The sequence below is a fragment of the Pseudomonas sp. PB103 genome, assembly GCF_009764635.1.
GTDB lineage: Bacteria > Pseudomonadota > Gammaproteobacteria > Pseudomonadales > Pseudomonadaceae > Aquipseudomonas.
The window spans coordinates 1-57088 of record NZ_RWIL01000148.1; the positions used below are offsets into that span (position 1 = coordinate 1).

General features: G+C 59.9%; 51 protein-coding genes and 1 other RNA gene (1 of these 52 cut by a window edge). 21 read left to right on the forward strand and 31 right to left on the reverse strand.

What is annotated here, in order from left to right:
* Window positions 1-262: 262 nt before the first annotated feature.
* Entirely contained in the window at window positions 263-1027 is a 765-nt protein-coding gene (locus tag EJA70_RS26000; protein WP_007918375.1) for a GntR family transcriptional regulator, read from the forward strand.
* A gap of 181 nt (window positions 1028-1208) precedes the next feature.
* Here EJA70_RS26000 and guaD read toward each other — a convergent pair whose 3' ends face one another.
* The 4 genes from guaD to xdhA all read right to left on the reverse strand — a co-directional run bounded on the left by guaD (window position 1209) and on the right by xdhA (window position 7374).
* Window positions 1209-2513, reverse strand: coding sequence for a guanine deaminase (guaD, locus tag EJA70_RS26005; protein ID WP_158834553.1), 1305 nt, complete (start codon window positions 2511-2513; stop codon window positions 1209-1211).
* Window positions 2514-2526: 13 nt separating this feature from the next.
* A complete protein-coding gene (gene xdhC, locus EJA70_RS26010) occupies window positions 2527-3384 on the reverse strand; it encodes a xanthine dehydrogenase accessory protein XdhC (RefSeq protein ID WP_158834555.1) in 858 nt (285 codons plus the stop codon).
* A 143-nt stretch (window positions 3385-3527) separates the two neighbouring features.
* Window positions 3528-5927: a xanthine dehydrogenase molybdopterin binding subunit gene (xdhB, locus tag EJA70_RS26015; protein ID WP_008082299.1), complete on the reverse strand. Its 2400-nt coding sequence runs from the start codon at window positions 5925-5927 to the stop codon at window positions 3528-3530.
* Window positions 5920-7374: a xanthine dehydrogenase small subunit gene (gene xdhA / locus EJA70_RS26020; protein WP_158834557.1), complete on the reverse strand. Its 1455-nt coding sequence runs from the start codon at window positions 7372-7374 to the stop codon at window positions 5920-5922. Before xdhA ends, xdhB begins: the two co-directional genes overlap by 8 nt.
* A gap of 268 nt (window positions 7375-7642) precedes the next feature.
* On the opposite strand from xdhA, the gene EJA70_RS26025 reads away from it, so the two are divergent.
* From EJA70_RS26025 to ffs, 6 genes are all read left to right on the forward strand, one after another.
* The gene (locus tag EJA70_RS26025) at window positions 7643-8302 is read left to right on the forward strand and encodes a GntR family transcriptional regulator (RefSeq protein ID WP_008082296.1); all 660 of its coding nucleotides are present in this window, start codon (window positions 7643-7645) and stop codon (window positions 8300-8302) included.
* A gap of 2 nt (window positions 8303-8304) precedes the next feature.
* Window positions 8305-11793 (forward strand): chromosome segregation protein SMC, encoded by a 3489-nt coding sequence (smc, locus tag EJA70_RS26030; RefSeq protein WP_158834559.1) that lies wholly within the window; start codon window positions 8305-8307, stop codon window positions 11791-11793.
* Between the two features lie 313 nt (window positions 11794-12106).
* Entirely contained in the window at window positions 12107-12970 is an 864-nt protein-coding gene (zipA, locus tag EJA70_RS26035) for a cell division protein ZipA (protein ID WP_158834562.1), read from the forward strand.
* A gap of 160 nt (window positions 12971-13130) precedes the next feature.
* Window positions 13131-15488, forward strand: coding sequence for an NAD-dependent DNA ligase LigA (gene ligA / locus EJA70_RS26040; protein WP_158834565.1), 2358 nt, complete (start codon window positions 13131-13133; stop codon window positions 15486-15488).
* A gap of 368 nt (window positions 15489-15856) precedes the next feature.
* On the forward strand, window positions 15857-17020 hold the full coding sequence (locus EJA70_RS26045) for a putative zinc-binding metallopeptidase (RefSeq protein WP_158834568.1): 1164 nt from the start codon (window positions 15857-15859) through the stop codon (window positions 17018-17020).
* Between the two features lie 189 nt (window positions 17021-17209).
* Window positions 17210-17306: signal recognition particle sRNA small type (gene ffs, locus EJA70_RS26050), an RNA gene on the forward strand.
* Between the two features lie 210 nt (window positions 17307-17516).
* Here the strand turns inward: ffs and EJA70_RS26055 are convergent.
* Window positions 17517-18266, reverse strand: coding sequence for an ABC transporter substrate-binding protein (locus EJA70_RS26055; protein ID WP_158834571.1), 750 nt, complete (start codon window positions 18264-18266; stop codon window positions 17517-17519).
* Between the two features lie 145 nt (window positions 18267-18411).
* Between EJA70_RS26055 and dnaX the strand changes: the two genes are divergently transcribed.
* The 5 genes from dnaX (at window position 18412) to EJA70_RS26080 (ending at window position 24212) form a co-directional block, all read left to right on the forward strand.
* The gene (gene dnaX, locus EJA70_RS26060; RefSeq protein WP_158834574.1) at window positions 18412-20526 is read left to right on the forward strand and encodes a DNA polymerase III subunit gamma/tau; all 2115 of its coding nucleotides are present in this window, start codon (window positions 18412-18414) and stop codon (window positions 20524-20526) included.
* A gap of 67 nt (window positions 20527-20593) precedes the next feature.
* Window positions 20594-20932: a YbaB/EbfC family nucleoid-associated protein gene (locus EJA70_RS26065; RefSeq protein WP_042558527.1), complete on the forward strand. Its 339-nt coding sequence runs from the start codon at window positions 20594-20596 to the stop codon at window positions 20930-20932.
* A 273-nt stretch (window positions 20933-21205) separates the two neighbouring features.
* Complete coding sequence (locus tag EJA70_RS26070; RefSeq protein ID WP_008088816.1) at window positions 21206-22240, forward strand: NADP-dependent oxidoreductase; 1035 nt, start codon at window positions 21206-21208, stop codon at window positions 22238-22240.
* A gap of 66 nt (window positions 22241-22306) precedes the next feature.
* Window positions 22307-22909 carry a recombination mediator RecR gene (gene recR, locus EJA70_RS26075; RefSeq protein WP_158834577.1) on the forward strand — a complete coding sequence of 201 codons (603 nt, stop codon included), beginning with the start codon at window positions 22307-22309 and terminating at the stop codon, window positions 22907-22909.
* Between the two features lie 154 nt (window positions 22910-23063).
* Window positions 23064-24212, forward strand: a complete 1149-nt coding sequence (locus EJA70_RS26080) for an acyl-CoA dehydrogenase family protein (RefSeq protein ID WP_158834580.1) — start codon at window positions 23064-23066, stop codon at window positions 24210-24212.
* Between the two features lie 123 nt (window positions 24213-24335).
* Here the strand turns inward: EJA70_RS26080 and EJA70_RS26085 are convergent, their stop codons facing one another.
* Both EJA70_RS26085 and fnr read right to left on the reverse strand, forming a co-directional pair.
* Window positions 24336-24884 (reverse strand): adenine phosphoribosyltransferase, encoded by a 549-nt coding sequence (locus EJA70_RS26085; protein ID WP_024012326.1) that lies wholly within the window; start codon window positions 24882-24884, stop codon window positions 24336-24338.
* Between the two features lie 78 nt (window positions 24885-24962).
* Complete coding sequence (fnr, locus tag EJA70_RS26090) at window positions 24963-25697, reverse strand: fumarate/nitrate reduction transcriptional regulator Fnr (RefSeq protein ID WP_008088813.1); 735 nt, start codon at window positions 25695-25697, stop codon at window positions 24963-24965.
* Between the two features lie 154 nt (window positions 25698-25851).
* On the opposite strand from fnr, the gene EJA70_RS26095 reads away from it, so the two are divergent.
* Window positions 25852-26334, forward strand: coding sequence for a hypothetical protein (locus EJA70_RS26095; RefSeq protein ID WP_158834583.1), 483 nt, complete (start codon window positions 25852-25854; stop codon window positions 26332-26334).
* Here EJA70_RS26095 and hemN read toward each other — a convergent pair.
* The 6 genes from hemN to ccoG form a co-directional block, all read right to left on the reverse strand.
* Window positions 26331-27713: an oxygen-independent coproporphyrinogen III oxidase gene (hemN, locus tag EJA70_RS26100; RefSeq protein WP_158834586.1), complete on the reverse strand. Its 1383-nt coding sequence runs from the start codon at window positions 27711-27713 to the stop codon at window positions 26331-26333. The genes EJA70_RS26095 and hemN overlap by 4 nt on opposite strands.
* A gap of 168 nt (window positions 27714-27881) precedes the next feature.
* Window positions 27882-28565 (reverse strand): sulfite exporter TauE/SafE family protein, encoded by a 684-nt coding sequence (locus EJA70_RS26105; RefSeq protein ID WP_039770036.1) that lies wholly within the window; start codon window positions 28563-28565, stop codon window positions 27882-27884.
* Complete coding sequence (ccoS, locus tag EJA70_RS26110; protein WP_158834589.1) at window positions 28558-28770, reverse strand: cbb3-type cytochrome oxidase assembly protein CcoS; 213 nt, start codon at window positions 28768-28770, stop codon at window positions 28558-28560. Before ccoS ends, EJA70_RS26105 begins: the two co-directional genes overlap by 8 nt.
* Window positions 28771-28792: 22 nt before the next feature.
* Window positions 28793-31243: a heavy metal translocating P-type ATPase gene (locus tag EJA70_RS26115; RefSeq protein ID WP_158834592.1), complete on the reverse strand. Its 2451-nt coding sequence runs from the start codon at window positions 31241-31243 to the stop codon at window positions 28793-28795.
* 135 nt (window positions 31244-31378) lie between these two features.
* Window positions 31379-31918 (reverse strand): FixH family protein, encoded by a 540-nt coding sequence (locus tag EJA70_RS26120; RefSeq protein WP_158834595.1) that lies wholly within the window; start codon window positions 31916-31918, stop codon window positions 31379-31381.
* 11 nt (window positions 31919-31929) lie between these two features.
* Window positions 31930-33345, reverse strand: a complete 1416-nt coding sequence (ccoG, locus tag EJA70_RS26125) for a cytochrome c oxidase accessory protein CcoG (protein WP_008088806.1) — start codon at window positions 33343-33345, stop codon at window positions 31930-31932.
* Window positions 33346-33916: 571 nt separating this feature from the next.
* Here ccoG and EJA70_RS26130 point away from each other — a divergent pair.
* Window positions 33917-34915 (forward strand): metallophosphoesterase, encoded by a 999-nt coding sequence (locus EJA70_RS26130; protein ID WP_158834598.1) that lies wholly within the window; start codon window positions 33917-33919, stop codon window positions 34913-34915.
* A 37-nt stretch (window positions 34916-34952) separates the two neighbouring features.
* Here EJA70_RS26130 and EJA70_RS26135 read toward each other — a convergent pair whose 3' ends face one another.
* From EJA70_RS26135 to ccoN (EJA70_RS26180), 10 genes are all read right to left on the reverse strand, one after another.
* Entirely contained in the window at window positions 34953-35372 is a 420-nt protein-coding gene (locus tag EJA70_RS26135) for a type II toxin-antitoxin system VapC family toxin (RefSeq protein ID WP_158834601.1), read from the reverse strand.
* On the reverse strand, window positions 35372-35626 hold the full coding sequence (locus EJA70_RS26140; protein ID WP_045123357.1) for a type II toxin-antitoxin system Phd/YefM family antitoxin: 255 nt from the start codon (window positions 35624-35626) through the stop codon (window positions 35372-35374). Before EJA70_RS26140 ends, EJA70_RS26135 begins: the two co-directional genes overlap by 1 nt.
* A gap of 260 nt (window positions 35627-35886) precedes the next feature.
* Window positions 35887-36870 (reverse strand): cytochrome-c oxidase, cbb3-type subunit III, encoded by a 984-nt coding sequence (ccoP, locus tag EJA70_RS26145; protein WP_016983131.1) that lies wholly within the window; start codon window positions 36868-36870, stop codon window positions 35887-35889.
* A complete protein-coding gene (locus EJA70_RS26150; protein ID WP_003175465.1) occupies window positions 36867-37052 on the reverse strand; it encodes a CcoQ/FixQ family Cbb3-type cytochrome c oxidase assembly chaperone in 186 nt (61 codons plus the stop codon). Before EJA70_RS26150 ends, ccoP (EJA70_RS26145) begins: the two co-directional genes overlap by 4 nt.
* A gap of 5 nt (window positions 37053-37057) precedes the next feature.
* Window positions 37058-37666 (reverse strand): cytochrome-c oxidase, cbb3-type subunit II, encoded by a 609-nt coding sequence (gene ccoO / locus EJA70_RS26155; protein WP_095047713.1) that lies wholly within the window; start codon window positions 37664-37666, stop codon window positions 37058-37060.
* Entirely contained in the window at window positions 37666-39108 is a 1443-nt protein-coding gene (gene ccoN / locus EJA70_RS26160) for a cytochrome-c oxidase, cbb3-type subunit I (protein ID WP_158834604.1), read from the reverse strand. The genes ccoO (EJA70_RS26155) and ccoN (EJA70_RS26160) overlap by 1 nt, the downstream gene beginning before the upstream one ends.
* A gap of 499 nt (window positions 39109-39607) precedes the next feature.
* A complete protein-coding gene (ccoP, locus tag EJA70_RS26165; RefSeq protein WP_158834607.1) occupies window positions 39608-40564 on the reverse strand; it encodes a cytochrome-c oxidase, cbb3-type subunit III in 957 nt (318 codons plus the stop codon).
* Entirely contained in the window at window positions 40561-40758 is a 198-nt protein-coding gene (locus tag EJA70_RS26170) for a cbb3-type cytochrome c oxidase subunit 3 (protein ID WP_008082033.1), read from the reverse strand. The genes ccoP (EJA70_RS26165) and EJA70_RS26170 overlap by 4 nt, the downstream gene beginning before the upstream one ends.
* A 3-nt stretch (window positions 40759-40761) precedes the next feature.
* A complete protein-coding gene (gene ccoO / locus EJA70_RS26175) occupies window positions 40762-41370 on the reverse strand; it encodes a cytochrome-c oxidase, cbb3-type subunit II (RefSeq protein ID WP_008082031.1) in 609 nt (202 codons plus the stop codon).
* A 10-nt stretch (window positions 41371-41380) separates the two neighbouring features.
* On the reverse strand, window positions 41381-42805 hold the full coding sequence (gene ccoN / locus EJA70_RS26180) for a cytochrome-c oxidase, cbb3-type subunit I (protein WP_008082029.1): 1425 nt from the start codon (window positions 42803-42805) through the stop codon (window positions 41381-41383).
* Between the two features lie 95 nt (window positions 42806-42900).
* On the opposite strand from ccoN (EJA70_RS26180), the gene EJA70_RS26185 reads away from it, so the two are divergent.
* Window positions 42901-43575: an alpha/beta family hydrolase gene (locus tag EJA70_RS26185; RefSeq protein ID WP_158834610.1), complete on the forward strand. Its 675-nt coding sequence runs from the start codon at window positions 42901-42903 to the stop codon at window positions 43573-43575.
* 748 nt (window positions 43576-44323) lie between these two features.
* Here the strand turns inward: EJA70_RS26185 and EJA70_RS26190 are convergent.
* Window positions 44324-44743, reverse strand: coding sequence for a type II toxin-antitoxin system YafO family toxin (locus EJA70_RS26190; protein ID WP_158834613.1), 420 nt, complete (start codon window positions 44741-44743; stop codon window positions 44324-44326).
* Window positions 44744-44749: 6 nt separating this feature from the next.
* The gene (locus EJA70_RS30885) at window positions 44750-44896 is read right to left on the reverse strand and encodes a hypothetical protein (RefSeq protein ID WP_164979417.1); all 147 of its coding nucleotides are present in this window, start codon (window positions 44894-44896) and stop codon (window positions 44750-44752) included.
* A 614-nt stretch (window positions 44897-45510) separates the two neighbouring features.
* Between EJA70_RS30885 and EJA70_RS26195 the strand changes: the two genes are divergently transcribed.
* Both EJA70_RS26195 and EJA70_RS26200 read left to right on the forward strand, forming a co-directional pair.
* Window positions 45511-45876: a DUF6124 family protein gene (locus EJA70_RS26195; protein ID WP_158834616.1), complete on the forward strand. Its 366-nt coding sequence runs from the start codon at window positions 45511-45513 to the stop codon at window positions 45874-45876.
* Between the two features lie 150 nt (window positions 45877-46026).
* Window positions 46027-46383 carry a DUF6124 family protein gene (locus EJA70_RS26200; protein ID WP_129391576.1) on the forward strand — a complete coding sequence of 119 codons (357 nt, stop codon included), beginning with the start codon at window positions 46027-46029 and terminating at the stop codon, window positions 46381-46383.
* Window positions 46384-46639: 256 nt separating this feature from the next.
* Here the strand turns inward: EJA70_RS26200 and EJA70_RS26205 are convergent, their stop codons facing one another.
* From EJA70_RS26205 to inhA, 3 genes are all read right to left on the reverse strand, one after another.
* Window positions 46640-48205 (reverse strand): PAS domain-containing methyl-accepting chemotaxis protein, encoded by a 1566-nt coding sequence (locus tag EJA70_RS26205; RefSeq protein WP_158834619.1) that lies wholly within the window; start codon window positions 48203-48205, stop codon window positions 46640-46642.
* A 102-nt stretch (window positions 48206-48307) separates the two neighbouring features.
* A complete protein-coding gene (locus EJA70_RS26210; RefSeq protein WP_158834622.1) occupies window positions 48308-49099 on the reverse strand; it encodes a CPBP family intramembrane glutamic endopeptidase in 792 nt (263 codons plus the stop codon).
* Between the two features lie 209 nt (window positions 49100-49308).
* On the reverse strand, window positions 49309-49995 hold the full coding sequence (gene inhA / locus EJA70_RS26215; protein WP_158834625.1) for an isonitrile hydratase: 687 nt from the start codon (window positions 49993-49995) through the stop codon (window positions 49309-49311).
* Between the two features lie 89 nt (window positions 49996-50084).
* Here inhA and EJA70_RS26220 point away from each other — a divergent pair, with 89 nt between their 5' ends.
* Together EJA70_RS26220 and EJA70_RS26225 are read left to right on the forward strand one after the other, a co-directional pair.
* Entirely contained in the window at window positions 50085-51068 is a 984-nt protein-coding gene (locus tag EJA70_RS26220; protein ID WP_158834628.1) for a GlxA family transcriptional regulator, read from the forward strand.
* Between the two features lie 76 nt (window positions 51069-51144).
* Complete coding sequence (locus tag EJA70_RS26225) at window positions 51145-51777, forward strand: hypothetical protein (RefSeq protein ID WP_158834631.1); 633 nt, start codon at window positions 51145-51147, stop codon at window positions 51775-51777.
* Here EJA70_RS26225 and EJA70_RS26230 read toward each other — a convergent pair.
* From EJA70_RS26230 to EJA70_RS26240, 3 genes are all read right to left on the reverse strand, one after another.
* A complete protein-coding gene (locus EJA70_RS26230; protein ID WP_008081752.1) occupies window positions 51749-52138 on the reverse strand; it encodes a hypothetical protein in 390 nt (129 codons plus the stop codon). The two genes, EJA70_RS26225 and EJA70_RS26230, sit on opposite strands and share 29 nt — an antisense overlap.
* 392 nt (window positions 52139-52530) lie before the next feature.
* Window positions 52531-54357, reverse strand: coding sequence for a glycoside hydrolase family 15 protein (locus EJA70_RS26235; RefSeq protein WP_158834634.1), 1827 nt, complete (start codon window positions 54355-54357; stop codon window positions 52531-52533).
* On the reverse strand, window positions 54350-55150 hold the full coding sequence (locus tag EJA70_RS26240) for a glucose 1-dehydrogenase (RefSeq protein ID WP_158834638.1): 801 nt from the start codon (window positions 55148-55150) through the stop codon (window positions 54350-54352). Before EJA70_RS26240 ends, EJA70_RS26235 begins: the two co-directional genes overlap by 8 nt.
* A gap of 272 nt (window positions 55151-55422) precedes the next feature.
* Here EJA70_RS26240 and EJA70_RS26245 point away from each other — a divergent pair, with 272 nt between their 5' ends.
* Window positions 55423-56595, forward strand: a complete 1173-nt coding sequence (locus tag EJA70_RS26245; RefSeq protein ID WP_158834641.1) for an MFS transporter — start codon at window positions 55423-55425, stop codon at window positions 56593-56595.
* A gap of 78 nt (window positions 56596-56673) precedes the next feature.
* Window positions 56674-57088 carry the 5' portion of a thioesterase II family protein gene (locus EJA70_RS26250; RefSeq protein ID WP_158834644.1) on the forward strand. Its footprint extends 320 nt past the window's final position, so the window shows 415 of its 735 coding nt (coding positions 1-415); it begins with the start codon at window positions 56674-56676; its stop codon lies beyond the right edge, outside the window.

Sequence of the window (57088 nt, forward strand, 5' to 3'; positions counted from 1 at the left end):
TTTTGATCTTGCTTCTAAAAATCAAAAGATCGCAGCCTTCGGCAGCTCCTACATGAGGCGGGCGGCGGATTCTGTGATCAAGCCTAAACTCAATCGTAACGGATCGTTGCAATACAGCCGAAGTCACAAACAGCCGTACAGTCGTGTTGCCACCTTTCATTGTGTACAATCGCGCTGTTTTTTACGCGATACTTGCCAGCGACCTACTGTGCCGTATTACAGTCACGGTCTATTCGCCGCAGTTCTCCCGACTCGAGTGCCCATGAACGAACAGTTGCAACCCCTCAAGAAACAACCGCGAGCAGGCAAAGCCGGCCGCAGCGGAACCCAGGACGATATTGTCTACGCGCATATCTTCGAGGCCATCCTCGAACAGCGTCTGGCGCCCGGCACAAAATTGAGCGAAGAAGCGCTGGGGGAAATCTTTGGGGTCAGCCGCACCATCATTCGCCGCGCGCTGTCGCGTCTGGCCCATGAAGGCGTCGTGCTGTTGCGGCCGAACCGTGGCGCCGTCGTCGCCAGCCCGAGTGTTGAAGAGGCGCGTCAGGTGTTTCTCGCACGCCGTCTGGTTGAGCGCGCGATCACGGAGCTGGCGGTGCAACACGCCACCGCCGAGCAGATCGCCGAATTGCGCCAGATGGTCAACGACGAGCGCGACAGCTTCTCGCGTGGCGATCGCGGTGCCGGTATTCGTCTGTCGGGCGAGTTCCACCTGAAACTGGCGGAAGCGGCGATGAACGCGCCGTTGATCAGCTTCCAGCGCAGTCTGGTTTCGCAGACGTCGCTGATCATTGCCCAATATGAAAGCGGCAACCGCTCGCATTGTTCGTATGACGAACACACGCAGTTGATCGACGCGATCGAGAAACGCGACGGTGAGCTGGCGGTGAATCTGATGATGCACCACATGGATCACATCGACAGCAAGCTCAACCTCGACGAGGAAGGCGCGTCGGATGATCTGCATGCGGTGTTCTCGCATTTGTTGCAGACCAAGAAGCCTGGGCGCCCTGCGGCCAAGCTATAAGTCAGACCGAGTCGCCCCAATCGCTGGCAAGCCAGCTCCCACAGGTTTCTCGGTTTATCGCAGATTTGGTAAACACCATAAATCCCTGTGGGAGCTGGCTTGCCAGCGATAGCAATCTGACAGGCAATAAAAATCCCCCGGACTGAAAAGTACCGGGGGATTTTTTTGCCTTGGGAAAAGCTTAGCGCTGATGCACCAAAGCCCCCGCCGCATACGTCTGCTGCACCGTGCGGTCATCACCCAGCGTCATCAACACAAACAACGACTCGGCAATGTTGTTGGCCTGCTTCAAGCGGTAGCTCAGCAGCGGCGTGGCGTTGTAATCGAGCACCAGGAAGTCTGCGTCGGAACCCGGTTGCAGGTTGCCGATCTTGTCTTCCAGACGCAGCGCCCGCGCGCCACCGAGGGTCGCCAAGTACAGCGACTTGAACGGACTCAGTCGCGCCCCTTGCAGTTGCATCACTTTGTACGCTTCGTTCAGCGTTTGCAGCAGCGAGAAACTGGTGCCGCCACCCACGTCAGTGCCCAGGCCGACATTGAGTTTGTGCTTCTCGGCCATCGGCAAGTTGAACAAGCCGCTACCCAGGAAGAAGTTCGAAGTCGGGCAGAACGAGATCGCCGAGCCGGTTTCCGCCAGTCGCGCGCATTCGTCGTCGCACAGGTGTACGCCGTGAGCGAACACCGAGCGCTCGCCGAGCAATTTGTAGTGGTCGTAAACGTCGAGGTAGCCTTTGCGCTCCGGGAACAGCTCCTTGACCCACTCGATTTCCTTGAGGTTTTCGCTGATGTGGGTCTGCATGTACAGATCCGGGTATTCGGTCAGCAGTTGCCCGGCGAGGGTCAGTTGTTCCGGGGTGCTAGTCGGTGCGAAGCGCGGGGTCACTGCGTAGTGCAAACGGCCCTTGCCGTGCCAGCGCTCGATCAGCGCCTTGCTTTCGACGTAGCTGGATTCGGCGGTATCGGTCAGATAGTCCGGCGCGTTGCGGTCCATCATCACCTTGCCGGCGATCATCCGCAGGTCGAGCTTCTCGGCGGCTTCGAACAACGAGTTCACCGACTGCGGGTGCACGCTGCCGAACACCAGCGCGGTGGTGGTGCCGTTGCGCAGCAGCTCCTTGACGAAAATGTCAGCAACTTCGTCGGCGTGAGCCTTGTCGCCGAACTGGCTTTCGCACGGGAAGGTGTAGGTGTTGAGCCAGTCGAGCAGTTGCTCGCCGTAGGCGCCGACCATGCCGGTTTGCGGAAAGTGAATGTGCGTGTCGATGAAGCCCGGGGTGATCAGCGCGTCTTTGTAGTGCTCGATTTCGATGTCTGCCGGCAGCGTCGGCAGCAAATCACTGGCGTGGCCGAGGGCGCTGATCTTGCCGCCATCGACCACCAGCAGGCCATCCTCGAAATATTCGTAGGAGGCTTCGATTCCGACTTCGGCGGGGTCGGCGATGCTGTGCAGGATGGCGGCGCGGTAGGCTTTGCGAGTCAGAGGCATGAGGGTTCTCTAATCAGTTTGAGGCTTTGAGTTTGGCGGCCTGACTGCGCCGTGAAACCGGCAGCAGTTTGGCAATCGGTTCGGCGCTGGCAGTCTGCTGGCCGAAGTTGGCGTTATAGGTGGCGATGATTTCGCCGGCGATGGAGATGGCGATTTCCACAGGCAGTTTGCCTTTGACTTCGCCGATGCCCATCGGGCAGCGCATGCGTTGCACGACGCCGCTGTCGAAACCGCGATCACGCAGACGGTGTTCGAACTTCACGCGTTTGGTCTTCGAACCGATCAGGCCGAAGTAGGCGAAGTCGTTGCGCTTGAGAATCGCGGCAGTGAGTTCAAGGTCGAGTTGATGGTTGTGGGTCATGACGATGCAATAACTGCCGGCGGGCAGGTCATCGATTTCATCCACAGGCTCTTCGGCGACGATTTTACGCACGCCGTGCGGGATCTGTTCGGGGAATTCGGCATCGCGCGAATCGATCCAGCGCACCCGGCAGGGCAGGCTGGCGAGCAGTGGCACCAAGGCGCGGCCAACGTGGCCGGCACCGAACACGGCGATTTGCGCCTGTACCTGGCCCATCGGTTCGAACAGCAACACGGTGGCGCCGCCGCAGCACTGGCCCAGGCTGGCGCCGAGGCTGAAACGCTCCAGATGGGTGTCCTGCTTACCGCTGGCGAGCATGTCGCGGGCGATCTGCATGGCTTTGTATTCCAGATGCCCGCCACCGATGGTGTCGAAGCTCTGGTTGGCGCTGATGACCATTTTCGAACCGGCGTTGCGTGGCGTCGAGCCGAGTTCTTCGATGATCGTCACCAGCACACAGGGTTCGCCCTGGTTCTGCAGGTCGGCGAGGGCGTCGATCCAGTTGTACATGTTCACCTCGACATCTTCGTTGTCTGTTCGGGCCTCATCGCTGGCAAGCCAGCTCCCACAGGATTTGCGGTGTAACGCCTATCGGTTAACCACCACAAAACCCTGTGGGAGCTGGCTTGCCAGCGATTGGCCGCGCCTCGGTTCTAGAGCGGAGCCAACTCGGTTTCAGCCGCGACGGCTTTCACCGCCTTCAACTGACGCATCTGCTCGCAACCCCACAACACCCGCTCCGGCGTCGCCGGCGCATCAATCTGCGGCTGGTGCTTGTAGTCACCGAGGCTCGCCACCGCATCCTTGATCGCACACCACGACGCAATCCCGAGCATGAACGGTGGTTCACCGACAGCCTTGGAATGGAACACCGTGTCTTCCGGGTTCTTGCGGTTTTCCACCAGTTTTACGCGCAGATCCAGCGGCATGTCCGCCACCGCCGGGATTTTGTAGCTGGCCGGGCCGTTGGTCATCAGCTTGCCTTTGTTGTTCCAGACCAGCTCTTCCATGGTCAGCCAGCCCATGCCCTGGATGAAGCCACCCTCGACCTGACCGATGTCGATGGACGGGTTCAATGAGGCGCCGACGTCGTGAAGAATGTCGGTGCGCAGCATCTTGTACTCGCCGGTCAGGGTGTCGACGATCACTTCGCAGCACGCCGCGCCGAAGGCGAAGTAGTAGAACGGACGGCCACGCGCCTGGCTGCGGTCGTAGTAGATTTTCGGAGTCTTGTAAAAGCCGGTGCTCGACAGCGACACCTGATTGAAATACGCCTGCTGGATCAGCGCTTCAAAGGTCAGGATGTGGTCGCGAACACGCACGTGGCCGTTGTGGAATTCGACGTCTTCTTCAGTGACTTTGAAGTGACGCGCAGCGAATTCGACCAGACGTTTCTTGATGATTTCCGCCGCGTTCTGCGCCGCTTTACCGTTCAGGTCAGCGCCGCTGGACGCCGCGGTCGGCGAGGTGTTCGGCACCTTATCGGTGTTGGTCGCGGTGATCTGTACGCGATCGATTTCCACCTGGAACACTTCGGCCACGACCTGCGCAACTTTGGTGTTCAGGCCCTGACCCATTTCGGTGCCGCCATGGTTCAGATGGATGCTGCCGTCGGTGTAGATGTGGATCAAGGCGCCTGCCTGGTTCAAGAAGCTCGCGGTGAAGGAAATACCGAATTTCACCGGGGTCAGCGCCAGGCCTTTTTTCAGGATCGGGCTGTTGGCGTTGTAGCGACGGATCGCTTCGCGACGCTCGTGATACTGGCTGCTTTCTTCCAGTTCGGCGGTCATCTCTTCGAGCATGTTGTGCTCAACGGTCTGGTAGTAATGGGTGACGTTGCGCTCGGTCTTGCCGTAGTAGTTGGCCTTGCGCACAGCCAGCGGATCGAGGTGCAGGTGACGGGCTATCGCGTCCATCACTTCTTCGATAGCGACCATGCCTTGCGGGCCGCCGAAACCACGGTAAGCGGTGTTCGACGCGGTGTTGGTCTTGCAGCGGTGACCGTTGATGGTCGCGTCGCCCAGGTAGTACGAGTTGTCCGAGTGGAACATCGCGCGGTCAACGATGGAGGCGGACAAGTCCGGCGAGCAACCGCAGTTGCCGGCCAGGTCCATGTTGATTCCGTGCAGGCGCCCGGTGCTGTCGAAGCCAACGTCGTATTCGACGTAGAACGGGTGGCGCTTGCCGGTCATCAGCATGTCTTCGACGCGCGGCAGGCGCATCTTGGTCGGCTGCCCGGTAAGGTGCGCAACCACCGCGCACAGGCACGCCGGGCTGGCGGCCTGAGTTTCCTTGCCACCGAAACCACCGCCCATGCGGCGCATGTCGACGACGATTTTGTTCATCGACACGTCGAGCACTTCGGCGACCAGTTTTTGCACTTCGGTCGGGTTCTGCGTCGAGCAGTAAACGATCATGCCGCCGTCTTCGGTGGGCATTACCGAGGAGATTTGCGTCTCCAGGTAGAAGTGCTCCTGACCACCAATGTGCAGCGTGCCTTGAATGCGGTGTTCAGCCGTGGCCAGTGCAGAGACCGAATCGCCGCGCTGGTGGGTGTGGCTGTCGAGCACGAAGTGGCGTTTGCGCAGGGCTTCGACCACATCCAGCACCGGTTCGAGGTCTTCGTATTCGATGATCGCGGCCATCGCCGCTTTGCGCGCGGTTTCCAGATCTTTCGCCGCGACGGCGAGCACCGGTTGACCGACGAATTGCACGTCATCGATGGCCAGCAGCGGGTCGCCCGGCATCAGCGGGCCGATGTCTTTCAGGCCCGGCACGTCTTCGTGGGTGATGGCGATGCGCACGCCTTCGAAGGCATAGCACGGTGAAGTGTCGATGCTGATGATTTTCGCGTGGGCGCGGTCCGACATGCGTGCATACAGGTGTAACTGGTTGGGGAATTCCAGGCGGTCATCGATGTACTGCGCTTCACCGGACACGTGCTTGGCGGCGCTGTCGTGCTTGACGCTGCGGCCGACACCGGAGGTCAGATCCTTGGCGAACAATTCAGCCAGTTCAGCTTGGGTTTTTTCTACGCCGTGATGGTTAGACATAAGCGGTCACCCGAGTCTCGATGTGCGGTGTTTGCAGTTCGATGAAGTATTTGCGCAGCAGGTTCTGCGCGCTGAGCAGGCGGTATTCCTTGCTGGCGCGGAAGTCCGAGAGCGGGGTGAAATCTTCCGCCAGTGCGGCGCAGGCACGTTCGACCACGGCATTGTTGAACGGCGCACCGATCAGCGCAGCTTCACAGTGGGCAGCGCGTTTCGGGATCGCGGCCATACCGCCGAAGGCCATGCGTGCATCGGTGATCACGCCGTTTTCGACGCGCAGGTTGAACGCGGCGCAGACGGCGGAGATGTCATCGTCCAGGCGCTTGGAGACTTTGTAGGCGCGGAACAACTGTTCAGCCGTGGCGCGCGGCACGATGATCTTCTCGATGAACTCACTTTCCTGACGGGCCGTGACTTTGTAGTCGATGAAGTAATCGTCGAGGTTCAGGGTGCGGCGGGTTTCGCCTTTGCACAGCACCACTTGCGCGCCGAGGGCGATCAGCAGCGGTGGCGAGTCACCGATCGGCGAGGCGTTGCCGATGTTGCCGCCGAGGGTGCCCTGGTTGCGGATTTGCAGCGAGGCAAAGCGGTGCAGCAATTCGCCGAAGTCCGGGTACTCGGCGTTCAACGCTTCGTAGCAGTCGGAGAGGGCGGTAGCAGCGCCGATTTCGATGCGGTCTTCGAAGGTTTCGATGCGCTTCATTTCGGCGACGTTGCCGACGTAGATCATCACCGGCAGGGTGCGGTGGAACTGGGTAACTTCCAGCGCCAGATCGGTGCCGCCAGCGAGCAGGCGCGCTTGTGGATAAGCGTCATAAAGGTCGGCCAGATCGGCGACGGTCAGCGGCACCAGGCAGCGCTTGTCACCACTGTTCAGTTCGCCGATATCGGTCGGGGCGATGGCTTTGAGGCGCGCGATGGTGTCTGCTTCACGGGCATCGAACTGATCCGGCTGCTTGCCGCAGCAGGATTGTTCGGCAGCCGCCAGAATCGGCCGGTAGCCAGTGCAACGGCAGAGGTTGCCGGCCAGTGCTTCGTGGGCTTTGGCGTGATCGGGTGCATCGCTGTTCTTTTGCAGGGCGAACAGCGACATGACGAAACCGGGGGTGCAGAAACCGCACTGCGAACCGTGGCACTCGACCATGGCTTTCTGCACGCTGTGCAGTTCGCCTTTGTGCTTGAGGTCTTCGACGCTGATCAATTGTTTGCCGTGCAGCGACGAGACGAAAGTCAGGCACGAGTTGAGGCTGCGATAGCGAATGTGTTCGCGGCCATCGTCATCCGTTTGCAACTCACCGACCACTACGGTGCAGGCGCCGCAGTCACCGCTGGCGCAACCTTCTTTGGTGCCCGATTTACCGACGTGTTCACGCAGGTAATTGAGCACAGTCAGATTCGGGTCCAGGGCGTGCTCGCTACGGAGTTCCTGGTTAAGTAAAAACTGGATCACGGAAGGCCTCGCAGACTCATTATTGTTGTTAACCGACGTGAACCGAATTTAGCAGGTCTGACTTTTCGGTCAATGGTTTTCTGACTTAAAGGTCAGGAAAATCCATTTCGTCGATCAACAACGTGTCTATTCAGTATTGACCTTCATTGGTCACCCCGCTTTTTTGCGGGATTCGTGCCAAAAACCGCCGAGTGGGCACTCCGCCATGACCGTGCATTTGCGCTACACTGCGCCGCTTGTGCAGATCGATAGAGTTTGAAGGACAACCATGACGTTCAAGGCGCCGGACAGCCTCGCCGAGCAAATTGCTCACCACCTCGCCGAACGCATCATTCGTGGCGAAATGAAGCCGGGAGAGCGCATCCAGGAACAGAAGGTCACGCTGGCGCTCAATGTCAGCCGCGGTTCGGTCCGCGAAGCCTTGCTGATCCTCGAACGCCGGCACCTGATCGCGATCCTGCCGCGCCGTGGCGCGCACGTCACCGAGCTGACGCCGCACAAGGTGCAGAGCCTGTGCACGCTGATGAGCGAGCTGTACATCCTGCTCGGCAACTCGGTGGCCAATGGCTGGCAAGTGCAGTCGGACATGGCGCCGTTCGTGCAGATTCAGCAGCGCCTGACCGCCAGTTTCGAGCGTCAGGACATCCGCAGCTTCGTCGACGACAGCTTCAGCGTGATGCGCGCCGCCTATCCGTTCGCCAATAACCCTTACCTGCAAGAAACGGTCGAGAACCTGCAACCGGCGATGAGCCGCGCGTACTTCCTCGCCCTCGAACAGCGCAAGGCTTCAATGAGCGAGTTCCTCGAACTGTTCGAACGCCTGCTGGCCGCCGTGCTTGCCCGTGATTTGCCGCAGATCCGCATCGTGCTGACGGCTTACGCCCAGCGCAGCTGCGATCTGGTGGTTTCTGCCCTGACGGTTGCCTAAGCGTGCGGCTCAAGTGCATCAAGCTGGCGGGATTCAAATCCTTCGTCGATCCGACCACGGTGAACTTCCCCAGTAACATGGCGGCGGTCGTCGGGCCGAACGGTTGCGGCAAGTCGAACATCATCGACGCCGTCCGCTGGGTGATGGGCGAAAGTTCGGCGAAGAACCTGCGTGGCGAGTCGATGACCGACGTCATCTTCAACGGTTCGACCAGCCGCAAACCGGTGAGTCAGGCCAGTATCGAGCTGGTTTTCGACAACTCCGACGGCACGCTCCTGGGCGAGTACGCAGCCTACGCGGAAATCTCGATTCGCCGCAAAGTCACCCGCGACAGCCAGACCACCTATTACCTCAACGGCACCAAATGCCGTCGTCGCGACATCACCGATATCTTCCTCGGCACCGGCCTCGGCCCGCGCAGCTACTCGATCATCGAGCAGGGGATGATCTCCAAGCTGATCGAATCCAAGCCGGAAGACCTGCGCAACTTCATCGAAGAAGCCGCCGGTATCTCGAAATATAAAGAGCGCCGCCGCGAGACCGAAAACCGTATCCGCCGCACCCACGAAAACCTCGCGCGTCTGACCGACCTGCGCGATGAGCTGGAACGACAACTCGAACGCCTGCACCGCCAGGCCGAAGCGGCGAAGAAGTATCAGGAATTCAAAGCCGAGGAGCGTCAGCTCAAGGCGCAACTGTCGGCCCTGCGCTGGCAGGATCTCAACGATCAGGTCGGCCAGCGCGAGTCGATCATCGGCACGCAGGAAATCAGTTTTGAAGCCTTGGTCGCCGAGCAGCGCAATGCCGACGCGGCCATCGAACGCTTGCGTGACGGGCACCATGACCTGTCCGAACGCTTCAATCTGGTGCAGGGGCGCTTTTATTCGGTCGGCGGCGACATCGCCCGGGTCGAGCAGAGCATCCAGCACGGCCAGCAACGTCTGCGTCAGTTGCAGGACGATCTGAAAGAAGCCGAGCGCGCACGTCTGGAAACCGAATCGCATCTGGGCCACGACCGCACCTTGCTGCTGACCCTCGGCGAAGAGCTGGACATGCTCACCCCCGAGCAGGAAGTCACCAGCGCGGCCGCCGAAGAAGCCGCCGCCGCGCTGGAGGATTCCGAAAGCGTCATGCACGGCTGGCAGGAGCAGTGGGACGCCTTCAATCTGACCGCCGCCGAACCGCGCCGCCAGGCCGAAGTGCAGCAGTCGCGCATTCAGCAGCTGGAAACCAGCATGGAGCGTCTGGCTGATCGGCAAAAGCGTCTTGGCGAAGAGCGCGCGTTACTCTCGGCTGACCCCGAAGACGCGGCGATCATGGAACTCAACGAGCAGCTCGCCGAGTCCGAAGCGACCCTCGAAGATTTGCAGACCAGTGAAGAAGCGCAGGTCGAAAAGCTTGAACAACTGCGCCAGGAATTGCAGCAGGCGTTGACCTCGCAGCAGCAGGCGCAGGGTGATTTGCAGCGCCTCAACGGTCGCCTCGCGTCTCTCGAAGCGTTGCAGCAAGCCGCGCTCGATCCGGGCACCGGCACCGCCGAGTGGCTGAAGGAACACCACCTCGCCGAGCGTCCGCGTCTGGCCGAGGGCTTGAAGGTTGAGGCCGGTTGGGAATTGGCGGTGGAAACCGTGCTCGGTGCTGATCTGCAAGCGGTGCTGGTCGACGATTTCAGCGGCTTCGATTTGTCCGGTTTTACTCAGGGCGATCTGCGTCTGCTCAGCCCGGCCAGCGATGGCGTGCGGGTGGCGGGCAGCTTGCTGGATAAAGTCGACGCGCAGATCGATCTGTCGCCGTGGCTCGGTCAGGTCAAACCGGTCGACAGCCTTGAGCAAGCCTTGGCTTTGCGCGGGCAGTTGAGCGCCGGCGAGAGCTTGATTAGCCGCGACGGTTACTGGGTCGGTCGGCACTTTTTACGCGTACGACGTGCCAGCGAAGCAGAAAGCGGCATGCTTGCCCGTGGCCAGGAAATCGAAGCGCTGCACCTCGAACGCGAAGAGAAAGAAGCCACGGTCGAGGCCATGGAAACCCGTCTGCAAACTCTGCGTGCGCAACAGCGCCAGCAGGAAAACGGTCGCGAACATTTGCGCCGTTTGCTACAAGACGAAGCGCGCCAGCAAGGCGAATTGAAAGCTCAGCTGTCCGCCGGCAAAGCCAAGGCCGAGCAACTGACTCTGCGTCGTACCCGTCTCGATGAAGAGCTGGTCGAACTCGGCGAACAGCGCGAGCTTGAGCACGAACAAGTCGGCGAAGCGCGCATGCAATTGCAGGACGCGCTGGATGCCATGGCGCTGGACACCGAGCAGCGCGAGTTGCTGCTGGCCCAGCGCGACAGCCTGCGCGAACGCCTCGATCGCGTGCGGCAGGAAGCGCGGCAGCACAAGGATCATGCCCATCAACTGGCCGTGCGTCTTGGCTCGTTGCGCGCGCAGCACGACTCCACGCGCCAGGCGCTCGAGCGCCTGGAAATGCAGGCCGAGCGCCTGACTGAAAAGCGCGAACAGTTGAGTCTGAATCTGGAGGAGGGCGAGGCACCGCTGGAAGAGCTGCGTCTGAAACTCGAAGAGCTGCTCGACAAGCGCATGACTGTCGACGAAGAACTCAAGACCGCGCAGATCGCCCTCGAAGACGCCGACCGCGAACTGCGCGATGCAGAAAAACGCCGGACTCAGGCCGAGCAGCAATCACAATTGATTCGCGGCCAGCTCGAACAGCAGCGCATGGAATGGCAAGCCCTGACGGTGCGGCGCAAGGCTTTGCAGGATCAATTGCTCGAAGACGGCTACGATCTGAATGGCGTGCTCGCAACATTAACCGCGCAAGCCAGTGAACGCGAAGCTGAAGAAGAACTCGAACGCATCAGCGCGCGGATTCAGCGCCTGGGTGCGATCAACCTCGCGGCCATCGATGAATACACGCAACAGTCCGAGCGTAAACGTTATCTGGACGCGCAGAACGCCGATCTGGTCGAAGCGCTGGAGACCCTCGAGAACGTAATCCGCAAGATCGACAAGGAGACCCGCAACCGCTTCAAAGATACCTTTGATCAGATCAATGGCGGTTTACAGGCACTTTTTCCAAAAGTTTTCGGTGGTGGACGGGCGTATTTGGAACTGACGGGCGAAGATCTACTCGATACAGGGGTAACGATCATGGCGCAGCCGCCAGGAAAGAAGAACAGCACCATCCATTTGCTCTCCGGCGGGGAGAAAGCCCTCACCGCGCTGGCACTGGTTTTTGCCATCTTCAAGTTGAACCCGGCGCCGTTCTGCATGCTCGATGAGGTTGACGCACCGCTGGATGACGCTAACGTTGGACGCTACGCACGCTTGGTCAAAGAGATGTCGCAGACCGTGCAGTTCATCTATATCACCCACAACAAGATCGCCATGGAAATGGCCGAGCAGTTGATGGGGGTGACGATGCATGAACCGGGTTGTTCGCGACTGGTAGCCGTGGATGTCGAGGAGGCGATGGCGATGGTGGACGCCTAGCGGCGCAGCTTCGAGCGATAAGTTGCGAGCTGCAAGTTTAAAGCTTGTCGCTCATAGCTCGGAACTTGCAGCTGAGCTGCGCACGGATAACGATAGGCTGGCTATTTGAATGAAGATGGCAAATCGACACAATTTGCGCAGCGATTTCGACAGACGGTGTAAAGTTGTCTTTGGTCGTGCTAGTTTAATGTCAATTTTTCGTATACGTGGGCAAAACGCCTGTCAGAACATAGAGTTGGCGCCACGTTTTAAAGCGGTTTGCACAATGTAAACCCCTTATTTTTCAGCATTTTTTATAGAGGCACGGGATTACATGGAAATCGGTCTGCGCGAGTGGCTGATCGTCATCGGCATCATAGTGATAGCCGGTATTCTTTTCGATGGCTGGCGCCGTATGCGCGGCGGCAAGGGAAAACTGAAATTCCGTCTTGACCGAAGTCTGTCCAACCTGCCGGACGAGGACACCAGCGCTGAGCTGTTGGGCCCGGCTCGCGTGCTGGACAACCATAAAGAACCACAGCTGGACGAACACGATCTGCCATCGGTGAGCATGCCGGCCCGCGAAGCACGCGAGCCTCGCGAATCCGGTTCGAAACGTGGCAAGCGTGGCGGCAAGGGTTCGGCGCAGGGCGACTTGAACCTCGATCTGGATCTGGACGACGGCCCGGGCTTCAGTAGCCGTGACGACGACTTCGTTGAAGACACCAAGCCTGCGCCTGCCGTGGTCGACAAAGACCAGCCGCAAGCCGAAGAAGTGCTGGTGATCAGCGTGATCTGCCGTGACGCTGCCGGCTTCAAAGGCCCGGCGCTGTTGCAGAACATTCTGGAAAGCGGTCTGCGTTTTGGCGAGATGGATATTTTCCACCGTCACGAAAGCATGGCTGGCAACGGCGAAGTGCTGTTCTCCATGGCCAACGCGGTCAAACCGGGCATCTTCGATCTGGACGACATTGACCATTTCAGCACCCCGGCGGTGAGCTTCTTCCTCGGTCTGCCGGGCCCGCGTCATCCGAAGCAAGCCTTCGACGTGATGGTCGCTGCAGCGCGCAAGCTGTCGCAGGAACTGAACGGCGAGCTGAAAGATGATCAGCGCAGCGTGCTGACCGCGCAAACGATCGAGCACTACCGTCAGCGCATCGTCGAATTCGAACGCCGCGCCCTGACCCAGAAGCGCTAAGGCCAAGATCAAAAGATCGCAGCCTCGTTTCACTCGACAGCTCCTACAGGAATGCGATTTCTGTAGGAGCTGCCGAAGGCTGCGATCTTTTGCTTCTGCTGCCACAGATAGATGAATTAGAGCAGCCTCGGCTGCTCTTTTGCTTTATGAGAGAACACCCATGACCGCCGCCAAAAACCGCATCCTAGAACTGCGCGCTGAACTCGATCAGCACAACTACCGTTACCACGTCCTCGACGAACCGAGCATTCCGGACGCCGAGTACGATCGGTTGTTCCACGAGCTCAAGGCGCTGGAAGCGGCCAACCCGGAACTGATCACCAGCGACTCGCCAACCCAGCGCGTCGGCAGCGTGGCGCTGACCGCGTTCACCCAGGTGCGTCACGAAGTGCCGATGCTCAGCCTCGGCAACGCCTTCGAAGAAAGCGACATGCGCGAGTTTGATCGCCGCGTCACCGAAGGTCTGGATCTGCCGGTCGGCGATCTGTTCGGCGGCAGTGCGGCGGTGGAATACAGCTGCGAGCCGAAGCTCGATGGCCTGGCGGTCAGCCTGCTCTATCAGGACGGCGTATTGGTACGCGGCGCCACGCGCGGCGACGGCACCACCGGCGAAGACATCAGCGTCAACGTACGTACCGTGCGCAATATCCCGCTGAAGCTGCACGGCGAAGGCTGGCCGGCGACGCTGGAAGTGCGCGGTGAAGTGTTCATGTCCAAGGCCGGTTTCGAGCGCCTCAACGCCTCGCAACTGGAAGTCGGCGGCAAGACCTTCGCCAACCCGCGCAACGCCGCGGCCGGCAGCTTGCGCCAGCTGGACTCGAAGATCACCGCCAACCGTCCGCTGGAATTCTGCTGCTACGGCATCGGCCAGGTCTCCCACGATATTGCCGACACCCACATCGGCAACCTCAAGCAGTTGCAGAAGTGGGGCATGCCGATCAGCCACGAGCTGAAACTGGCAAAAGGCATCGACGAGTGCCTGGATTACTACCGCGACATCGGCGCGCGCCGTAACGCGCTGACCTATGAAATCGACGGTGTGGTGTTCAAGGTCAACAGCATTGCTGATCAGCGCGAACTGGGCTTCCGCGCCCGCGAACCACGTTGGGCAATCGCGCATAAATTCCCGGCCATGGAAGAGCTCACCGAGCTGCTCGACGTCGAGTTTCAGGTCGGTCGTACTGGCGCGGTTACGCCGGTCGCGCGTCTGAAACCGGTCAAAGTCGCCGGCGTCACCGTGGCCAACGCCACGTTGCACAACATGGATGAAGTCGCGCGTCTGGGCCTGATGATTGGCGACACGGTGATCATTCGCCGTGCCGGTGATGTGATTCCGCAAGTGGTGCAAGTGGTCATGGATCGCCGCCCGGAAAACGCACGCGCGGTGCAGATCCCGGAGAGCTGCCCGGTGTGCGGCTCGCACGTTGAGCGCACGCAACTGATCAAGCGCAGCAAGGGCAAGGAAACCGTCAGCGAAGGCGCGGTGTATCGCTGCGTCGGGCGTCTGGCCTGTGGTGCGCAATTGAAGCAGGCGATCATTCACTTCGTCTCGCGCCGGGCGATGGACATCGAAGGCCTTGGCGACAAGAGCGTCGAGCAACTGGTCGATGAAGGTCTGGTCAATTCGCCGGCCGATCTGTATGCGCTGAAGTTCGACGACATCGTCGATCTCGAAGGTTTTGCCGAGGTGTCCAGTAACAAGCTGCTGGCGGCCATCGAGGACAGCAAGAAGCCGAGCCTCGCGCGCTTCATCTATGCGCTGGGCATTCCTGATGTCGGCGAAGAGACGGCCAAGGTGCTGGCGCGTTCGCTGGGTTCGCTGGAGCGGGTGCAGCAGGCGTTGCCACAAGTGCTGACGTATCTGCCGGATGTCGGTCTGGAAGTGGCGCACGAGATTCACAGCTTCTTTGAAGATGCGCATAACCAGCAGGTGATCAGCGAATTGCTCGGGCATGGTTTACAGATTCAGGATCAGGGTGAGCTGGGTGCGGAATTCGCGGCCAGTACCACGCTGGGCGGCTTCCTCGACAAGCTGCACATTCCTTCGGTCGGCCCTGGTGGCGCGCAGAAACTGGCGGACAAGTTTGGCTCGCTGGAGGCGGTGATGAACGCTGACTGGCTGGACATGCGTCAGGCGTTGCCGGAGAAGCAGGCGAATTCGGTTCGCGAGTTTTTTGCCCTGCCTGAGAACCGGCAACTGGCCGAGGCCTCCGAGAAGCAGCTGCGTGATTTCGGCATGCATTGGCAGAGCGAGAAGAAAGTCGTCGAAGGCTTGCCGTTGGCTGGCGAGACTTGGGTGTTGACGGGCAAGGTTGAATTGATGAGCCGTGACGTAGCCAAGGATCACCTGGAAAGCCTGGGCGCGAAGGTTGCCGGTTCGGTCTCGGCGAAGACTCATTGCGTGGTTGCAGGCCCTGGTGCCGGTTCCAAACTGACCAAGGCCAATGAGCTGGGCGTGAAAGTGATGGACGAAGAAACCTTCATCGCCTTCCTCAAAACCCACGGCCTTCAGGTCTGACACAAAACCCACGGCCTTCAGGTCTGACACAAAACCCATGGCCTTCAGGTCTGACACAAAACCCACGGCCTTCAGGTCTGACACAAAGCCCATGGCCTTCAGGTCTGACACAAAACCTTGGCCTTCAGGTCTGACACAAAACCCTGTGGCGAGGGGATTTATCCCCGTTCGGCGACGCAGTCGTCGCAAAACCGTACAACGCGGTACATCTGACTAACCGCGTTGTATGGATTTGGGGTCGCTTCGCAACCCAACGGGGATAAATCCCCTCGCCACAATGGTGCAATCACCTGGTTGCACTGTTATGGGTGGGAACGATGTTGTCATGGGAATGATCTAGTCTCTGCAAGCCCCAGGGAGAGATCGCCATGCACCGCTTTTTCGAGCAGCTCAGTTCCCGCATCATCGCGCCGTTCATGGCCGAATCCTCACGCAACAGCAAAGTCTGGCCGTGCCGCTGCGGCCAGTCGTTGTTCTTTCGCAACAGCCAGTGCCTGGCCTGCAATGCCTTGCTCGGTTACCAACCGGAAGAAAGCCGCATCACCTCGCTGTCGCCCGGCGCGGAGAACGGCACCTGGACACTGGATGCCGATCCCGACGCAGGGCTCTATCGCCGCTGCGCCAACCTCGACACCCCCGCCGCGTGTAACTGGCTGCTGCCGGCCAGCGTTGACGATGCCTTGTGCGTCGCCTGCAGCCTCAACCGCACCATCCCCGACCTGTCCGACCCGGAAAACCCCGAGCGCTGGCGCAAAGTCGAAATCGCCAAGCGTCGCCTTGTCGCGCAACTGATCACCCTCGGCCTGCCCGTCATTCCGAAAACCGTGGATGAAGACACCGGCCTGGCGTTCGATTTCATCGGTGTCGACCTCCAGGGCAACGCACCGATGACCGGCCATGCCAACGGGTTGATCACCCTCGACATCAAAGAAGCCGACGACGCCCACCGCGAGCAGGTGAGGGCGCAGATGCACGAACCCTATCGCACGCTGCTCGGGCATTTTCGTCATGAGGTCGGCCACTATTACTGGGATCGATTGATCGCCAACGGCCCATGGCTGGGATCGTTTCGTAGTCTGTTCGGCGACGAGCGCGCCAGTTACGCCGAAGCACTGGATCGCCATTACCAGCAGGGCGCGCCACTCGACTGGCCGCAGCACTACGTCAGCGCCTACGCAACCATGCACCCGTGGGAAGACTGGGCGGAAACCTGGGCGCATTACCTGCACATGATGGACGCGGTGGACACCGCGCTGGGCTTCGGCATGAGCGCGCGGGAAATGGATTTCGACTACCAGCCGTTTCCGACCAGCACGCTGTACGACCCGGAACATCCTGGCGGCGAGGCGTTCCTATCGTTCGTCAACGCGTGGATCGAACTGGCCGGGATGCTCAATGAACTGTCACGCAGCATGGGGCAGCCGGATTTCTACCCGTTCGTGCTGCCGGCGGCTGCGATTGCCAAGCTGCACTTCATTCATCTGGTGATTCAGCAGGCGGGCGGTAGGGCGGACGAGGTGTTGGCGCTATAAGGTCAAAAGATCGCAGCCTGCGGCAGCTCCTACAGGTGAACGCGCATCCATGTAGGAGCTGCCGCAGGCTGCGATCTTTATGTCCTTGACCTTGTTCATGTTTTTAATCTGCAACCAACGGTTGTAACTTCGTCTCAGATAGGTACAATGGCGCGGCTCGCCGACAGGCAAGCGTCGTTATGGTGACCCCATCGGTCCCCCCGCAACGATTACCCGTGAACCTGGTCAGAGCCGGAAGGCAGCAGCCACAGCGGGAACATTGTGTGCCGGGGTGTGGCTGGTGGGGTTACCACCTTAACGAACAATCGAACGCTTCAACCAGAACTGCATGGGTTTCGCCCACTGCGGTTTTTTTGTGTCTGCGATTTGCCGTCCCGACACAAATCCCACTGCTGATGAGGATACTGTGGGAGCTGGCTTGCCAGCGATAGCGGTGGGTCAAGTTCATCTATTTCACTGAAAATCCGCAATCGCTGGCAAGCCAGCTCCCACAAGGTTACGGGGTGTTGTCGGAGTGGCCGGTGTAGAGCCGGATAATCTCATCAATCTCCCCCGACATTTGCATCCGCAGCAACGTGCGCAATATCCGCTGCACCGGCACTTTCGGGTCATTCCTCACGTAACAACCGACTTTCTGTTCCTGCAACACGGCGACACCTTGCAGTTGTTGTGCGGGCATCAGGCGCTGATTGAACCAGTCAAGCGTCCACTGATTGCTCACCGCATAGCGATAACGCCCGGCCAGCAGCTTCTCCAGCACCTGCTCCTGATTGCGCGCATCTTCACGTTGCAGGCGATCGGCATCGAACAGCGGTTGCAGAGTCGGGTAGGTGTAGCCAAGGACGGTGCCGATGGATTGGCGGGGCAGGTGAGCGGGATCGGCACTGGCCGGCTGATCCTGGCGGCTGATCAACAAGTCGCGTTGAAACAGCAGCGGCAGACTCCAGATGTAATCCCCCGACTGATTCGGCAGCCACGATTGCGCGGCATAGCAACGCACGTCAATCTCGCCTTGCTCCATCGCCGTCTGCACGCGCGCGCGGGGCAAGACGTGAAACTCGGCCGGTACGCCGATCTGCGTGGCCAGGCTGAGCATCAGGTCGTAGAGAATGCCTTGGGTTGGGCGGCCGCGCTCGAACTGCACCATCGGCATCGCCCAACTGTCGGGCATGGCGAAGCGCAACGGCGGTTCCGCTGCCGTCACGCTCAGGCTGATTCCCAGCAGTGCCCCCAAGGCCCAACGCATAAATGCTCCGGTAATTCCCTGTCCTGGGCCGATAAAAGCCTCTGCTGATGCAGCTTAGCCATATTAGACGAGGACACCGGATGCAATTTTGCCCTTGCTCCGCTAGCATTAGCCGCTTCTGCTTCCTTCGCTGCGACGGTTTTCGATGAGTTATCAGGTTCTTGCACGTAAATGGCGTCCGCGCTCGTTCCGCGAAATGGTCGGCCAGACCCATGTGCTCAAGGCTCTGATCAATGCCTTGGACAGCCAGCGGCTGCACCACGCGTACCTGTTTACCGGTACGCGCGGGGTGGGTAAAACCACGATTGCGCGGATCATTGCCAAATGCCTGAACTGTGAAACAGGTATCACTTCCAGCCCGTGCGGCGAGTGCTCGGTTTGCCGTGAAATCGACGAGGGCCGTTTCGTCGACCTGATCGAGATCGACGCCGCGAGCCGCACCAAGGTCGAAGACACCCGCGAGCTGCTCGACAACGTGCAGTACGCGCCAAGCCGTGGGCGCTTCAAGGTCTACCTGATCGACGAAGTGCACATGCTTTCCAGCCATTCCTTCAATGCGCTGCTGAAAACCCTCGAAGAGCCGCCGCCGTACGTCAAGTTCATCCTGGCGACCACTGACCCGCAGAAACTTCCGGCAACGATTTTGTCGCGCTGCCTGCAGTTCTCGCTGAAGAACATGACGCCGGAGCGTGTGGTCGAGCATTTGACCCACGTGCTGACCGCCGAAAACGTGCCGTTCGAAGACGATGCACTGTGGCTGCTCGGTCGCGCCGCTGACGGTTCGATGCGTGACGCCATGAGCCTGACCGATCAGGCCATCGCCTTCGGTGAAGGCAAGGTGCTCGCCACCGACGTGCGGGCGATGCTCGGCACGCTGGATCATGGCCAGGTCTATGACGTCCTGCATTCGTTGATCGAAGGCGACGCCAAGGCGCTGCTCGAAGGCGTGCGTCACCTGGCCGAGCAAGGCCCGGACTGGAATGGCGTGCTGTCGGAAATTCTCAACGTGCTGCACCGCGTAGCCATCGCTCAGGCGCTGCCGGAAGGCGTCGATAACGGCCATGGCGACCGCGATCGCGTGCTGGCCTTGGCGCAGGCCTTGCCGGCCGAAGACGTGCAGTTCTATTACCAGATGGGCCTGATCGGTCGCCGCGATTTGCCGCTGGCGCCGGATCCGCGCGGCGGTTTCGAAATGGTCCTGCTGCGAATGCTCGCCTTCCGGCCCGCTGATACGGCGGACGCCCCGAGGCAACCGCTAAAGCCAGTGGGGATCAGCCAGGCCACAGTTGATTCCGCAAATTCAGTGGCTGCCGCGCCCAAGCCTGCGCCGGTAGTTGCTGCGGCTGTTGCACCGACACCGATGCCTGCGCCAGTTCCTGAGCCAGTGGCTGCACCGGCACCCGAGCCCGAGTCTGCGCCGGTTGCTCCTGTTGCAGAGCCACGCCCTGAGCCGGCGCCCGTCATCGCCGAAGCGGTCGCCGAAGCAGTCGTCGATCTGCCGTGGAACGATCCCGTAGAGGCCGAGCCAGAGGCTGAGCCGGAACAGCAGCCAGCCGTCGAGCCCATGCTGGAAACCGCCGCCGAGCAGCCCGAATTGCCGCCGATGCCGTTGCCGACCCCGGACAGCGTCGTCCCTGACGCGCCGGAGTGGGCCGCTGCGCCGATTCCCGAGCCATCAGTCGCTGACGTCGATGCCGCCACACCGGGCATGGACACGGACGATGAGCCGCCGCTGGACGAGGATTACATCGAGCCGGACCTGGATTCGGCCTACAGCTACCTTGACGAACTGGCCAGTGAACACGCCGCCGAACCTGCCCCGGAACCTGAGCCAGAGCCTGCTGCTGCGCCGGCAACCGGTCTGGCGCTGCAATGGCTGGAGCTGTTCCCGAAACTGCCGATCTCCGGCATGACCGGGAGCATCGCCGCCAACTGCACGTTGATCGCCGTCGATGGCGATCATTGGCTGCTGCACCTGGACCCGGCGCACAGCGCACTGTTCAACGCCACCCAGCAGCGTCGTCTCAACGATGCATTGAATCAGTACCACGGCCGCACGCTGACGCTGACCATGGAGCTGATCAAGCCCGAACAGGAAACCCCGGCCCAGGCGGCGTCCCGTAAACGCGTGAACCGTCAGCGTGAAGCGGAGGAGTCGATCCACGGCGATCCGTTCATCCAGCAGATGGTTCAGCAGTTTGGCGCGGTGGTGCGACACGATACTATTGAACCTGTCGATGCCTTGGTCGCCCAAGGCTAATAACTGAAGGCGCTCGGCCGCGATGGCCGGGCGCTGTTTTGATCCAAGTACTTTTGAGGTGATTCCCATGATGAAAGGTGGCATGGCCGGCCTGATGAAGCAGGCGCAGCAGATGCAGGAAAAAATGGCCAAGATGCAGGAAGAACTGGCCAACGCTGAAGTCACCGGCAAGGCCGGCGGCGACATGGTCACCGTGGTGATGACCGGTCGCCACGACGTCAAAAGCGTGAGCATCGACCCAAGCCTGGTTGAAGGCCTCAGCGAAGACGACAAAGAAATGCTTGAAGCCGTTGTGGCTGCCGCCGTCAACGACGCCGTGCGCAAGATCGAAGCCAACAGCCAGGAAAAAATGGGCGGCATGACCGCCGGCATGAACCTGCCTGCGGGTATGAAACTGCCATTCTGATTCGCCAAGCGGCGGCAGATGAGCTACACAAAATGCCAGGCCTCGCGCCTGGCATTTTTGTTTCCGGCCCATCACCAGAGCACCCTGTAGGAGCTGTCGAGTGAAACGAGGCTGCGATCTTTTGATCCTGATCTTTAAACGAAAAATCAAGATCAAAAGATCGCAGCGTGCCGCAGTTCCTACATGAATGTCGTGCGAAACATCGAACGCGCAAAAGCCGCAACGGTCTGCTCCCTATACCCGCTGAATTCATCATTCACAGGAGACGCTGACATGTCCGACCCTCTTACCCTCAATCAACGCTTCGTCCTCGCCTCGCGCCCGGTTGGCGCGCCGACACCGGAAAACTTCCGTCTCGAACGCGAAGCGCTGCCGGATCTGCAGGACGGCCAGGTACTGCTGAAAACCCTTTACCTGTCCCTCGACCCCTACATGCGCGGGCGCATGAGCGATGCACCGTCCTACGCCGCCCCGGTACAAATCGGCGAGGTGATGACCGGTGGCGCTGTCAGCCGTGTCGAGGATTCGCGTCATCCGAAGTTTCATAAAGGCGATCTGGTGGTCGGTGCCACAGGCTGGCAAAGCCACAGCATCAGTGACGGCCGCAACATCATCCCGATTCCGTCGGGGTTGCCGAGCCCGTCGATGGCCCTCGGCGTCCTGGGCATGCCCGGCATGACCGCGTACATGGGCCTGATGGACATCGGCCAGCCGAAAGAAGGCGAGACCCTTGTGGTCGCCGCGGCTTCCGGTGCGGTGGGCTCGGTGGTCGGCCAAGTGGCGAAAATCAAAGGTTTGCGTGCGGTTGGCGTGGCCGGCGGCGCCGAGAAGTGCAAATACGTCGTCGAAGAGCTGGGTTTTGACGCCTGCATCGACCACAAGGCCCCTGACTTCGCCGAACAACTGGCCAAGGCCTGCCCCGACGGCATCGACATCTATTACGAAAACGTCGGTGGCCACGTATTCGACGCAGTCGTGCCGTTGCTCAACGCGAAGGCACGCATTCCGCTGTGCGGCCTTATCGCCGGTTACAACGCCTCTGAAGCCCCTAAAGGCCCGGATCGCCTGCCGATGCTGCAACGCACGCTGTTGACCAAGCGCGTGCGCATTCAGGGCTTTATCGTGTTTGACGACTACGGTGATCGTCAGCCGGAGTTCGTCAGCCACATGGTGCCGTGGGTACGCGACGGCAAGGTCAAATTCCGCGAGGACGTGGTCGAAGGCCTGGAGCAGGCGCCCGAAGCGTTTATCGGTCTGCTGGAGGGGCGCAACTTCGGCAAACTGGTGGTGAAGGTCGCCCAGGACTGAGTATTTGACGCTGGCCAGAGGCGCGGGTATAAACCGCGTCTCGTTGTTTTGTCGGACTTTTTACCCATGAGCTTCAGCCCTTTGATTCGCCAACTGATCGACGCTTTGCGCACTTTGCCGGGCGTCGGTCAGAAAACCGCCCAGCGCATGGCGTTGCAGATGCTCGAGCGTGACCGCAGCGGCGGTTTGCGTCTGGCGCAGGCACTCAACCAAGCCATGGAAGGCGTCGGGCACTGCCGCCAGTGCCGCACGCTGACCGAAGACGATTTGTGCCCGCAATGCGCCGACACCCGCCGCGACGACACGTTGCTGTGCGTGGTGGAAGGGCCGATGGACGTTTACGCGGTCGAGCAGACCGGTTTCCGTGGGCGCTACTTTGTGCTCAAAGGGCATTTGTCGCCGCTCGATGGTCTGGGGCCTGAGGCGATCGGCATTCCGCAATTGATGGCGCGGATCGAAGAGGCGGGGACGTTTGCTGAAGTCATCCTCGCGACCAACCCGACGGTTGAAGGCGAGGCCACGGCGCATTACATCGCGCAGTTGTTGCAGAACAAGGGTCTGATCGCTTCGCGGATTGCCCATGGTGTGCCGTTGGGCGGCGAGCTGGAGCTGGTCGATGGCGGCACGCTGGCGCATTCGTTTGCCGGGCGTAAACCGATTTCCCTCTGATAAAAATCAAAAGATCGCAGCCTGCGGCAGCTCCTGCATTGGAATGCATTTCCCTGTAGGAGCTGCTGCAGGCTGCGATCTTTTGATCTTCTGTATCTTGTAAACCAAGCAAGCGCTCGGTTAATGTCGGCGAACCCTTCCGTGGAGCTCGCCCATGCCTGCCTTTCAGGAATACTTCGACCCCAGCCACCAAATGGTCCGCGACAGCGTCAGACGTTTCGTCGAACGCGAGATCCTGCCGGACATTGATCAGTGGGAAGAGGCCGAAAGTTTCCCCCGTGAGCTGTACCTGAAGGCGGGCGCCGCCGGAATACTCGGTATCGGTTACCCCGAGGCGCTCGGTGGCAGCCATGAAGGCGACCTGTTCGCCAAGGTCGCCGCCAGTGAAGAACTGATGCGCTGCGGCTCTGGCGGCCTGGTGGCGGGGCTGGGGTCAATGGATATCGGTCTGCCGCCGATCGTCAAATGGGCGCGCCCCGAAGTACGCGATCGCGTCGTCCCGCAAGTGCTCAGCGGCGAAAAAATCAGCGCCCTGGCCGTGACCGAACCGGGTGGTGGATCGGACGTCGCCAACCTGCAGACCCGCGCCGTGCGTGAAGGTGAAGTCTATCGCGTCAGCGGCAGCAAGACCTTTATCACCAGCGGCGTACGCGCCGACTTCTACACCGTCGCGGTGCGCACCGGTGCGCCGGGTTTTGCCGGCATCAGTCTGTTGCTGATCGAGAAGGGTACGCCGGGCTTCACCGTCGGCCGCCAGCTGAAGAAAATGGGCTGGTGGGCGTCGGACACCGCTGAATTATTCTTCGACGATTGCCGTGTGCCTGTAGGAAATCTGATCGGTGCCGAGAACATGGGCTTCGCCTGCATCATGGGCAACTTTCAGAGTGAACGCCTGGCGCTGGCGCTAATGGCCAACGTGACTTCCCAGCTTGCACTGGAGCAGAGCCTGAAATGGGCGCGCGAGCGTGAAGCGTTCGGCAAGCCCATTGGCAAGTTTCAGGTGATCAAGCATCGCCTCGCCGAGATGGCCACGGCGCTGGAGGTGTCGCGTGAGTTCACTTACCGGCAGGCGGCGAAGATGGCGGCGGGGCAGAGTGTGATCAAGGAGATTTCCATGGCGAAGAACTTTGCCACGGACACTTCGGATCGGATCACCACGGAAGCGGTGCAGATTCTCGGTGGGCTCGGTTACATGCGTGAGAGCCTGGTGGAGCGGCTGTATCGGGATAACCGCATTCTGTCGATTGGCGGCGGGACACGAGAGGTGATGAACGAGATCATCAGCAAGCAGATGGGGCTTTGAATAATTGGTGAAGCAACTGGCGTCATCGCTGGCAAGCCAGCTCCCACAGGTGTCTTTGGCGTACACAAAATTTGTGAACGACCGAAATCACTGTGGGAGCTATGGCGTCAGTGAAATCGCCGCTTACTTATCAGTCAACGCAAACTGCGTCAGGCAAAACGTTGGGATACCCATGTCCTGCAGGCGCTGCGAACCCTGCAACTCCGGCAAATCAATAATCGCCGCAGCCTCATGCACCCGCGCGCCCATCCGGCGAATCAGGTTGGCCGCCGCAATCAGCGTGCCGCCCGTGGCGATCAAGTCATCGAACATCACCACCGAGTCGCCTTCGCACAGGCTGTCGGCGTGTACTTCGAGGAACGCTTCGCCGTACTCGGTTGCGTAACCTTCGGCCAACACGTCTGCCGGCAGTTTGCCTTGCTTGCGGAACAGCACCAGCGGCTTGTTCAGTTGATACGCCAGCACCGAGCCGATCAGAAACCCACGGGCATCCATCGCGCCGATGTGAGTGAAGTCGGCTTCCACATAGCGGTGGGCGAAGCTGTCCATCACCAGGCGCAGGGCCGTTGGCGACTGGAACAGCGGGGTGATGTCGCGAAAGATCACGCCCGGTTTCGGGAAGTCGATCACGGGGCGGATAAGCGATTTGATGTCGAAGGAGTCGAAGACCATCGTCGAGGTGTCCTGGCAGGGCTGCAAACGGCGCAGTATACCCGCGGCTGAAACGCTTCGCTCAACCGCGGATCGAGATCAGCCTTCGAGCGAGCCACCGGCCAGCGCGCAGAGCTGGATCGGGTCGAGGATATGAATCTCCTTGCCCTCGGCGGCGATCAGCTGGTTTTGCTGGAAGCGGGTGAACACGCGAGACACGGTTTCCACGGCCAGACCGAGGTAGTTGCCGATTTCGTTACGCGACATTGCAAGGCGGAATTGGTTGGCCGAAAAGCCGCGAGCGCGGAAGCGTGCCGACAGGTTGACCAGAAACGTGGCGATGCGCTCGTCGGCGGTTTTTTTCGACAGCAGCAACATCATTTGCTGGTCGTCGCGGATTTCACGGCTCATTACGCGCATCAACTGGCGGCGCAGCTGCGGCAGTTGCAGGGCCAGTTCGTCGAGGCGTTCGAAGGGGATTTCGCAGACCGAGGTGGTTTCCAGCGCCTGGGCCGACACCGGGTGTTTCTCGGTGTCCATGCCGGACAGGCCGACCAGTTCACTCGGCAGGTGGAAACCGGTCAGTTGTTCTTCGCCGCTGTCGCTCAGGCTGAAGGTCTTCAGGGCGCCGGAGCGTACTGCATAAACGGAATCGAACGTGTCGCCCTGACGGAACAGGAACTCACCCTTTTTCAGCGGGCGGCCGCGTTTAACGATTTCGTCCAGCGCATCCATGTCTTCCAGATTCAGAGAAAGTGGCAGGCAGAGAGGGGCCAGGCTGCAATCCTTGCAATGGGCCTGGTTGTGAGCGCGCAGTTTAACTGGCTCGGACATTTCTTAAATCCTTGTGGGAAAACACACATAAGCCGTAAGGGTAACCCACAGGAGGACATTCAGGCCAGTCTGCGGCGACTTTGTCCTACGGCTATAAAGCCGCAGGACATGCCGCCGATAAACAGGTATCAGAACGCATACAAGGAACGCTTCGATGGCCGCTATCGGTACGCTAAGCCCCGCTAACAGCGGCGTTGCATCGTTGCTGGAAACCAGCCGAAACACGGTTGATCACGAGCAGGACGGTGAATCGTCGCTGCTGACAAGCCCGACCTTGGTCGAGGGCGTCAAAGTGTCGCTGTCCGGTGCCGCCATCCACAAGTCCGCCGGCTCAGGCGGCGACAACCGCGACATCGAAGAAAGCGGCTTGCCGGAAAACATCCAGCAACTGCTGAAAATGATCCGCCAACTGCAGCAACAGATTGCCGAGAAGAACGCCCGAATCAAAGCGGTCATGGCCGACAAGACCCTGTCCACCGAAGAGAAAATCGCCAAACTCGCCGCGCTCAAAGGCGCCATTGCCGCGCTGAACAACGGTTTGATCACCGCCAATCTGTCGCTGTCGAAAGTCATGAATCAGTCGAACCTGACCCCGGAACAAACCATGAAAACAGCCTCGCTGCTGATGAAGAACTAAATCACCCGCGAGAAGCGCTGACGGTTCTGCTGTTCCAGATATGCGTCGAAGACCATGCACACCGAGCGCACCAGCAGGCGTCCGGCCGGCAACACCTCGATGCGTTCGCGATCGAGAGTAATCAGGCCATCGTTGGCCATGCCCTGCAATTGCGGCCACAGCGCGCCGAAATAGCCCTGGAAATCGACGTTGAACTGCTGTTCGATCTCGGCGAAGTCGAGGCTGAAGTTGCAGATCAATTGCTGGATCACCGCTCGGCGCAGGCGATCATCGGCGTTGCACACCAGGCCACGGCTGGTCGCCAGTTGTGCGGCGGCGAGGGTGTTCTGGTATTCGTTGAGGTCGCTGCTGTTCTGGCAGTACAGGTCGCCGATCTGGCTGATCGCGGAAACCCCCAGACCAATCAAATCGCAATGACCGTGGGTGGTGTAGCCCTGGAAGTTGCGTTGCAGGGTTTCCTCTTCCTGAGCGATGGCCAGTTCGTCGTCGGGCAGGGCGAAGTGGTCCATGCCGATGTAGCGGTACCCGGCGGCGGTCAATTGCTCGATGGTGCGCTGGAGCATTTCCAGCTTCTGAGCCGGGCTCGGCAGTTCGTTACCGTTGATTCGCCGCTGCGGCATGAAGCGCTCGGGCAGGTGCGCATAGTTGAACACCGAGAGCCGGTCCGGTTGCAGGCTGATGACTTCCTCAACGGTACGGGCGAAGTTGTCCGGCGTCTGCTTGGGCAAACCGTAGATCAGGTCGATATTGATCGAGCGAAATTGCAGGGTGCGCGCGGCATCGATGACGGCACGGGTTTCTTCCAGGCTTTGCAGGCGATTGACCGCGCGTTGCACGGCCGGGTCGAGGTCTTGCAAACCGATGCTGACCCGATTGAAGCCGAGTTCGCGCAACAGGCCCATGGTCGACCAGTCCGCTTCACGCGGGTCGATCTCGATGCCGTAATCGCCGGAGTCGTCCTCCAGCAGGTTGAAGTGCTTACGCAGGTGCGCCATCAACTGGCGCAGTTCATCGTGGCTGAGAAAGGTCGGGGTGCCGCCGCCAAAGTGCAGTTGCTCGACTTTCTGCGCGGGGTCGAGGTGGCAGGCGATCAACTGGATTTCCTGCTCCAGACGTTGCAGGTACGGCATCGCGCGGCCGCGATCCTTGGTGATGACCTTGTTGCAGGCGCAGTAGTAGCAAATGTTCGCGCAGAACGGCACATGCACGTACAGCGACAACGGGCGCAGGGCTTTGCGGCTGTCACGCAGGGCATGGAACAGGTCGAAGGTGCCGACCTGACTGTTGAATTGCACGGCCGTCGGATACGAGGTGTAGCGCGGCCCCGCCAGGTCGTAGCGGCGGATCAGATCAGTGTCCCAACGAATGGCGTCGAGCATGCGGGCATTCCCCCGGATAGGCTGGCAGTGTAGCGAGTCTATCGGGGTGCGGCGATGGGGCTGTTGATTTGCATCAACAGCATAAGAGCAAAAGATCGCAGCCTGCGGCAGCTCCTACAGGGGACACATTCCAATGTAGGAGCTGCCGCAGGTTGCGATCTTTTGCTCTTAATGCCCCATCAGCCAATGCTGGTGCGGGCCGGGCAATGTCCAGATGCCGAACAGGATGACCAGCAAACCACCGGCCATGCGCACGCTGCGCTTGCGCAATAGCGCCGTCACCCGCTCGGCCGCAAGCCCGGTGGCGAGCAACACCGGCCAGGTGCCGAGGCCAAAAGCGAGCATCAACAACGCACTGTCCAGCGCATTGCCCTGGCTCGCCGACCACAGCAACGTGCTGTAAACCAGCCCGCAGGGCAGCCAGCCCCACAACGCACCGAGCAGCAACGCACGTGGCAGGCTCGACACCGGCAGTAAACGGTTGGCCACCGGCTGAATGTAACGCCACAGCCCACGCCCGAGGCTTTCAATGCGCGTCAGCCCGCTCCACCAGCCGGCCAGATACAAACCCATGGCGATCAGCAGCAACCCGGCCAACACGCGCATGAACAGCGCGGCGGGGCTGTTGGCCACCGCCCATCCGGCCAGGCCGATCAGCAGTCCGGCTGTGGCGTAGCTGAGGATTCGCCCAAGGTTATACGCCAGCAACAAGCGAAAACGCCGACTGCGCTGCTCCTTGGGAATTGCCAGGGTCAGTGCGCCCATCAAGCCGCCGCACATGCCCAGGCAATGGCCGCCACCGAGCAAACCGAGAATCAGTGCCGAGACCAGCAGTGGCGCCAGTTCAAGCATGGGGAGGGGCCTTGTCGTCCGGTTTGCCGGCATTCACTTCGTCGACGGCAGCGGTGTGTTTCGGATCCTGATCGTCGAACAGGATGCTGTGCGCCGGGCCGTCGAGGTCGTCGTACTGACCGCTGTCCACCGCCCAGAAGAAGATGTACACGGCGATGGCGACGATCAGCAACGCGGCCGGAATCATCACGTAGAGAGCTGGCATCTGTACTCCAGGCCCGCGCGGCTCAGGCCGGCAGCGGGCGGGTTGGCGATCGGGTGCTGGCGTGCGATGAACCCGGCAGGCGAGTCAGGCGCAAAGCGTTGAGCACCACGGTCAACGAACTGATCGACATGCCAACCGCCGCCCACACCGGAGTGATCCAGCCGAGGGCGGCGAACGGCAACATGAGGCCATTGTACAGCGCGGCCCACAGCAGGTTCTCGATGATTACCCGGCGGGTGCGTCGCGCCAGGGTGAAGGCTTGCACCAGGGCGTCGAGGCGATTGGACAGCAGCACCGCATCGGCGCTGGTTTTCGCAAGGTCAGTGGCCGAGCCCATGGCCACGCTGATGTCGGCCGCCGCCAGCACCGGCACGTCATTCACGCCGTCGCCGAGCATCAACACCTTGCGACCTTCCTTGTGCAGCTGTTGCAGGACTTGCAGTTTGTCATCGGGGCGCAAGCCGCCTCGGGCCTCGTCGATACCCAGTTCGGCGGCGACGCTGGCGACCATCGGCGAGCTGTCGCCGGACAACAGCAACGTGCGCCAGCCACGCGCCTTGCACGCGGCAAGTAGAGCAGGGGCGTCGTCACGCAAGCGGTCATCGAGAACGAACCAGGCCAGCGGCCCGTGAGCGTCGCCCAACAGCAACCATTGTCCCGCCTCGTCCGGCATCGACGGCGCCGCAGCGCCACTGAGGGCGCAGACAAAATCCGCCTGACCAATGCGCAGCCGCTGCTCGCCCACCAGCCCTTCGAGGCCGAGCCCCGGCGTGCTGTGGACTTCTTCGGCGGCCAGCGGTGCACGGCCGAACGCGCGGGCAATCGGGTGTTCCGAGCGGTTTTCCAGAGCGGCGGCGAGGCTCAGGCATTGATCGCTGTCGAGCGCACCGAGCGGGCGGATCGAACGCAACACCAAGCGGCCTTCGGTGAGGGTGCCGGTCTTGTCGAAAATCACTGTGTCGATCTGGTTCAGACCTTCCAGCACATGCCCGCGCGTCAGCAGCAGACCGAGTTTGTGCAGGGTGCCGGTGGCCGCCGTCAGCGCCGTCGGCGTCGCCAGCGACAGCGCGCAAGGGCAGGTCGCGACCAGCATGGCGAGGACGATCCAGAACGCCCGCGACGAGTCCAGTTCCCACCACAACAGACCGATGGCCGCCGCCGCGATCAACGACAACAGCAGGAACCATTGCGCGGCACGGTCGGCGATTTCCGCCAGTCGCGGTTTCTCCGCCTGGGCGCGGTCGAGTAAACGAACGATGGCCGACAATCGAGTGTCCTGCCCCAACGCCTGCACTTCAACGGTCAAGGCGCCTTCGACGTTGAGGGTGCCGGCAGTGACTGCATCGCCGAGCTTGCGTGGTTGCGGCAGATATTCACCAGTCAGCAGCGATTCATCGACGCTCGACTGGCCGTCGATGATCTTGCCGTCTGCCGGCAGGATCGAACCCGGTTGCACCAGAATTCGATCACCCAGGCGTAATTCGCTGAGCAGGATGCGTTCGCTCTGACCTTCTGCATCAAGGCGCAGACACGAGGCCGGCAGCAAATTGACCAGTTGCGCCGTGGCGGCGGCGGTTCGTTCACGCGCGCGACGTTCCAGATAGCGCCCGGCGAGCAGGAATAGGGCAAACATGCCGACCGCGTCGAAATACAATTCGCCGACGCCGGTGATCGATGTCCATATCCCGGCGATGTAGGCGCTGCCGATGGCCAGCGATACCGAGACGTCCATGGTCAGATGCCGTGTGCGCAGATCGCGCATCGCCCCTTTGAAGAACGGTGCGCAGCTGTAGAACACGATCGGAGTGGTCAGAAACAGCGCCACCCAACGCAGGATCGTGTGCAGCTCGGGACTGAGGTCGATGTTGAATTCCGGCCATGTCGCCATGGTTGCCATCATCGCCTGGAACCACAGCAGCCCGGCCACGCCGAGTTGGCGAAGGGCGAGACGATTTTCACTGGCCAACTGTTCGCTGGCGCGGTCGGCCTGATAGGGGTGCGCGGCGTAACCGATGTGGCGCAGTTCGGCGAGGATCTGGCTCAGCGGCAATTGTGCGTCGGCCCAGCTCACGTGCAGGCGATGGTTGGACAGGTTCAGCCGTGCTTCGGCGACGGCGGGCAGCGTGCGCAGGTGTTTCTCGATCAGCCAGCCGCAGGCGGCGCAACTGATGCCTTCCATCAGCAGGGTGGTTTCGGCCAGATCGCCTTCATGGCGAACGAACGGTTTTTGTACGTCGGCGCGGTCGTACAGCGCCAACTCATCGACCAGTTGCACCGGTAGCGCTTCAGGGTTGGCCGAGGCTTCGCTGCGGTGCTGGTAATAGTGTTCGAGGCCACCGGCCACAATGGCTTCGGCCACCGCCTGACAGCCCGGGCAGCAGAACTCGCGGGACTCCCCGAGCACGACAGCGGTGAAGCGACTGCCGGAGGGGACGGGCAGGGCGCAGTGGTAGCAGGGGAGTGGGGTGGTCATGGCACGTGTTCCGATGATCGTTCCCACGCTCCGCGTGGGAATGCCTCCCCGGACGCTCTGCGTCCGCTTCGGCTGGGACGCGGAGCGTCCCTGGCTGCGTTCCCACGCAGAGCGTGGGAACGATCAGAGTCAGGGTTACTTCTTGAGGTCTTCGGCGCCTTGCAGCGGTTCGTCGCCGAGCAGCAGGTCCTTGTCGTGGCTGACCAGTTCTTCTTCGAACATGCGCCACACATGGTCATCCTGACTGCCGAGCAGTTCGACAAAGCGACGACCTTCGACCTTGTCGCCGAGTTGGCCGATGTAGCGACCCGCTTCGGTTTCGCTGCGGGTCAGGACGATTTTGCGATCCTTCTCCGGCTGGGTCGGCGAGATCAGGTTCAGCTCCAGGGTTTTCGGCTGGCTGTCGCCGCTCAAACGCAGGTCGACTTCACCGGTGAGATCATCCAGATGCACATTGGCGCGCATCTTCAGATTCTGCGCGAGCAGTTCACGGTCCAGCGAACGGTTGATGCCTTTGCCGGCCTCGTAGTAGTTGTCGTTGACCAGGTTGTCCGGGTTGTTCACCGCGATGGTCACCATCGACAGGGTCAGGGTCACCGAACAGGCCAGAATCCCGATGATGATCCATGGCCAAAGATGCTTGTACCAGGGACTTGCGGCGTTTGCTGCGGGCATGTTCAGTTCTCTCAACGGATTTGTGGGCCGATGAATCGGCTCTTGGCTTCAACGTGGACGCTGTCGTCATCGGCATCCTTGAGGATGAATTTCACCTCGTTGGTGCTCGATGGCAGTTGTTCCGGTGCGCTCGACAACTCGACCGGCATGCTGAATATGTCACCGGCCGCGACCTTGATCTCGCGTTTGCCTTGCAGGCGCAGATCCGGCAGGCCGCTGGCGTCCAGCAGGTAGGTGTGGTCGCGCTGGTCCTTGTTCATGATTTTCAGGCTGTAGACGTTTTCGATCCGCCCTTCAGCGTTTTCGCGGTACAGCACGCGGTCCTTGCTGACATCAAAACCAACCAGCGAGCGCATGAAGAACGCGGTGACCAACAGGCTGATCATCGCCAGCAGCACGATGGCGTAGCCGATCAGACGTGGTCGCAGTTTATGGGTTTTCTGCCCGGACAGGTTGTGCTCGGTGGTGTAGCTGATCAGCCCGCGCGGGTAGTCCATTTTGTCCATGATGCTGTCGCAGGCATCGATGCACGCGGCGCAGCCGATGCACTCGATCTGCAGGCCGTCGCGGATGTCGATACCGGTCGGGCAGACCTGCACGCACATCGTGCAGTCGATGCAATCGCCCAGGCCCAGTGCCTTGTAGTCGACGCCTTTCTTGCGCGGGCCACGGCTTTCACCGCGACGCGGATCGTAGGAAACGATCAATGTGTCCTTGTCGAACATCACGCTCTGGAAACGCGCATACGGGCACATGTAAATGCACACCTGCTCGCGCAACCAGCCGGCGTTGCCATAGGTGGCGAGGGTGAAGAAACCGACCCAGAAATACGACCAGCCATCGGCCTGGCCGGTGAAGAATTCGAAAACCAGTTCGCGGATCGGCGAGAAATAGCCGACGAAGGTCATGCCGGTGACGAACCCGATCAACAGCCACATCAAGTGCTTGGCGGCTTTGCGCAGGAATTTGTTGGCGCTCATTGGCGCCTTGTCGAGTTTGATGCGCTGGTTGCGGTCGCCTTCGGTGACCTTTTCGCACCACATGAAAATCCACGTCCACACGCTTTGCGGACAGGTGTAACCGCACCAGACCCGACCGGCATACACCGTGATGAAGAACAGGCCGAAGGCGGCAATGATCAGCAGGCCCGAGAGCAGAATGAAATCCTGTGGCCAGAAGGTCGCGCCGAAAATGAAGAACTTGCGCTCCGGCAGGTTCCACCACACGGCCTGATGGCCGCCCCAGTTCAGCCACACCGTGCCGAAATACAGCAGGAACAATGCGGCGCCGCCCATCATCCGCAGATTGCGGAACAGGCCGGTGAACGCGCGGGTGTAGATTTTTTCTCGAGAGGCGTAAAGGTCAACGCTGTTGTTCGCGTTTTTGCTCGGTGGTGTGACGTCGTGTACCGGAATCTGGTTGCTCATCATTGCATCCCACGGCAGTGGAAAAATGCCTCGGTCGATACGTGCCAACCGCGGTCAAAAAGGGGTGTTGCAGTGGCGCAATGATACGCCTGTCGCTCTAGCTCAAGGGTGCGACCTTTGGTCGCGTTGGGGAAAAAACCTGAATGGTGTAGCGAATGTAACAAAGCATGATGCAGGTCAATTGACTTGTGAAGTATGGACGGTTTTCTCAAAACCGGCGGAGGTGATTCGGCGTAGCACGACCTGTCGCTGTTTTTGTGCCCTCACACGAACGTGATGTCGTCGGGTAAGTGATCGGTTTTTGTGTTTGTGAGCGGACATCAAAATGATTAATAAGTTGTTTTCGCTACTCTCGGGTGGAGGCGCAAATATTGATCTTCGTTGATCTGTCGAAGAGGGTGGGTGCCGCTAAATCTTATAGGTGTTGAGGGCGGTATATTCTTTTGAAATAACTTTAGTTGAGTGTTCGGTATTTTTAATTTGAGGAGTCTCGGTGTTATCCGTTAGCTTTGATTGGCACGCCGCTTTGCGCGGCGGCTAATGTTATTTAACCAATGGAAGTTTTAACGCAGTGACTATCAAGGAAGTAGTAAAAGTAATGGCCAGTATCGGTATCCTGTTATGGATGCCGCTGGCCCAATCCAATGAGGCAATGCCTCAGCACATGGTTTTTGCATCCGACCCTCAGTATCCCTGGACAGATAAGACTGACAGTGGCGAGCATGAGTCGGATGCCGATTTTGATCAGCGCTCCAAATGGCTGGTGGACACACAGTTTGCAAGCATCGCCGATTTCCGGCGGCAGATGGGTGGGCAGGCGCAGGTGCCACTGATGATTAATGGCGACATCACTGCCTTCGGCCATCCGTACCAGATATCCTTTATGAAAAGTGCGTTGAATAAACATTTCGGTCGCGACTATTTATACGGTCTGGGTAATCACGACTACGAAAATAATATAGATGACTGCTTTGGTAATCGCTGCGCAGCCAACAGTGTTGTTGTGTATGAAGAGCACCACAGAGGCAAAGTCGATGAGTTTGACCTGCGCGTGACTGGCGGTGGCTTCGGTAAGAAATACAAGGGCAGTCTTGCGTACTCTAAAAATGTCGGGGAAGTGCGCCTGATTCAGTTGAACAATGAGCCGACCTACGCCGTAGATATAGTCCATCCCGTGCATGAGTTCAAAATCACCCAATCGCTGGATTGGCTTGAAACCAACTTGAGGCTTGCGCGGGTTCAAGGCTATGCAATCATCATTAACATGCACAAACCTTATGATTGGAATGGGAACTGGGATCAGGAAAAACGCTTCAGGAATATGATCGAACAGTATCAAGTGACGGCGATATTTGCCGGCCATCTTCACAGGAATGGCGGACGAGTGAGTCAGATCGGCACCGTTCCGATGTTTCTCAGCGGTGCGGCTTCCCAGCAGACCTACCTGATCGCAAGCTTCTCCAAGGATCGCAAGCAACTGGAAGTGAGTCTGGTTGAGCGTAATGAATGGCGTAAGCGCGAGCCAGTCGCTACGGTGCCAGTGAAATCGATCTGGGCCGAACGGCCATAAAAAAGCCCCGCCAGCGATCTGGCGGGGTTTTTTATGATCAGTTATTGGCAGCGATCCATGGGTTGATCAGGTGAACGCCGCTGGTTTGAAAGTCCGTAACGTTACGGGTGACCAACGTCAGACCATGTACAAGGGCGGTGGCGGCAATCAAGGCGTCGCATTCATTGCTGCGATCAGGCACGTGCAGTTGTGCGCATCGGGTGGCAACGGCGCTATCGACCGAGAGTATTCTTCCGCTGAAGGCTGGTTTGACGTGCCGCTCAAGCCAGTTACGCAATATCCCTCCTTGCAGCGGGTCGCGGCGTTCGATCCGCAGAATGCCGGTTTCCAACTCCAATACCGTGATTGCCGATAAGTACAGGCTCGCCGGTGCGACGCTGCTTGCCCATGTCAGCACCTGCTTGTCGGCTTGGGGTTTTCGCAATTCGGACACTACATTTGTATCAAGTAGAAACATCAAGACAGGTCCACGCTACGAGGGGTGATGAGGGCGCGCTCTGGTTCGAATTCGATTTCAGGCGTATTCGGCATGACCAGCAGTTCGACGATGCTGGTCTGGCTACCGGTCAGTCTCTGATACTCCTCAATGCTCAGCAGTACGTGGGCAGGCTTGCCACGATCAGTGATGATGACCGGGCCCAGATGCGTGGCCTTTTTGGCAGCGCTGGTGTCCTGGTTGAATTCGCGGCTGGAAATGGTTTTGATGGCCATCATGTTCGGCCTCCTGAAATGCTGATGTAGAAACGTTACTACTTTTACGTTGAGCCAGCAATCGGGCAGGTGGGTTGCGGACGATCGGAGGGTTACTGTCATATCGGCACCGGCGAAAGCGTTTCTGCCTAAGGGCAAAAACCTACGGGGCAGCGCTGCTCAGGTCTATTGAGCAAATGTCGCAAGGCATGAATGCCAGCACAAAAAAGGCCCCGCCAATTTAAATCGGCGGGGCCTTTTTGGTGTTTCAGGCGTTGGCCTTATTCGGCGTTCGCTTCCGGTGCTTTTTCACCGTGGGACAGGCTGTAAACGTAAGCCGCCAGCAGGTGAACCTTGTCGTTGCCTTGCAGTTGTTCCTGCGCAGGCATCTGGCCCTGACGGCCGTAACGTATGGTCTGCTGCAGTTGCGCGAAGCTCGAGCCGTAGATGAACGCGCCCGGGTGGGTCAGATCCGGCGCGCCCATGGCGGGAGTGCCTTTGCCGGCCGGACCGTGGCAGGCCACGCAGTTGGCGGCGAACAGTTTGCCGCCGTTTTCCGGGTCAGCCTTGGTGTCTTCCGGCAGTTTGCGGCCATCGAGTTTGGTTACGACGAATGCCGCGACGTCGGCCACGCCTTGTTCGCCAATCACTTCAGCCCAGGCCGGCATCACGGCGTGACGACCGCCCATGATGGTGGTCTTGATGGTTTCCGGCTCGCCGCCCCAGCGCCAGTCGGCGTCGGTCAGGTTAGGGAAACCGTAAGCGCCCTTGGCGTCGGAACCGTGACACACCGAGCAGTTGGAGGCGAACAGACGGCCACCCATTTTCAGTGCTTGCGGATCCTTGGCGACTTCTTCGATTGGCATCGCCGCGAACTTGGCGAAGATCGGACCGAACTTGGCGTCCGAACGGGCCATTTCCTTTTCCCACTCGTGCACGCCGGTCCAGCCGGTCTGGCCGTTGGCGAACGCGGTCTGCTTGTCGTTATCGAGGTAGTTGTAGCCCGGCAGCAGGCCTTTCCAGTTGCCCAGGCCCGGGTACAGCACCAGGTAACCCAAGGCAAAAATGATCGTGCCAACGAACAGCATGAACCACCATTTCGGCAGTGGGTTGTCGTACTCCTCGATCCCGTCGAAGGAGTGCCCGACCGTCTCGTCCGTCTGTTCGCTGCGCTGGCCCTTGCGGGTCGACAGCAGCAGCCAGGTCAGGGCGAAGATCGTACCGAGACTGAGGACTGTGACATACAGACTCCAGAATGTAGTCATTCTTTGTTACTCCTAGAAGCTTGCTCGACGTGCTTGATGGCTTCGGGATCATCCGCAAAAGGCAACAAGGTCGCGTCTTCAAACTCCGACTTGCGCTTGGGGCTGAACACCCACAACGCCAGACCGATGAAGGCCACCATCACAACAACGGTGCCCAGGCCACGAATCATCCCGATATCCATCTAATTCACCGTTTGCTTTTGATGATGGTGCCCAGGCCTTGCAGATAGGCCACCAGCGCGTCCATTTCGGTTTTGCCCTTCACAGCATCTTTTGCACCGGCGATGTCTTCGTCGGTGTAAGGGACGCCGAGCGTGCGCAACACTTCCATTTTCTTGGCGGTGTCTTTGCCGTCGAGCTTGTTTTCCACGAGGAACGGGTAAGCCGGCATTTTCGACTCAGGCACCACGTTGCGCGGGTTGTACAAGTGCGCACGTTGCCAGTCATCGGAGTAACGACCGCCGACCCGGGCCAGGTCCGGACCAGTACGCTTGGAACCCCACAGGAACGGGTGATCCCAGACGCTTTCACCGGCAACCGAATAGTGGCCGTAGCGTTCGGTTTCGGCGCGGAACGGACGGATCATCTGCGAGTGGCAGCCGACACAACCGTTGGCGATGTAAACGTCGCGGCCTTCCAGTTCCAGCGCCGAACGAGGCTTCATGCCTTCGACCGGCTTGTTGGTGACGTCCTGGAAAAACAGCGGAACGATTTGGGTCAGGCCGCCAACGCTGACGGCGATGACCATGAAGAAGGCCAGCAGGCCAATATTCTTCTCGACAGCTTCATGCTTCATCAGTGAGCTCCAACGACAGCGATCTGGGCAGCGGCTTCGGCTTCGGCCGGGTTCGAGGCGCGCACGGTGCGCCAGACGTTGTAAGCCATCAGGAACATGCCGCTGGCGAAGAACGCACCGCCCAAGGCACGCACGATATAGCCCGGGTGGCTGGCCTGCAGCGCTTCAACGAACGAGTAGGTGAGGGTGCCGTCATCGTTGATTGCACGCCACATCAGGCCCTGAGTGATGCCGTTGACCCACATCGACGCGATGTACAGCACGGTGCCAATGGTCGCGAGCCAGAAGTGCGCGTTGATCAGGCCGACGCTGTGCATCTGCGCACGGCCGAACAGACGCGGAATCATGTGGTAGATCGCGCCGATCGAGATCATTGCCACCCAGCCCAAAGCGCCGGCGTGTACGTGGCCGATGGTCCAGTCGGTGTAGTGCGAGAGCGAGTTGACGGTCTTGATCGCCATCATCGGACCTTCGAAGGTCGACATGCCGTAGAACGCCAGCGAGACCACGAGGAAACGCAGGATCGGGTCGGTGCGCAGCTTATGCCAGGCGCCCGACAGGGTCATCATGCCGTTGATCATGCCGCCCCAGCTTGGTGCCAGCAGGATGATCGACATCGCCATGCCCAGCGATTGTGCCCAATCCGGCAGTGCGGTGTAGTGCAGGTGGTGCGGGCCGGCCCAGATGTACAGGGTGATCAGTGCCCAGAAGTGCACGATCGACAGGCGATAGGAGTAGATCGGACGTTCGGCCTGTTTCGGCACGAAGTAGTACATCATCCCGAGGAAACCGGTGGTGAGGAAGAAACCCACCGCGTTGTGGCCGTACCACCACTGGATCATTGCGTCGGTCGCACCGGCGTAAGCCGAGTAAGACTTGAAGAAGCTGACCGGCAGGGACGCGTGGTTGACGATGTGCAGCATCGCCGTGACGACGATGAATGCGCCGTAGAACCAGTTACCCACATAGATGTGCTTGGTTTTGCGCTTGGTGATGGTGCCGAAGAACACCAAACCGTAGGTGACCCAGACAATCGCCAGCAGAATAGCCAGTGGCCATTCCAGTTCCGCGTATTCCTTGGTGGTGGTGTAACCCAGCGGCAAGGTAATGATTGCGCCGACGATCACCGCTTGCCAGCCCCAGAAGGTGAAGGCCGCGAGGCTGTCGGAAATCAGTCGCGTCTGGCAGGTTCGCTGCACGACATAGTAGGAAGTGGCAAATAGTGCACAACCACCGAAGGCGAAAATCACCAGGTTTGTGTGCAACGGGCGCAGGCGTCCAAAGCTCGTCCACGGCAGACCGAAGTTCAACTCCGGCCAGACCAGTTGCGAGGCGATGAAGACACCGAGCCCCATGCCAAGGATCCCCCAGACCACCGTCATGATGGCGAACTGGCGGACTACCTTATAGTTATAAGCAGTCGGACTGATTGCTGTGCTCATTCTAAGGTTCCACGGTTTGGGTGTTTTATTAGGATTAAAATCGGCCGCAAGTATGCAGAGAGCAGGGGGTCATTGCAACGCGCCATGACCTGGGTCAATGCTTTCCAAGGCTGATTCTGCGGCCTTTCCATGCGCCGCGTAAGGACAAAATCGGCCTCGGGCAAAATGTCGCAGCGGACGAAAAAAGCGAGGGGTTCAGGTCACTTGTAACGAGGTATGTTCGAACGGCCAGTTCGGCTGATGAATGGCAATCGGCGCGACAGCCGGTATCTACCGGCCTTTGCGGCGAGTCTGTCAGCCAATTCATCGAACATATCGCTCGGGGTCGACCTGGAACCGGCACGGGCCAGTCCGCATCGAGCAAGCGTAGACCCGAATCCGGGGAACCGAAAGGTGAGGGTGTGAAGGGGTGCGACAAAAAGAAGCAGCTGCGAGCAGAAAGCTGCAAGCGACAAGATAGTTCAAGTCGCCCGCAGGATTGTATACAGTGCTGTTGATTTTACTTGGAGCTTTCAGCTTGAAGCTTGTCGCTCAATTGCTCTCGATCTTTTGATAGGTTGTATACATACGCGGCAAGCAATTGCACTTTATCGTTACCCAGCAATTCGTTCTGCGCCGGCATATGACCCTGACGGCCATGGCGAATGGTCTGTTCCAGTTGAGTCAGGCTGGTGCCATAGATAAATCCGCCCGGGTGCGTCAGATTCGGCGCGCCCATGGCTTCAGTGCCGTGGCCGGTTGCCCCATGACAGGCTACGCACGTGGTACTGAACGCTTGTTGTCCCGCTTGCAGGTCAGCCTTGTTGTCGGCTGGCAATGGCAGGCCGGCCAGTTCGTGACGCACATAAGCAGCAACGTTCTTCACCCCGGCCTCGCCCAACACTTCACCCCAGGCCGGCATCGCCGCCATCCGGCCACCCATGATGGTGGTCTTGATGGTGTCGGCGTCGCCGCCCCAGCGCCAGTCGCTGTCGGCAAGGTTAGGGAAGCCGAATGCGCCTTTGGCGTCGGAGCCGTGGCACACCGAGCAGTTGGAAGCGAACAAGCGGCCACCCATTTTCAGCGCCTGCGGGTCCTTCGCTACTTCTTCCACCGGCATGGCGGCGAACTTGGCGAAGATCGGCCCGAATTTGGCGTCGGCCTTGTTCATTTCCTTTTCCCACTCGTGCACGCCGGTCCAGCCATCCTCGTAACCCGGCAGAATGCCTTTCCAGTTGCCCAGACCCGGATACAGAATCAGATAGCCCACGGAAAACACCAGCGTGCCGGCGAACAGCATGAACCACCACTGCGGCAGCGGGTTGTCGTACTCCTCGATGCCGTCGAAGCTGTGGCCCATGGTCTGGTCGACGCTGCCCTTGGTTTCGCCCCGGCGGGTGCCGATCAGCAGCCACGTCAGGCCGATCAGGCTGCCGATGGTCAGTACGCAGATCCACGTACTCCAGAAGGTGGTCATGGCCGGGTACTCCTTGTCTCATTTGCTTGGGTTGTTTCGGCTTGCGGTTCGTCGGCGAACGGCAGCAGACGTGCTTCAGCGAACTCCGGGGTGCGCTTGCGGTTGAACACCCACAAGGTCAGGCCGACGAAGGCGACGAACACCACGACCGTGCCGAGGCCGCGAATCAGGCCTGCACTCATTTCAATGACCATGGCTCACCTCTTGCTCTTGATCGCAGTGCCGAGCACTTGCAGGTAGGAGACGAGAGCGTCCATTTCGGTCTTGCCCTTGAGGCTGGCCACCGCGCCGCTGATGTCGTCGTCGGTGTACGGCACGCCGAGGGTGCGCATGACTTTGAGCTTGGTTTCGGTGTGGCTGCTGTCGACCGCTTGCGTAACCAGCCACGGGTAGGCCGGCATTTTCGATTCCGGTACGACGTTGCGCGGGTTGTACAAGTGCGCGCGGTGCCAGTCATCCGAGTAGCGCGCGCCGACCCGGGCCAGATCCGGACCGGTACGTTTCGAACCCCACAGGAACGGGTGATCCCAGACGCTTTCGCCGGCCACCGAGTAGTGCCCGTAGCGTTCGGTTTCGGCGCGAAATGGCCGGATCATCTGCGAGTGGCAACCGACGCAGCCTTCGCGGATATAGATGTCGCGGCCTTCCAGTTGCAGCGCGGTGTAGGGCTTCATGCCCTCGACCGGTTTGTTGGTGACGTCCTGGAAGAACAGCGGGACGATCTGGGTCAGGCCGCCGATGCTCACGGCAAACACCATGAGCAACATCAACAGGCCGACGTTCTTTTCAATCGTTTCGTGTTTCATGGCGGACTCCTCAGGCCATCTGCGCGGCAGCGACGACATCAGCAGGCTGCGAGGCCCGCACGGTGCGCCAGGTGTTGTAAGCCATCAGGAACATGCCGCTGAGGAAGATCGCCCCACCAATCAGCCGCACGACGAAGCCTGGGTGGCTGGCCACCAGGGTTTCGACGAAGGAGTAGGTGAGCGTGCCGTCCTCGTTGACTGCGCGCCACATCAGGCCCTGAGCGATGCCGTTGACCCACATCGAAGCGATGTAGAGCACGGTGCCGATGGTCGCGAGCCAGAAGTGCGCATTGATCAAACCGACGCTGTGCATCTGCGCCTTGCCAAAGATTTTCGGGATCATGTGGTACAGCGCGCCGATCGAGATCATCGCTACCCAACCGAGAGCGCCGGCGTGTACGTGGCCGATGGTCCAGTCGGTGTAGTGGGAGAGGGCGTTGACCGTTTTGATGGCCATCATCGGACCTTCGAAGGTCGACATGCCGTAGAACGCCAGCGAGACCACGAGGAAGCGCAGGATCGGGTCGCTGCGCAACTTATGCCAGGCGCCCGAGAGGGTCATCATGCCGTTGATCATGCCGCCCCAGCTCGGTGCCAGCAGAATCAGCGACATCACCATGCCCAGCGACTGTGCCCAGTCCGGCAGCGCGGTGTAGTGCAAGTGGTGCGGGCCGGCCCAGATGTACAGGGTGATCAACGCCCAGAAGTGCACGATCGACAGGCGATACGAATACACCGGACGCTCGGCCTGTTTCGGCACGAAGTAGTACATCATCCCGAGGAAACCGGCGGTGAGGAAAAAGCCTACGGCGTTATGGCCGTACCACCATTGCACCATGGCGTCGGTTGCACCGGCGTATACCGAGTAGGACTTGGTGAAACTCACCGGCAACTCAAGGTTGTTGACGATGTGCAGAATCGCCACGGTGATGATGAACGCGCCGAAGAACCAGTTGCCCACGTAGATGTGTTTGGTTTTGCGCTGCATGATCGTGCCGAAGAACACGATGGCGTAGGCGACCCAGACAATGGTGATCAGAATGTCGATCGGCCATTCCAGCTCGGCGTATTCCTTGGAGCTGGTGTAACCCAGTGGCAGGCTGATCGCCGCCAGCAGAATCACCAGTTGCCAGCCCCAGAAGCAGAACGCGGCGATTTTTGGCGCGAACAATTGGGTCTGGCAGGTGCGTTGCACCGAGTAGAACGAACTGGCAAACAGCGCACAGCCACCGAACGCGAAGATCACCGCGTTGGTGTGCAGCGGGCGCAGGCGGCCAAAACTGGTCCAAGGCAAATTGAAGTTGAGTTCGGGCCAGACCAATTGGGCCGCGAGAAAAACCCCGAGCCCCATGCCGACGATGCCCCACACCACCGTCATAATGGCGAATTGGCGGACCACCTTGTAGTTGTAGGCGGTACTGATAGAAGTGTTCATGGTTCCCCATCCACGGTTCAGCCGAAGTGAGCGCGCGCAAAACACGCGGCGAATCCTTCGTCTGGAGTTATAGGCAGACTAAAAGCGAGGCAAGCATGGACAAACAGCACAAGGCCAGTATTGACGGGGATCAATGGGCGCAGTGCGTGCTCGATCATGGATGGCTTTGGGATGCTGCTGAGGGTAAGGCTGCGGCGACGTTGATCCTTGCGCACGGTGCTGGTGCGCCGATGGATAGCGAGTGGATGAACGATATGGCTCGGCGCCTTGCCGGGCTTGGGGTGAATGTGTTGCGGTTTGAGTTTCCTTACATGGCGCAGCGGCGGGTTGATGGGGTGAAGCGGCCGCCGAATCCTGCGGGGAAATTGCAGGAATGTTGGCGTGAGGTGTATGACTTGGTGCGGCGTCATGTCGCTGGGGTTTTGGCCGTGGGCGGGAAGTCGATGGGCGGGCGGATGGCCAGTCTCCTGGTCGATGAGTTGGGTGCGGATGCGTTGGTATGTCTGGGTTATCCGTTTTATGCGGTGGGGAAGCCGGAGAAGCCGCGGGTTGAGCATTTGGCTGGGTTGAAGACGCGGACATTGATTGTGCAGGGGGAGCGGGATGCGCTTGGCAACCGTGAAGCCGTGGAGGCGTATGCGTTATCGCCGAGCATCAAGGTGTTTTGGCTAGTGGCCGGGGATCATGATTTGAAACCGCTCAAGGCTTCAGGTTTTACCCATGAACAGCATTTGGCCAGTGCCGCGCAGAAGGTTACCGCGTTTCTTTAGTGTTGATTGAGCAGAGCCGAAATTTTGAAACTCATGAACATCGGCTCCCTTTCCCCCTCGCCCCCATTGGGGGAGAGGGCTGGGGTGAGGGGGATGGATCTTGAATGCGACACACTTTTCGATCTGTGTGCATATCCATTGCTGCGGCAACGGCCACTTAGGGTTTCGCCCTGACGGCGACTTACTTTTTTTACAAAAACGCCTAAAAAAAGTAAGCAAAAAAACGCTTGCTCCTACGTTCGGCCCGCTCGCTAAGGCTCGTGGTTCCTTCGCTCCGGGATCCATCCGGGCGCATCGCCTCCGGTTTGCTGCGCTGCACCACCTCTCGCTGTGTTTGGCTTCGCCAAACGGTCGCTGCGCTCCCACGCCCGGATCAATCCCTCCACTCAGCCTTCCGACGTCGCCCGTGGATCAAGATCAAAAGCGGTACTCGAGCTTGCGCTCATTGTTGAGTGGTGCGGCTGCGCCGCGAGTTTCATGTAGGAGCTGCCGCAGGCTGCGATCTTTTGATCTCGCTTTTCGTAGGAGCAGAGCTTGCTCGCGAAGGCGGCCTGCCAGCCGACCATTCTCTCGCTGATGCACCCGGCCCTACTGTAGGAGTGAGCCTGCTCGCGATAGCGACCTACCAGCCGACCAATTTCTTACAGACTGCTTGCAATCCCTGTGGGAGCTGGCTTGCCAGCGATGGCGGCCTGACGAACAACACCAAAACATCAGAGCAACTTCCCGCTTTTTCTGAGAGTACAACTCACCGCTCATCAATGTCCGGAAAGAAGATCCTGCCAACAGCCCAAGGCTCAACGATCTCGCAATGTACGGTGCGCAAAAAAGATCCCCACTCGCTTCGGTTATGAGCATCCGGGCCGGTGATTGTCAGTAGCAGGTACTCATCCCGAAAGGCGTCATAGGCGTAGATCAGCCAAAAGTCACTGTCAGCATCATCAACCAATGCTGTGCGGTAATACTGACGATTGATTTTTGCCCATCGAGCCTGCAGTGCCTGACTACTGGCCAAGTGAATATGATGCATATCGCTCAGATCGAGTCGTTCGTCTCGCCCAAAAACTGCGGGTAATTCATCGCAGATTTTGTAGTTGTAGAAGTGTGCCGCGAAGTTTTTCCAGTTATTGATTTGTTCAAAAAGTGTGGAAATTTTGATGGCTGGCATCCAGGCCTACTTTGTAAAAGGTAGCCTGCCAGTGATCACAAATTTATCGAACACTTTCTGCCCATCACGCGCGGCTTGCCGAACATCAAGGAATGTCAGTTCATCACGGACATCTTTTTTGTCGGGTTTGTCGGTTTTTCGGGTGGTGGCCATCGGAGCCTCCGAAGGATGTGTATTCATGCTGACCAGCTTATGTGAATTAATTTTGAGCGGCAAACAGTTGAACCCTGCTCAGAGATGGGCAAGTCGGCGGATTCTGATCGAGTTGTAGGACATGGAACGCAGATGTGTAGGCACTGAAATATTGTCATTTGATGCCTGCGATGGCGCGGATGCATTTTCAGGTTGAGCGATTTCGTCTAATCGTTTCAGAAAACGGGTTGAACATTTTTCGGCATTTCGCGTTGTTAAACATGATTGCTGATAGATGTTTAAATTACACAAACCGTTACGCCACAAGCCCTACAACGCCTTGCGCCGTTACCTACGCGTACGCCAGAATCCGCCGGCATACACGACCATGGCTCGGGCTATATCGTTTCCCTGTCACTGCCCATCAGTGGTCGGGTTTAGTAGCCCGCATGGTTTTAGTAGGTGCATGAGTCCCATTAAGTCAGGCGTATTGTCTGCACTCGATGGTGGCTGTGCTCAGGGCGCTTTCGAGCGCGCCGGTCTTGCTAATTCCTCCGGTCTACTAACCTGCGCACAGCCGCCACCCTTCTTTTAGTAGAGAACGGTCGCGGCCCTTGTTCAGGAATTAGATATTTATGTTCAAAGCCACGCCAAATCCCCCGGATATCGATCCGATCCCGTACGACCCAACTCTCGAACCTCAAAAGATAAGAGAAGCGACCGACCGCGCCATCAACTTCTATCTCAACCCCGGCTCACTGAAGCTTTCAATCCCTTCCCGCAAGACCAGCAAGATCTTCCTCGTCGACCCCGCCGTGGACGAAGAAACACTGCTCGTCGAAGCCTGCGAATCATTAGCAGCCGCCAGCGACATGGCCCGTGATATCGGCGATGTCGTCGACAACACACAACGCCGGGCCATGCTGATGCTGCATCAGGTGATCATGCTGAGTGAGTTGATGGTCAATCGAGTCCTGGACAGCCGCCGCTTGCCGCACTAGCAAACTCGCCGCGGTCCCCTGTAGGAGCTGCCGTAGGCTGCGATCTTTTGATCTGTTTTTTAACAATCAAAGGCAAGATCAAAAGATCGCAGCCTGCGGCAGCTCCTACCGGGTGTCATTCTTTCGCAGTGCCTTGAGGAGTTTCAGTTGATGTCCGAAACCAACAAACCGTTGGTCACAGACCCGGTATCGCCCTACGAATCATTCAATTCCAGAAAACTCCACGAAGCCGCCGAACGCGCCCTTGATCATTACCTCGCGCCCGCGCAGATCATGGCCACGCCTTACAGTCCAAGCAGCATGTTTAGGGTCAACCCACAAACCGATACTGAATCGTTGCTGGCAAATGCTTGCGAATCTCTGGCCTCGGCGACGGTCATGCTCGGTGATTTCGCCGGCGCGCTGGAGGGTCCCAACCGCAATACTTTGCTAGGGATTGCGCAAGTGGTGATGTTGGGGGAGTTGGCGGTGAATCAGGCGTTGGATAATGTCGTGCCTAAGGAGTAGGCGCCATCAGTTCTGGCCTCATCGTCGGATCGCCGCCCGGAGCAGGCTCACTCCTACATGGGGCAGCGGTGATCGATGATCCCTTGTAGGAGTGAGCCTGCTCCGGGCGGCCTGCGAGACTCCACAAATTCCGGATCAAAATAAAAAGCCCGGACAGCTTTCGCTTGTCCGGGCTTTGAGGATCAAAAGATCGCAGCCTGCGGCAGCTCCTACATCGATCCGCGTAGGAGCTGCCGCAGGCTGCGATCTTTTGCTTTTAGCGGTTAAACCGCTCCACCAACGAGTATTGCGTGTTGGCAGTCTTGGTCAGCTCTTCACTCAACAACGCCGAGTTATGCGCCTGTTCCGAGGTCTGATCCGCCAACTCCGAAATGTTGCTGATGTTGCGGCTGATCTCCTCAGCCACCGCACTTTGCTCTTCCGTCGCCGCAGCGATCTGCGTGGTCATGTCGGTGATGTTGGCCACCGCTTCACTGATCCCGACCAACGCCTGATCCGCTTCCAGCACCCGCGCGACACCTTCTTCCGCCTGGCGATGCCCGGCTTCCATGGTCTGCACGGCACTCGAAGCCGTCTGCTGCAACTTGGCGATCAAGGCGTGAATCTGCCCGGTCGATTCGCTTGTGCGCTGCGCTAACTGGCGAACTTCGTCAGCCACCACGGCAAAACCACGACCCATTTCACCTGCACGTGCGGCTTCAATCGCAGCGTTGAGCGCCAGCAGGTTGGTCTGGTCGGCGATGCCTTTGATCACATCCACCACGCCGCCGATTTCGTCGCTGTCCTTGGCCAGTTGGGTCACGGTCAGGCCGGTTTCGCCGACGACGACGGACAGGCGCTGAATGGCTTCGCGGGTTTCCCCGGCGATGTCACGACCGCGACCGGTCAGGCGATTGGCTTCCTGAGTCGCGTCAGCGGTGCGCTGCACGTGGCTTGCCACTTCCTGAGTGGTCGCGGCCATCTGGTTGACGGCGGTGGCGACCTGTTCGGTTTCCACGCGCTGACGTTCCAGGCCGCTGGAGCTGTTGTGCGCCAGGGCGTCGGACTGCTTGGCCTGATCGGTCAGGTGTTCGGCGGTGTCCTGCAGGCGGGTCAGGCAGGTTTTCAGGCGGGCTTCCTGGCTGAGGATCGACATTTCCAGACGCGCCTGGGCGCCACGGCTGTCGGTGTACATCTGCGCGATCAGCGGGTCGGAGGTAGTCTGCTCGGCCAGACGCAGCAGGCGTTTGAGCCCGCGTTGCTGCCATTGCAGGCCCATCAGTCCCAGTGGCACCGACAGACCGGCGGCGAGGGCGAAGCCCCACTGCGAGTTCAGGGTGGCGCCGATCACGAAGCCCAGTTGGCTGACCAGAATGAACGGCAGCCAGTCCTGCAGCACCGGCAGCCATTTGTCGCTGGAAGGGATCGCCGACTTGCCCTGGTTGATGCGTTGGTAGAGCGCTTCGGCGCGGCGGATCTGTTCGGCGGTGGGTTTGATCCGCACCGACTCGTAACCGACCACCTGATTGCCGTCGAATACCGGTGTCACGTAGGCGTTAACCCAGTAATGGTCACCGGTCTTGCAGCGATTCTTGACAATGCCCATCCATGGCAAGCCTTGTTTCAATGTGCCCCACATGTGCGAAAACACCGCAGCCGGGACGTCGGGGTGACGGACCAGGTTGTGCGGCGCACGGATCAGTTCTTCTCGCGAAAACCCGCTGATTTCAACGAACGCATCGTTGCAGTAGGTGATCACGCCCTTGGCGTCGGTTGTGGAGATCAACCGCTGCTGAGCCGGGAAAGTCCGTTCGCGTTGTGTAATGGGCTGGTTATTACGCATGGTTTTTCAATCCGCAAGGCTTTGAAAGGTTGTCGGCGGTGACAGCTTTTTATTGAAATTTTTTTTCAATAATCGGCACAGCGTCGCAAAACGGCGCTTGCTTCAGCCAGCGAGCATCGGATAGGTGAACAGGCCGAAATGCAGCAGATTCAGCCCGAAGTGCGTGGCGATGGCCGCGCCGAGCCCGCCAAAACGGTAGGCCAGACCATAGCCGACACCCGCCAGCCCTGCCAGCAACACCCAGGTCCAGCCTGCGCCGGCATGCGCCAGCGCAAACACCAGTGACGCCAGCAGCAGTGCGAGGTTTTCACCGTAAGGCAGATGTTTGAAGTGGCGACTGAGACCGCCCTGTATATAGCCGCGAAACAAGGCTTCCTCGACCAGCGTTACCAGCAGCAGGTTGTTCAGCACCCACAACCACGATTGCTCTGGCCACTTCGGCGCCCAGGCGATCACGCCGAGCAACATGGCGCCGCCGAGCGCGAGGATCACGCTCAACGTCAGGGCGAGGGCGCTGGCGTACACCGTCAGGCGCAACGAACGCCGCGCGACGATCCACGGGCAGACCAGCAACAGCCAGAAGCCAATCAGCGGTTTGTCGAGATTCATGTACATCGCGAACGGCACGGCGTCGTCGGTGAAACGCTGCGGGTCGATTGCCCGGCCATTGGAAAAACCCGGCAGCCAATGCAGCGCCAGCGCCACAGCGAGAACGACAAACAGGCCATGACCGAGAAACCGTGCGACCGGTACTTTTTGCAGATTCACGGCGAAACCGGCGAACACCAGCAGCCCAATGGAGATCAGTGCCAGCCAGCCGAGTTGGCCGTAGCTCAGTGCCAGGCCGTAGCCGAGGCTGAGAAGTGCCAGATAAAGCCATGGCAACGCCTTCATCGAAAGTTCCTGTGGAAAATTGTGGAAGGGCTTTCTACACGGGTGAAGGCGTGGGGACAAGTAAAGCTGCGGCGGCAAACCGGGACAGATACCCATGACGCACCACCTGTAGGAGCTGCCGAAGGCTGCGATCTTTTGACTTTGGTTTTTCAAGATCAAAAGATCGCAGCCTTCGGCAGCTCCTACAGGTTTTTGTGTGGGGTTTAGGATCAGTGCAGGTTGAGTCTGGCGGCCGCACGTTCGGTGATTTCCGTGCGCAGCTTCAGCGACGGCGCAGCACGCAGGCGGGCCTCAGCGACAATCGCGCTCGGCGCAACGTCCGGGCTGCCCGCGTTGAACGGCGGCGCTGGGGCGTATTCCAGTTGCAGCTGAATCAGTTGCGCCGCGTCGGCACCCACCAACTCTTCAGCCAGCACCAAGGCAAAATCAATCCCCGCCGTGATCCCGCCGCCGGTAAACAGGTTGCCGTCACGCACGACCCGATCCTTCACCGCAATCGCGCCGAGCGTTGGCAGCAAATCGTGATAAGCCCAGTGCGTCGTCGCGCGTTTACCTTGCAGCAGACCCGCCGCGCCCAGCACCAGCGATCCGGTGCACACCGACGTCACATATCGCGCCTGGGCCGCCTGGCGTTTGATGAACGCCAGCGTCTGCTCATCCTCCATCAACGGCCCGACGCCGCCCCCGCCCGGCACGCAGATCACATCCAGATCAGGGCAATCCTCAAACGTGGTGGTTGGTTTCAGCAGCAGGCCGGTGCTGGCAGTGACCGGCATCAGGTCCTTCCAGATCAAATGCACCTGCACGTCCGGTAACGACGCGAGCACGTCATAGGGCCCGGTCAGGTCGAGTTGCTGAACCTGCGGAAACAACAGAAAACCGATCTGCAGCGTCATTGTTCTTGCTCCATGAAAAGGGGTGGACGGCTTCACTGTAGGCGCGTAGGTTCTGGCGCATACGCCAATAACCCCACGAATTACGCCAAATGCCCAAAGCCATTCACGTACTCGCGTTCGCCAACATGCAGATCCTCGACGTCACCGGGCCGTTGCAGGTGTTCGCCTCGGCCAACGACCTTGCCCGTCAGCGCGGCTTGCCCATTCCTTATGCGCCGAGCGTGATTGCCAGCGGCGGCGGGGCGGTGATGTCCTCGGCAGGCTTGGCGGTGTTGGCCGAACCCTTGCCGCAGGAACCCAGCGACACATTGATCATCGCCGGTGGCTGGGGCATTTATCCCGCTGCTGAAGATGTGCCGCTGGTGGATTGGGTTCGTGAACACGCGGCGAAATGCCGGCGCGTGGCCTCCGTATGTACCGGCGCATTTCTGCTGGCGGCGAGTGGCTGGCTCGATGGCCGGCGCGTGGTTACGCACTGGACGCGCTGTGAGCAATTGGCACAGCAACATCCCAATCTTCAGGTCGAGGCCAATCCGATCTTCATCAACGACGGGCCGGTGTGGACGTCGGCCGGGGTCACCGCCGGTATCGATCTGGCATTAGCGATGGTCGAGGAAGATCTCGGCAGCGACATCGCGCTGGACGTTGCCCGGCACCTGGTGGTGTTCCTGAAACGCCCGGGCGGGCAATCGCAGTTCAGCGTGACCTTATCGCTGCAAAACCAGGGCAACCGTTTTGATGAGCTGCACGCGTGGATCGCCGAAAACCTCACCTGCGATCTTGGCGTGCCGACCCTCGCCGAACAGGCCGGCATGAGCGAACGCAGCTTCGTCCGCCACTACCGCGCCGACACCGGCCAGACTCCGGCGCGGGCGATTGAATTGATCCGGGTCGAGACGGCGCGGCGGCTGTTAAGCGACACCGGGCTGCCGGTTAAACGCATTGCGGCCAATTGCGGGTTTGGCAGTGAAGAGACGCTGCGCCGTAGCTTTCTACGGGCGATCGGGGTGACGCCGCAGGCGTATCGGGAGCGGTTTTCGGTCAGCGCTGCAACAGATCCAGTAATGCCTTGAGTGTTTCCTGCGGGGCTTCCTTCGGGTTCAGATAGACTGCGCAGCTTATTCTGCCGACCGACTTCAAGGACGATGCATGTCACGCAAATCGCTGCTTGCTCTGCTGGTACTCATCGGGATGCTGGCCGGTTGCGCTTCGCCGCCACCGTCATTGCCGGACACCCCGCAACGCCGTGAGTTGATGGAGCGCATGTTTGCCAAGTCGACGATCATGCTGTCGCTCAAGGAACTCGACGCACGCGCTGCCGCCGAGCCGGGTGGAGCAAAGCGCCAAGTCTCTGCAGATGAGGCAGTGGCCAGCCATAAGAAACAAATGAATGTCGACCTGCCCGCCGCCTATTGGGCGCAGCGACGTGCAAACCTTGCGCAACTGATCGATGCCAGGGCCAAGGGCGAGGCCATTGGTCTGGCGGCTTATAAAGAGAAGTACTTCGAGCAATTGTCCCAGGCGCCGACGCCTGTGCTCACGGCTCTGGCCGATGCGCCGAGGATGGACGCGCTGCCGGAGTTTGCGCTGGTGCTGCCCAACGATCATCAGCTCAGTTACTTCTACCTGATGACCGTCGCGGATGAGACGTTCTGGGAAATTGAGCAGTTTTACCAGCACATGGCCGATCTGGATGCCCAGTACGGCGTGTGCGCGCTGTACCCGGATTGCTACCGACCGGACTTCCGCACGGCTAAGCCTCGGCTTCCGCCACCTGATTGAAATACTTGCTCCGATCCGGCGTGAACGTCACCCGCATCTTCGTCCGCGAGCACGTCAGCGAGCGCTCTTCACGCAAATCGATATCCAGATTCTCCCCACGCAAACCTTGCCACTGGGCGAGGTATTTCAGCGAGCCGTACTTTTCATTTTTTTTCAGGCTGCGACTGACGCCACCTTTCCAGCCGAGCACCGGCAGTTCGTCAGCGAGGCAGCGTTGGGCGAGGTCGGGGAAACGGGTGGCGCGCTGGCGGCCGATTTCCCAGCATTTGATCAGGCCTTGGTCGGCGGCTTCCCAGAGTTGGCTGCGGGTGAGGCCGCTGCGCAGGGGCAAGTCGATGGCGCGCTGGACGTGGTGGGTCATTCCGGTTCCTTGAATTCGGGTTTTATTGGACAGCTCCGCTGTGCCCGTTGCGGTGGATGGTAGGGGGCGATGTAACAGCTGGCAACAGGGTATTTCAGGGTGTGAGTGCGGGGTGCGGGGGAGGGTGGACGCGGCAGATGTTGAACACCTGTAGTCCATTGCCATGCGAATTTGTGGCGAGGGGATTTATCCCCGATGGGCCGCGCAGCGGCCCCAAAGTCAGAAAATTCGGTACTTCTGGAGGAATTAGTTGGAGGGTTTTGGGGCTGCTTTGCAGCCCATCGGGGATAAATTCCCTCGCCACAGGGGGGTGGTGACACATCATTTTTTTGGTGTGTAAGTCCTACAAACGCGGGTGTTTATGGGGTATTTCCTACAACCCCTGGCGAACTTTACGGCTGCCACTCACTCTTTTCCCCACTCAACTTGCGATCCAGAAAACTCGCCGCGCTGATCAATGCCAGATGCGTCAGCGCTTGCGGCGTATTGCCCAGATGCCGCCCATGGCTGTCGAACTCCTCGGCGTATAAACCCAGCGGGTTGGCGTACCTCAGCAATTGCTCAAACTCCAGATGCGCCTTTTCCACCTGCCCGGCCCGGGCCAGGCATTCGACGTACCAGAACGAGCACGCAGCAAATGCGCCTTCGGTGCCGGACAGCCCGTCAATGTTCGCGTCATCGTTGCGATAGCGGTAAACCATGCCGTCGCGCACCAGATGCTTTTCAATCGCCGCAAGCGTCGACAACCAGCGCGGATCCTTGGCGCTGACAAAGCGCACCAGCGGCATCAGCAGCATCGAACCATCGAGCGCGGTGCCGCCCTTGTACTGGACGAAATGTCCGCGCTCTTCATCCCAGAAGTTGTCCCAGATGTCGGCATAGATCGCCTGCCGTGTCTGATCCCATTGTGCGAACGGCGCCGGCAGCGAGCGTTTTGAAGCCAGACGGATTGCCCGGTCCAGCGCCACCCAGCACATCAATCGTGAATGCAGAAAGTGATGCTGTTCGCCGCGCATTTCCCAGATGCCGACATCAGTCGTCTGCCACGTTTCACAGACTTGATCGACGACTTCGCGCACATGCTTCCAGCCTTCATGGGAAATCGCGTCGCCGTATTTGTTGACCAGATACACCGCGTCCATCAACTCGCCAAAGATGTCGAGCTGGATCTGATCGTAAGCGCCATTGCCGATGCGCACCGGTTTTGCGCCGCCGTGCCCTGACAGGTGATCCAGTTCGGTTTCCGGCAACTCCTGTTGACCGTCGATGGCGTACAAGATGTTTAGCTTCATCGGTTGCCCGTGGCAATCGCTGACCCGGCCGCGCAGCCAGCCCATGTAGGCGTTGGCTTCGCCGACAAACCCCAGGCGCATGAACGCATACACGGTAAATGAGGCGTCGCGAATCCACGTGTAGCGGTAGTCCCAGTTGCGTTCGCCGCCGGGGGTTTCCGGCAGGCCGAAGGTGGCAGCGGCGAGGATCGCGCCGTGTTTGCGTGAGGTCAGTAGCTTGAGGGCGAGGGCCGAGCGATTGACCATTTCCCGCCAGCGTCCGCGATAGATCGACTGGCCGAGCCAGTCGCGCCAGAACTTCAGCGTGCGCTCCATGCACAACTGCGCGGCGCCTTCTCCGAAGCGTGGATCGTCCTCGCCACCGAGCAGAAACGCGGCGGTTTGATCCTGCTTCAACGTGAAGGAAGCGACCGCCGCCCCGGTATCAATCTCCAGCGCTTGATCGGAGGCCAGGCGCAGTGACGGCTGACCCTCGGCGCTGAAAATCACTGTTTGTTCATCCATCCGCGCGCGCGTGTCAGCTCGGGCGTAATCGTGGCGCACCGCGCAGCGCACGTGAAACGTCGCCTCGCCGCTGACCACGCGAACCCGGCGCATCAGCAGTGGCAAATCATCCTCGCTGTCGCCCACCGGCAACAAGTCGGTGACTTCAACCACCGCGCGCTCACTCAGCCAACGGGTTTGCAACACATTGGTGTCGGGCAGGTAAATCTGTTCGCGACGGGCATCGGGCAAGTCCGGTGTGATCTGAAAAATCCCCGCGTCGGGCGTGTCCAGCAACGAACAAAAAATTGACGGACTGTCGAACTCCGGCCAACAGAAAAAATCCACGCTGCCGCGATCATTGACCAGCGCCGCACTGCGCATGTCGCCGATGATGCCGTGGGCGTCGATCGGGCTTTGTCGTTCCAGGTGATGCTCAGCCATTGCCGCGAAACTCCGGATAGAGGCTCATGCCGCCGTCGATGAACAGGGTGGTGCCGACGATGTAATCGGAGGCGTCGGAAGCCAGAAAAACCACCGCGTTGGCGACGTCTTCGGCATCGCCGATGCGGCCGTAGGGAATGAGTTTGAGCAGCTCTTGTTCAGCATCGCCGGTGGTCGCCGAGACATTGATCGGCGTGCGAATCGCCCCCGGTGCGATGCCGTTGATGCGAATGCGTTGATGGCTGACTTCCTGCGCCAGGGTCTGCATCAACTGATCGACGCCACCCTTGGACGCGGCGTAATTGACATGCCCGGCCCAAGGAATGCGCTGGTGCACCGAACTCATGTGAATGATCTTGCCGGCTGCGCGGGAAACGCCTTCACGCACACCTTGGCGATTGAAAATCCGCAGCGCGGCGCGGGCGCAGAGGAACTGGCCGGTGAGATTGACGCCGATGACCGCGTTCCAGTCATCGAGCGACATGTCCACAGCAGCGGCGTCTTTTTGCAGGCCGGAGTTGGCCACCAGAATGTCCAGCGAGCCGAAGGCGTCGAGGGTCTCGGCGAACAGCCGTTCGACCTGATCTTCCTTCGACACGTCGGCGCCGATGGCCAGCGCTTGCCCACCGTCGGCGATGATCTGGCGGGCCAGTGCTTCGGCAGGTTCTGCCTGACTGTTGTAGTTGATGACCACGGCGGCGCCGGCAGCGGCGAGGGCTTTGGCGGCGGCGTGGCCGATGCCGGAACTGGCGCCGGTGATCAGGGCAACCTGGCCGGTGAGGGAGATGTGCATGCAGGGTCGCGCCTTGATTGAGGGCTTATTAAGCTGACCGGCGGCCTGCCAAAAGAGTTCATTCCAGTGGGTTTTGTGGTGAGCGCTCGGGCCTCATCGCGGGCAAGCCCGCTCCCACAATGATCGATGTTGTGCCCGAATTTTATGTCCACCCTATTCCCTGTGGGAGCGGGCTTGCCCGCGATGGGGCCTTCACATTCCACCAACAATTGCGCGCTTCCACGCCTCCCGACGCTATGGCAACGTGGCGGCCCCTGATGAGGCTGCAGTCCATGGCAAACCCCTACCGCGAATTATTCACCGCACCCGGCGCGCGCAATTTTGTTCTGGCCGGGATGATCGCGCGCATGCCGATTTCGATGACCGGCATTGGCGTGATCACCATGCTCTCGCAACTCAAGGGCGGCTATGCGTTGGCCGGTGCTGTGGCGGCGACGTTTGCCCTAGCCACGGCGTTTTGTGCGCCACAGGTGTCGCGTCTGGTCGACCGTTACGGTCAGCGAAAAGTGCTTCCGGTGTCGGCGTTGATCGGCGGCGGGGCACTGTTGATGTTGCTGCTCTGTACCCGTTTGCAGGCGCCGACCTGGACCTTGTTTGTGTTCGCCGCGCTGGCCGGGTGCATGCCGAGCATGTCGGCGATGGTGCGGGCACGCTGGACTGAAATCTATCGTGGCCAGCCGCAATTGCAGACGGCCTATGCGCTGGAGTCGGTGCTCGATGAAGTCTGTTTCATCGTCGGCCCGCCATTGTCGGTGGGGTTGTGCGTGGCGGTGTTCCCCGAGGCCGGGCCGTTGGCTGCGTTGTTGGCACTGGCGATTGGCGTGACGGCGTTTGTCGCCCAGCGCAGCACCGAGCCGGCGGTGCATCCGCACGCGTCGCACGATCAGGCGTCGATCATTCGTTCGACCGACATTCAACTGCTGCTGGCGCTGATGACTGCCATGGGCATCATTGTCGGTGTGATCGATGTCGTCAGCGTCGCGTTTGCCCAGCAGCAAGGGCAACCCGCAGCCGCCAGCATCGTCCTGTCGGTGTACGCCATCGGTTCGTGCCTGGCCGGGATCGCCTTCGGTGCGATGCGTTCGAAATTGCCGTTGCCACGGTTGTTCTTGTACGGCGGGGTGGCGACGGCGGTGACGACGTTACCGTTGTTACTGGCGAGCAATATTGTCGGGTTGTCGCTGGCGGTATTCATTGCCGGGTTGTTCTTCGCGCCGACGCTGATCGTAGCGATGGCGCTGGTCGAACGCATCGTGCCACCGGCCAGGCTCACCGAGGGCCTGACCTGGCTGGTGACCGGCTTGAGCATCGGTGTGGCGGTAGGTGCCGCTGGCTCCGGCTGGCTGGTGGATGCCTTCGGCGCGCGTAGCGGTTTCTGGCTGGCGATAGCGGCCGGGGCGGTGGTGCTGGGTGCGGCTGTGCAGAGTTTCCGTCACTTGAAATGACTGGATAGACGCGCGCGGGCTAATTTCTGCTGGGCCGCCTTCGTTCTTTTATACAGACAACTTTTCGAGGTAAGCCGGGTGACTCAGCTGACATTGCTGTGCCTTCCTTATTCGGGCGCCAGTGCCATGGTCTATAGCCGCTGGCGGCGCAAACTGCCGCAGTGGCTGACGCTGCAACCGGTCGAGCTGCCGGGTCGCGGCGCACGGTTTGGCGAAGCGCTGCAAATCGATATGCGGGCGCTGGCCCATCAGTTGGCCAGCGAACTGCAAACGACCCTGCGCGCGCCTTATGCGATTTTCGGCCACAGTCTTGGCGCGCTGCTGGCCTGCGAGCTGGCCCATGCCTTGCGCGCCCTGGGGTTGCCGGAGCCGGTGGCGCTGTTCGCCTCCGGCACGGCAGCGCCGACGCTGCGCAGTGAATATGATCGCGGTTTCGCTGAACCGAAAAGTGATGCCGAACTGATCGAGCAGTTGCGCACCTTGAATGGCACCA

Coding starts and splice junctions, on each gene's coding strand:
- EJA70_RS26000 (WP_007918375.1), top strand. CDS start 263: ATGAACGAACAGTTGCAACCCCTCAAGAAACAACCGCGAGCAGGCAAA.
- guaD (WP_158834553.1), bottom strand. CDS start 2,513: ATGCCTCTGACTCGCAAAGCCTACCGCGCCGCCATCCTGCACAGCATC.
- xdhC (WP_158834555.1), bottom strand. CDS start 3,384: ATGTACAACTGGATCGACGCCCTCGCCGACCTGCAGAACCAGGGCGAA.
- xdhB (WP_008082299.1), bottom strand. CDS start 5,927: ATGTCTAACCATCACGGCGTAGAAAAAACCCAAGCTGAACTGGCTGAA.
- EJA70_RS26025 (WP_008082296.1), top strand. CDS start 7,643: ATGACGTTCAAGGCGCCGGACAGCCTCGCCGAGCAAATTGCTCACCAC.
- zipA (WP_158834562.1), top strand. CDS start 12,107: ATGGAAATCGGTCTGCGCGAGTGGCTGATCGTCATCGGCATCATAGTG.
- ligA (WP_158834565.1), top strand. CDS start 13,131: ATGACCGCCGCCAAAAACCGCATCCTAGAACTGCGCGCTGAACTCGAT.
- EJA70_RS26045 (WP_158834568.1), top strand. CDS start 15,857: ATGCACCGCTTTTTCGAGCAGCTCAGTTCCCGCATCATCGCGCCGTTC.
- EJA70_RS26055 (WP_158834571.1), bottom strand. CDS start 18,266: ATGCGTTGGGCCTTGGGGGCACTGCTGGGAATCAGCCTGAGCGTGACG.
- dnaX (WP_158834574.1), top strand. CDS start 18,412: ATGAGTTATCAGGTTCTTGCACGTAAATGGCGTCCGCGCTCGTTCCGC.
- EJA70_RS26065 (WP_042558527.1), top strand. CDS start 20,594: ATGATGAAAGGTGGCATGGCCGGCCTGATGAAGCAGGCGCAGCAGATG.
- EJA70_RS26070 (WP_008088816.1), top strand. CDS start 21,206: ATGTCCGACCCTCTTACCCTCAATCAACGCTTCGTCCTCGCCTCGCGC.
- recR (WP_158834577.1), top strand. CDS start 22,307: ATGAGCTTCAGCCCTTTGATTCGCCAACTGATCGACGCTTTGCGCACT.
- EJA70_RS26080 (WP_158834580.1), top strand. CDS start 23,064: ATGCCTGCCTTTCAGGAATACTTCGACCCCAGCCACCAAATGGTCCGC.
- EJA70_RS26085 (WP_024012326.1), bottom strand. CDS start 24,884: ATGGTCTTCGACTCCTTCGACATCAAATCGCTTATCCGCCCCGTGATC.
- fnr (WP_008088813.1), bottom strand. CDS start 25,697: ATGTCCGAGCCAGTTAAACTGCGCGCTCACAACCAGGCCCATTGCAAG.
- EJA70_RS26095 (WP_158834583.1), top strand. CDS start 25,852: ATGGCCGCTATCGGTACGCTAAGCCCCGCTAACAGCGGCGTTGCATCG.
- hemN (WP_158834586.1), bottom strand. CDS start 27,713: ATGCTCGACGCCATTCGTTGGGACACTGATCTGATCCGCCGCTACGAC.
- EJA70_RS26105 (WP_039770036.1), bottom strand. CDS start 28,565: ATGCTTGAACTGGCGCCACTGCTGGTCTCGGCACTGATTCTCGGTTTG.
- ccoS (WP_158834589.1), bottom strand. CDS start 28,770: ATGCCAGCTCTCTACGTGATGATTCCGGCCGCGTTGCTGATCGTCGCC.
- EJA70_RS26115 (WP_158834592.1), bottom strand. CDS start 31,243: ATGACCACCCCACTCCCCTGCTACCACTGCGCCCTGCCCGTCCCCTCC.
- EJA70_RS26120 (WP_158834595.1), bottom strand. CDS start 31,918: ATGCCCGCAGCAAACGCCGCAAGTCCCTGGTACAAGCATCTTTGGCCA.
- ccoG (WP_008088806.1), bottom strand. CDS start 33,345: ATGAGCAACCAGATTCCGGTACACGACGTCACACCACCGAGCAAAAAC.
- EJA70_RS26135 (WP_158834601.1), bottom strand. CDS start 35,372: ATGTTTCTACTTGATACAAATGTAGTGTCCGAATTGCGAAAACCCCAA.
- EJA70_RS26140 (WP_045123357.1), bottom strand. CDS start 35,626: ATGGCCATCAAAACCATTTCCAGCCGCGAATTCAACCAGGACACCAGC.
- ccoP (WP_016983131.1), bottom strand. CDS start 36,870: ATGACTACATTCTGGAGTCTGTATGTCACAGTCCTCAGTCTCGGTACG.
- EJA70_RS26150 (WP_003175465.1), bottom strand. CDS start 37,052: ATGGATATCGGGATGATTCGTGGCCTGGGCACCGTTGTTGTGATGGTG.
- ccoO (WP_095047713.1), bottom strand. CDS start 37,666: ATGAAGCATGAAGCTGTCGAGAAGAATATTGGCCTGCTGGCCTTCTTC.
- ccoN (WP_158834604.1), bottom strand. CDS start 39,108: ATGAGCACAGCAATCAGTCCGACTGCTTATAACTATAAGGTAGTCCGC.
- ccoP (WP_158834607.1), bottom strand. CDS start 40,564: ATGACCACCTTCTGGAGTACGTGGATCTGCGTACTGACCATCGGCAGC.
- EJA70_RS26170 (WP_008082033.1), bottom strand. CDS start 40,758: ATGGTCATTGAAATGAGTGCAGGCCTGATTCGCGGCCTCGGCACGGTC.
- ccoO (WP_008082031.1), bottom strand. CDS start 41,370: ATGAAACACGAAACGATTGAAAAGAACGTCGGCCTGTTGATGTTGCTC.
- ccoN (WP_008082029.1), bottom strand. CDS start 42,805: ATGAACACTTCTATCAGTACCGCCTACAACTACAAGGTGGTCCGCCAA.
- EJA70_RS26185 (WP_158834610.1), top strand. CDS start 42,901: ATGGACAAACAGCACAAGGCCAGTATTGACGGGGATCAATGGGCGCAG.
- EJA70_RS26190 (WP_158834613.1), bottom strand. CDS start 44,743: ATGCCAGCCATCAAAATTTCCACACTTTTTGAACAAATCAATAACTGG.
- EJA70_RS30885 (WP_164979417.1), bottom strand. CDS start 44,896: ATGGCCACCACCCGAAAAACCGACAAACCCGACAAAAAAGATGTCCGT.
- EJA70_RS26195 (WP_158834616.1), top strand. CDS start 45,511: ATGTTCAAAGCCACGCCAAATCCCCCGGATATCGATCCGATCCCGTAC.
- EJA70_RS26200 (WP_129391576.1), top strand. CDS start 46,027: ATGTCCGAAACCAACAAACCGTTGGTCACAGACCCGGTATCGCCCTAC.
- EJA70_RS26205 (WP_158834619.1), bottom strand. CDS start 48,205: ATGCGTAATAACCAGCCCATTACACAACGCGAACGGACTTTCCCGGCT.
- EJA70_RS26210 (WP_158834622.1), bottom strand. CDS start 49,099: ATGAAGGCGTTGCCATGGCTTTATCTGGCACTTCTCAGCCTCGGCTAC.
- inhA (WP_158834625.1), bottom strand. CDS start 49,995: ATGACGCTGCAGATCGGTTTTCTGTTGTTTCCGCAGGTTCAGCAACTC.
- EJA70_RS26220 (WP_158834628.1), top strand. CDS start 50,085: ATGCCCAAAGCCATTCACGTACTCGCGTTCGCCAACATGCAGATCCTC.
- EJA70_RS26225 (WP_158834631.1), top strand. CDS start 51,145: ATGTCACGCAAATCGCTGCTTGCTCTGCTGGTACTCATCGGGATGCTG.
- EJA70_RS26230 (WP_008081752.1), bottom strand. CDS start 52,138: ATGACCCACCACGTCCAGCGCGCCATCGACTTGCCCCTGCGCAGCGGC.
- EJA70_RS26235 (WP_158834634.1), bottom strand. CDS start 54,357: ATGGCTGAGCATCACCTGGAACGACAAAGCCCGATCGACGCCCACGGC.
- EJA70_RS26240 (WP_158834638.1), bottom strand. CDS start 55,150: ATGCACATCTCCCTCACCGGCCAGGTTGCCCTGATCACCGGCGCCAGT.
- EJA70_RS26245 (WP_158834641.1), top strand. CDS start 55,423: ATGGCAAACCCCTACCGCGAATTATTCACCGCACCCGGCGCGCGCAAT.